The 45,185-nt window shown below is 65.4% G+C and carries 43 protein-coding genes and 1 pseudogene (1 of these 44 only partly in view); 13 read left to right on the plus strand and 31 right to left on the minus strand.

Going from position 1 to position 45,185, the window contains the following annotated elements; translation table 11 throughout:
• A protein-coding gene (locus AC1DBX_RS13245) for a xylulokinase (protein ID WP_476857607.1) crosses the window boundary here: on the minus strand, nucleotides 1-674 show its beginning. 853 nt of this gene lie to the left of the window's left edge; the window shows 674 of its 1,527 coding nt (coding positions 1-674); its start codon is at nucleotides 672-674; the stop codon falls past the left edge of the window.
• 19 nt (nucleotides 675-693) lie between these two features.
• A complete protein-coding gene (xylA, locus tag AC1DBX_RS13250) occupies nucleotides 694-1,884 on the minus strand; it encodes a xylose isomerase (RefSeq protein ID WP_476931945.1) in 1,191 nt (396 codons plus the stop codon).
• Nucleotides 1,885-2,108: 224 nt separating this feature from the next.
• On the opposite strand from xylA, the gene AC1DBX_RS13255 reads away from it, so the two are divergent.
• The 9 genes from AC1DBX_RS13255 (at nucleotide 2,109) to AC1DBX_RS13295 (ending at nucleotide 10,766) form a co-directional block, all read left to right on the plus strand.
• Nucleotides 2,109-2,261 carry a hypothetical protein gene (locus AC1DBX_RS13255; RefSeq protein WP_476931946.1) on the plus strand — a complete coding sequence of 51 codons (153 nt, stop codon included), beginning with the start codon at nucleotides 2,109-2,111 and terminating at the stop codon, nucleotides 2,259-2,261.
• A 10-nt stretch (nucleotides 2,262-2,271) separates the two neighbouring features.
• The gene (locus AC1DBX_RS13260) at nucleotides 2,272-3,498 is read left to right on the plus strand and encodes an ROK family transcriptional regulator (RefSeq protein ID WP_476931947.1); all 1,227 of its coding nucleotides are present in this window, start codon (nucleotides 2,272-2,274) and stop codon (nucleotides 3,496-3,498) included.
• Between the two features lie 196 nt (nucleotides 3,499-3,694).
• Complete coding sequence (locus AC1DBX_RS13265) at nucleotides 3,695-4,714, plus strand: VOC family protein (protein WP_476931948.1); 1,020 nt, start codon at nucleotides 3,695-3,697, stop codon at nucleotides 4,712-4,714.
• A 6-nt stretch (nucleotides 4,715-4,720) separates the two neighbouring features.
• Nucleotides 4,721-5,683, plus strand: a complete 963-nt coding sequence (locus AC1DBX_RS13270; protein WP_476931949.1) for a fumarylacetoacetate hydrolase family protein — start codon at nucleotides 4,721-4,723, stop codon at nucleotides 5,681-5,683.
• On the plus strand, nucleotides 5,680-6,723 hold the full coding sequence (locus tag AC1DBX_RS13275; RefSeq protein WP_476931950.1) for a cyclase family protein: 1,044 nt from the start codon (nucleotides 5,680-5,682) through the stop codon (nucleotides 6,721-6,723). The genes AC1DBX_RS13270 and AC1DBX_RS13275 overlap by 4 nt, the downstream gene beginning before the upstream one ends.
• A gap of 61 nt (nucleotides 6,724-6,784) precedes the next feature.
• Nucleotides 6,785-7,909 carry an FAD-dependent monooxygenase gene (locus AC1DBX_RS13280; RefSeq protein WP_476931951.1) on the plus strand — a complete coding sequence of 375 codons (1,125 nt, stop codon included), beginning with the start codon at nucleotides 6,785-6,787 and terminating at the stop codon, nucleotides 7,907-7,909.
• Nucleotides 7,906-8,979 carry an amidohydrolase family protein gene (locus tag AC1DBX_RS13285; protein WP_476931952.1) on the plus strand — a complete coding sequence of 358 codons (1,074 nt, stop codon included), beginning with the start codon at nucleotides 7,906-7,908 and terminating at the stop codon, nucleotides 8,977-8,979. Before AC1DBX_RS13280 ends, AC1DBX_RS13285 begins: the two co-directional genes overlap by 4 nt.
• A gap of 10 nt (nucleotides 8,980-8,989) precedes the next feature.
• Nucleotides 8,990-9,988, plus strand: a complete 999-nt coding sequence (locus AC1DBX_RS13290; RefSeq protein WP_476931953.1) for a fumarylacetoacetate hydrolase family protein — start codon at nucleotides 8,990-8,992, stop codon at nucleotides 9,986-9,988.
• 1 nt (nucleotide 9,989) lies between these two features.
• A complete protein-coding gene (locus AC1DBX_RS13295) occupies nucleotides 9,990-10,766 on the plus strand; it encodes an SDR family NAD(P)-dependent oxidoreductase (protein ID WP_476931954.1) in 777 nt (258 codons plus the stop codon).
• Nucleotides 10,767-10,784: 18 nt separating this feature from the next.
• Here the strand turns inward: AC1DBX_RS13295 and AC1DBX_RS13300 are convergent, their stop codons facing one another.
• The 6 genes from AC1DBX_RS13300 to AC1DBX_RS13325 all read right to left on the minus strand — a co-directional run bounded on the left by AC1DBX_RS13300 (nucleotide 10,785) and on the right by AC1DBX_RS13325 (nucleotide 17,775).
• A complete protein-coding gene (locus AC1DBX_RS13300) occupies nucleotides 10,785-11,567 on the minus strand; it encodes an SDR family NAD(P)-dependent oxidoreductase (RefSeq protein WP_476887613.1) in 783 nt (260 codons plus the stop codon).
• A gap of 73 nt (nucleotides 11,568-11,640) precedes the next feature.
• Entirely contained in the window at nucleotides 11,641-12,603 is a 963-nt protein-coding gene (locus AC1DBX_RS13305) for a LysR family transcriptional regulator (protein WP_476887614.1), read from the minus strand.
• 75 nt (nucleotides 12,604-12,678) lie between these two features.
• The gene (locus AC1DBX_RS13310) at nucleotides 12,679-14,256 is read right to left on the minus strand and encodes a GMC oxidoreductase (protein ID WP_476931955.1); all 1,578 of its coding nucleotides are present in this window, start codon (nucleotides 14,254-14,256) and stop codon (nucleotides 12,679-12,681) included.
• Nucleotides 14,257-14,272: 16 nt separating this feature from the next.
• On the minus strand, nucleotides 14,273-15,754 hold the full coding sequence (locus AC1DBX_RS13315; RefSeq protein ID WP_476931956.1) for an MFS transporter: 1,482 nt from the start codon (nucleotides 15,752-15,754) through the stop codon (nucleotides 14,273-14,275).
• A 186-nt stretch (nucleotides 15,755-15,940) separates the two neighbouring features.
• Complete coding sequence (locus AC1DBX_RS13320; RefSeq protein ID WP_476931957.1) at nucleotides 15,941-16,738, minus strand: hypothetical protein; 798 nt, start codon at nucleotides 16,736-16,738, stop codon at nucleotides 15,941-15,943.
• Nucleotides 16,735-17,775 (minus strand): Gfo/Idh/MocA family protein, encoded by a 1,041-nt coding sequence (locus tag AC1DBX_RS13325; protein ID WP_476931958.1) that lies wholly within the window; start codon nucleotides 17,773-17,775, stop codon nucleotides 16,735-16,737. Before AC1DBX_RS13325 ends, AC1DBX_RS13320 begins: the two co-directional genes overlap by 4 nt.
• 105 nt (nucleotides 17,776-17,880) lie before the next feature.
• Between AC1DBX_RS13325 and AC1DBX_RS13330 the strand changes: the two genes are divergently transcribed.
• Complete coding sequence (locus AC1DBX_RS13330; protein ID WP_476849715.1) at nucleotides 17,881-19,143, plus strand: ROK family protein; 1,263 nt, start codon at nucleotides 17,881-17,883, stop codon at nucleotides 19,141-19,143.
• A 29-nt stretch (nucleotides 19,144-19,172) separates the two neighbouring features.
• On the opposite strand, the gene AC1DBX_RS13335 is transcribed toward AC1DBX_RS13330, so the two are convergent.
• On the minus strand, nucleotides 19,173-19,589 hold the full coding sequence (locus AC1DBX_RS13335) for a C-glycoside deglycosidase beta subunit domain-containing protein (RefSeq protein ID WP_476931959.1): 417 nt from the start codon (nucleotides 19,587-19,589) through the stop codon (nucleotides 19,173-19,175).
• 68 nt (nucleotides 19,590-19,657) lie between these two features.
• Here AC1DBX_RS13335 and AC1DBX_RS13340 point away from each other — a divergent pair, with 68 nt between their 5' ends.
• Nucleotides 19,658-20,686, plus strand: a complete 1,029-nt coding sequence (locus AC1DBX_RS13340; RefSeq protein ID WP_476931960.1) for an apurinic/apyrimidinic endonuclease family protein — start codon at nucleotides 19,658-19,660, stop codon at nucleotides 20,684-20,686.
• Between the two features lie 86 nt (nucleotides 20,687-20,772).
• Here the strand turns inward: AC1DBX_RS13340 and AC1DBX_RS13345 are convergent, their stop codons facing one another.
• From AC1DBX_RS13345 to AC1DBX_RS13400, 12 genes are all read right to left on the minus strand, one after another.
• Complete coding sequence (locus AC1DBX_RS13345; RefSeq protein WP_028275812.1) at nucleotides 20,773-21,777, minus strand: sugar phosphate isomerase/epimerase family protein; 1,005 nt, start codon at nucleotides 21,775-21,777, stop codon at nucleotides 20,773-20,775.
• Nucleotides 21,778-21,790: 13 nt separating this feature from the next.
• The gene (locus AC1DBX_RS13350; protein WP_476931961.1) at nucleotides 21,791-23,002 is read right to left on the minus strand and encodes a Gfo/Idh/MocA family protein; all 1,212 of its coding nucleotides are present in this window, start codon (nucleotides 23,000-23,002) and stop codon (nucleotides 21,791-21,793) included.
• The gene (locus AC1DBX_RS13355; RefSeq protein ID WP_223913478.1) at nucleotides 22,999-23,397 is read right to left on the minus strand and encodes a C-glycoside deglycosidase beta subunit domain-containing protein; all 399 of its coding nucleotides are present in this window, start codon (nucleotides 23,395-23,397) and stop codon (nucleotides 22,999-23,001) included. The genes AC1DBX_RS13350 and AC1DBX_RS13355 overlap by 4 nt, the downstream gene beginning before the upstream one ends.
• 8 nt (nucleotides 23,398-23,405) lie before the next feature.
• Entirely contained in the window at nucleotides 23,406-24,470 is a 1,065-nt protein-coding gene (locus AC1DBX_RS13360; protein ID WP_476857620.1) for a sugar phosphate isomerase/epimerase family protein, read from the minus strand.
• Nucleotides 24,471-24,490: 20 nt separating this feature from the next.
• Nucleotides 24,491-25,594: a sugar phosphate isomerase/epimerase family protein gene (locus tag AC1DBX_RS13365; protein ID WP_476931962.1), complete on the minus strand. Its 1,104-nt coding sequence runs from the start codon at nucleotides 25,592-25,594 to the stop codon at nucleotides 24,491-24,493.
• Nucleotides 25,591-25,986, minus strand: coding sequence for a C-glycoside deglycosidase beta subunit domain-containing protein (locus AC1DBX_RS13370; RefSeq protein ID WP_230009126.1), 396 nt, complete (start codon nucleotides 25,984-25,986; stop codon nucleotides 25,591-25,593). Before AC1DBX_RS13370 ends, AC1DBX_RS13365 begins: the two co-directional genes overlap by 4 nt.
• A gap of 73 nt (nucleotides 25,987-26,059) precedes the next feature.
• The gene (locus AC1DBX_RS13375) at nucleotides 26,060-27,622 is read right to left on the minus strand and encodes a GMC oxidoreductase (RefSeq protein ID WP_476857622.1); all 1,563 of its coding nucleotides are present in this window, start codon (nucleotides 27,620-27,622) and stop codon (nucleotides 26,060-26,062) included.
• Nucleotides 27,616-28,392: a TIM barrel protein gene (locus AC1DBX_RS13380; protein WP_476871444.1), complete on the minus strand. Its 777-nt coding sequence runs from the start codon at nucleotides 28,390-28,392 to the stop codon at nucleotides 27,616-27,618. The genes AC1DBX_RS13375 and AC1DBX_RS13380 overlap by 7 nt, the downstream gene beginning before the upstream one ends.
• Before the next feature lie 30 nt (nucleotides 28,393-28,422).
• Nucleotides 28,423-28,794, minus strand: coding sequence for a nuclear transport factor 2 family protein (locus AC1DBX_RS13385; protein ID WP_476849724.1), 372 nt, complete (start codon nucleotides 28,792-28,794; stop codon nucleotides 28,423-28,425).
• A gap of 6 nt (nucleotides 28,795-28,800) precedes the next feature.
• A complete protein-coding gene (locus AC1DBX_RS13390; RefSeq protein WP_223913472.1) occupies nucleotides 28,801-29,637 on the minus strand; it encodes a carbohydrate ABC transporter permease in 837 nt (278 codons plus the stop codon).
• 3 nt (nucleotides 29,638-29,640) lie between these two features.
• The gene (locus AC1DBX_RS13395; protein WP_476931963.1) at nucleotides 29,641-30,600 is read right to left on the minus strand and encodes a carbohydrate ABC transporter permease; all 960 of its coding nucleotides are present in this window, start codon (nucleotides 30,598-30,600) and stop codon (nucleotides 29,641-29,643) included.
• Nucleotides 30,601-30,654: 54 nt separating this feature from the next.
• The gene (locus tag AC1DBX_RS13400; RefSeq protein WP_230010184.1) at nucleotides 30,655-31,944 is read right to left on the minus strand and encodes an ABC transporter substrate-binding protein; all 1,290 of its coding nucleotides are present in this window, start codon (nucleotides 31,942-31,944) and stop codon (nucleotides 30,655-30,657) included.
• 229 nt (nucleotides 31,945-32,173) lie between these two features.
• Between AC1DBX_RS13400 and AC1DBX_RS13405 the strand changes: the two genes are divergently transcribed.
• Nucleotides 32,174-33,118, plus strand: coding sequence for a LysR family transcriptional regulator (locus tag AC1DBX_RS13405; RefSeq protein ID WP_223913469.1), 945 nt, complete (start codon nucleotides 32,174-32,176; stop codon nucleotides 33,116-33,118).
• Nucleotides 33,119-33,182: 64 nt separating this feature from the next.
• Here the strand turns inward: AC1DBX_RS13405 and AC1DBX_RS13410 are convergent, their stop codons facing one another.
• The 6 genes and pseudogenes from AC1DBX_RS13410 to AC1DBX_RS13435 all read right to left on the minus strand — a co-directional run.
• Complete coding sequence (locus AC1DBX_RS13410; RefSeq protein ID WP_476931964.1) at nucleotides 33,183-34,661, minus strand: sugar phosphate isomerase/epimerase family protein; 1,479 nt, start codon at nucleotides 34,659-34,661, stop codon at nucleotides 33,183-33,185.
• 32 nt (nucleotides 34,662-34,693) lie between these two features.
• Nucleotides 34,694-35,986 carry a C-glycoside deglycosidase beta subunit domain-containing protein gene (locus tag AC1DBX_RS13415; RefSeq protein ID WP_476931971.1) on the minus strand — a complete coding sequence of 431 codons (1,293 nt, stop codon included), beginning with the start codon at nucleotides 35,984-35,986 and terminating at the stop codon, nucleotides 34,694-34,696.
• Nucleotides 35,987-36,109: 123 nt separating this feature from the next.
• Nucleotides 36,110-36,967, minus strand: coding sequence for a phosphotransferase (locus AC1DBX_RS13420; protein ID WP_476931965.1), 858 nt, complete (start codon nucleotides 36,965-36,967; stop codon nucleotides 36,110-36,112).
• A gap of 709 nt (nucleotides 36,968-37,676) precedes the next feature.
• Nucleotides 37,677-39,119, minus strand: a complete 1,443-nt coding sequence (locus tag AC1DBX_RS13425; RefSeq protein WP_476931966.1) for an HNH endonuclease signature motif containing protein — start codon at nucleotides 39,117-39,119, stop codon at nucleotides 37,677-37,679.
• Entirely contained in the window at nucleotides 39,046-39,852 is an 807-nt protein-coding gene (locus AC1DBX_RS13430) for an aminoglycoside phosphotransferase family protein (RefSeq protein WP_476931967.1), read from the minus strand. The genes AC1DBX_RS13425 and AC1DBX_RS13430 overlap by 74 nt, the downstream gene beginning before the upstream one ends.
• Before the next feature lie 415 nt (nucleotides 39,853-40,267).
• A pseudogene (locus tag AC1DBX_RS13435) lies at nucleotides 40,268-40,348 on the minus strand (short-chain dehydrogenase); the annotation flags it as partial.
• Nucleotides 40,349-40,384: 36 nt separating this feature from the next.
• Between AC1DBX_RS13435 and AC1DBX_RS13440 the strand changes: the two are divergent.
• On the plus strand, nucleotides 40,385-40,513 hold the full coding sequence (locus tag AC1DBX_RS13440) for a hypothetical protein (protein ID WP_476931968.1): 129 nt from the start codon (nucleotides 40,385-40,387) through the stop codon (nucleotides 40,511-40,513).
• Nucleotides 40,514-41,020: 507 nt separating this feature from the next.
• On the opposite strand, the gene purU is transcribed toward AC1DBX_RS13440, so the two are convergent.
• The 4 genes from purU to lipA all read right to left on the minus strand — a co-directional run.
• Nucleotides 41,021-41,950, minus strand: a complete 930-nt coding sequence (gene purU, locus AC1DBX_RS13445; protein WP_230007914.1) for a formyltetrahydrofolate deformylase — start codon at nucleotides 41,948-41,950, stop codon at nucleotides 41,021-41,023.
• Nucleotides 41,947-43,413 carry a D-serine/D-alanine/glycine transporter gene (gene cycA / locus AC1DBX_RS13450; protein WP_476873467.1) on the minus strand — a complete coding sequence of 489 codons (1,467 nt, stop codon included), beginning with the start codon at nucleotides 43,411-43,413 and terminating at the stop codon, nucleotides 41,947-41,949. Before cycA ends, purU begins: the two co-directional genes overlap by 4 nt.
• Nucleotides 43,403-44,239, minus strand: coding sequence for a methylenetetrahydrofolate reductase (locus tag AC1DBX_RS13455; protein ID WP_476859991.1), 837 nt, complete (start codon nucleotides 44,237-44,239; stop codon nucleotides 43,403-43,405). Before AC1DBX_RS13455 ends, cycA begins: the two co-directional genes overlap by 11 nt.
• 76 nt (nucleotides 44,240-44,315) lie before the next feature.
• Nucleotides 44,316-45,185: lipoyl synthase (lipA, locus tag AC1DBX_RS13460; protein WP_476931969.1), on the minus strand; the 870-nt coding region annotated here is incomplete at its 5' end.

Here is a 45,185-nt window from a genome sequence, read left to right on the forward strand (position 1 = left end):
GGCAGAACCACGGTGCCTGGATCCCGGTGCCCGGCGCCCCCGCCGGCTTCCCTGGCGTCCCGGCCGAAGGCCAGTTTGAACAGCTCCACATCGTATTCGCCGGCCGAAGGGCTCCAGTATCCGGTGCCGCTGGCATCGGAGCGGTCGGTGGTGAGCTGGTCCAGGTCCGGGCCCAGCGGGCTGGTTGCTGCCGGGCCGTAACCGCGGAGCCGCCAGGTCAGCCAGTCGTGGGGCAGCGCAACAGCCGCCACCCGGTCCGCCAGGTCCGGTTCGTGGTCCCGGACCCAGCGGATCTTGGTGATGGTGAAGGAGGCCACCGGGACCAGCCCGGTCCTGCGGGCAAAGTCGTCCGCCCCCACTTCGTCGGTGAGAGCGGCCGCTGCCGACGCCGATCGGGTGTCGTTCCACAGCAGCGCCGGGCGCACCACGTTGCCGTCGTGGTCCAGCAGCACCATGCCGTGCTGCTGGCCCCCCACCGAGAGCGCACTGACGTCCGCCAGCCCGCCGGCGTCGTCGAACGCCGCTGACAAGGCCCGCCACCAGTGATCCGGGTGGACTTCCGTTCCGTCCGGGTGGGCGGCCCTGCCCTCGCGGACCAGCGTGCCGGTGCCGGCGTCGAGGATCACCACTTTGCAGCTTTGGGTGGAGGAGTCGACGCCGGCAACAAGGTTCATGGAAGCAGCCGTCACGGTCTTAGCGGGCGCCGAGCAGGTGCTCGATGAAGAGCTGCTGCAGCTTCACGAAACCGAAGCCCTTGCCGCCGAAGTAGGCGTCGGCGTCGAAGTCCTCGTAGGAGGCGCGGTCGGCGCGGAGCTGTTCGTAGCCTTCGCCCGGGTTGAGGGTGGGTTCGTTGATTTCCGCCACGCGGGAGGACTGCAGCGCGGCCTGGACCTCGGGGTCGGCGCGGAAGGCCTTGGCGCGTTCCTTGAGCAGCAGGTAGGTCTGCATGTTGGCGGCCGCGGAGTCCCATACGCCGTCGATGTCCTCGGTGCGGCTGGGCTTGTAGTCGAAGTGGCGCGGGCCGTCGTAGGCCGGTCCGCCGTCGGGGCCGCCGTTTTCGAGCAGGTCCACGAGGGAGAACGCGTTCTGCAGGTCGCCGTGGCCGAACACCAGGTCCTGGTCGAACTTGATGCTGCGCTGGCCGTTGAGGTCGATGTGGAAGAGCTTGCCCTGGTAGAGCGCCTGGGCGATGCCGTGGGTGAAGTTCAGTCCGGCCATCTGCTCGTGCCCGGTCTCGGGGTTGATGCCCACCAGTTCGGGGCGCTCGAGGGTTTCGATGAACGCCAGGGCGTGGCCGAGGGTGGGCAGGAGGATGTCGCCGCGGGGTTCGTTGGGCTTGGGCTCGATGGCGAACCGGATGTTGTAACCCTTGTCCGTGACGTAGTCGCCCAGCAGGTTCACGGCTTCACGGTAGCGTTCCAGGGCGCCGCGGATGTCCTTGGCGGCGTCGTATTCACTGCCTTCCCGGCCGCCCCACATGACGAAGGTTTCCGCACCCAGCTCGGCGGCGAGGTCAATGTTGTCCAGGACCTTGCGCAGGGCGAAGCGCCGGACGCCGCGGTCGTTGCTGGTGAAGCCGCCGTCCTTGAAGACCGGGTGGCTGAAGAGGTTGGTGGTGACCATCGGGACGATCATCCCGGTGGCCTTCAGCGCGCCGGTCAGCCGGTCGATTTCGCGCTGGCGGTCAGCCGCGGAGCAGCCGAAGGGAAAGAGGTCGTTGTCGTGGAAGGTGATGCCGTAAGCGCCGAGGTCGCTGAGCCTGTTGACGGCTTCCACCGTGTCCAGCGGCGGGCGGGTGGCGGAGCCGAACTGGTCCTGGGCCTCCCAGCCCACTGTCCAGAGGCCGAAGGAAAACTTGTCGTCACGGGTGGGCTGAATCGCCATTGAATGCTCCGAAGGTAGGTGTGGCTGCTGTTGCGCGGCTGGCGGGGAAACCAGAGGGAATTGTTCTAGACCCAAACATATTATGAATTTTGGCGGTGTCAACCCCGCCAAGCACGGAATGGATACCCGGCCCTGGCGCTGCGGGTGGGTGAATGTTAAGTTGTTCGTAACAGCAATTTGGCCGGCAGATCGAGCAATGAGGCCCTTGGGGGAAGGATCCCACCGTGATTGATCAGATGGTGACCGAACGCAACCGGCCGGAAAACCTCAGCTACGAAACCCATCCGCGCACTGCGTCGGAACCGCAAGACCTCCGGCTGGATTCGGATGAGAAATTCCGCAACGCCTTCCTGGACCGCGCGGTGGCCGGCCGCTGATAGTGTCACGATGATGCCTCCACGTACTCTTGCTTCCGCGGCGGCGAGGGAGCCGGATCCGTCCCGCCGCAACAATTTGTCGCTGCTGACCTCCCTCGTCCACCACCACGGCGTCCTCAGCCGTGCCCAACTGACCCGGCACACGGGACTGAACCGTTCCACCGTCGGGACGCTGATCGGACAGCTCGTTGCGTTGGGCCTGGTCTATGAAACGGCGCCCGCCGGCGAAGGGCACGTCGGCAGGCCGAGTCCGAACGTCCATCCGAGCCCGTCGGTCGCGGCGTTGGCAGTCAACCCAGAAATCGACGCCGTCACTATCGGCCTGGTCAGTCTCGGGGGGAAGGTGCAAAAGAAGATCCGCTTCGACACCGAACGGATACCGAGCGCCCGGGAAGCGGTGAATATCGCATCGGCCGTGATCGCCGGGATGCGCTCCGAGCTGGATGCGTCCTACCGGATCACGGGCATTGGCGTGGCCGTGCCGGGCCTGGTCAACCGCGACGACGGCGTGGTCCGGCACGCTCCGCACCTGGGCTGGCGGAACGAGCCGGTCGCCCGAATGCTGAGCGAGGCCACCGGCTATCCGTGCCAGGCCGCGAACGACGCCTCCCTCGGCGCCGAAGCGGAGCTGATTTTCGGCGCCGGCGCCGGCGCCGGGCAGGGGAACCTGATCTACCTCAACGGCGGTGCCAGCGGCATCGGCGGCGGAATCATCTCCGACGGGCAATTGCTCAGGGGCGCCTCCGGCTACGCCGGGGAGATCGGCCATACCTTTGTCCGCTCCGGAGGAAAGCGCTGCCACTGCGGCGCCACCGGCTGTCTGGAAACCGAAGTCTCCCAGTCCCGCCTCCTCGAACTGGCCGGCCTAAGCCGCGGCGACACCGCCGACCTCGAAAAAGCGCTGGCAACCAGCAGCAGTGCTGAGGTGAACGACGAAGTGGCACGCCAGCTCATGTTCCTGGACATAGCCCTGCGCAATGCCGTGAACATTTTCAACCCCGAGGCAATCGTCCTGGACGGCTTCCTGGGAACGCTGTACGCCCTCGCACCGGAGTCGGTAGACGGAGTGCTGCTATCCCAGGCAATGGACGGCCCCGCCGGCCAGGTCGAGATCTACCGTGCAGCGCTCGGTTCTGACCTGATGATGATCGGGGCCGCGGAGCTGGCGTTTACCCCGTTCCTGGCCGACCCCGCGGGCCTCGGCACAACCACCCGCACCGCGCCCGCGGCGGGCTAGGAACCCGACACTGGTTCAAAAGCCGGAGCAGCCGGTACGGCGTTGCGCGCGGATCGACCCCTCAGGCCAACTATCTGCCATACAAATAGGTGGCATCAGTAAACGCCTCTTCACCGAATACCTCTCTTGCCTCAGTCTGGTTACTAGACCTGCAGCGACCCCACTCAAGGCAATCAGTACTTAGAAGGAATTCAACGTGGAAACTCCCCTCTCCCATCTTGCCCACCTCGAAATCACCACTCCCGACGTCGAAGCCTCGGCTCGGTTCTACGAGGAAAAGTTCGGCATGCGCATCATCGACCGGGTGGACGGCAACGTCTACCTGCGCTGCTGGGGTGACTACTACCGCTACAGCCTGGTCCTCACCGAAGGTCCGGAAGCTTCCCTGGGCCGGATGGCCTGGCGCGCCAACTCCCAGACCGCCCTGGAAGCCGCAGCCCAGCGCGTCGAAGCAACCGGTGTCCAGGGCAGCTGGACCCCCGGCGGCCACGGCTACGGCAAGGCCTACGAATTCACCGGCCCCTATGGCCACCCCATGCGCCTCTTCTTCGACGTTGAGAAGTTCGTGGCTGAGCCCGGCTTCGAGTCCACCTACCCGGACCGGCCGGAGCGCCGCAGCAGCCACGCCGCAGCGCCCCGCTTCCTGGACCACGTCACCGTGGCCTCCTCCGATGTCCGAGGCTTCGCCAAGTGGTACAACGAGGCGCTGGGCTTCCGCGTCATGGCCTTCGTGGACCTGGACGAGGCACCCATCACCGTCTTCTCCGTGCTCACGACCAACGAAAAGTCCCACGACCTGGGCGTGGTCCTGGACACCTCCAGCCGCGCGGGACGCGTCAACCACATCGCCTTCTGGGTGGACGCCACCGAAGACCTGCTCCGCACCGCGGATGTCATGATGGAAAACGGCACCGCCATGGAATACGGCCCCTCCATCCACGGCGTGGGCGAGCAAAACTTCCTCTACTTCCGCGACCCCTCTGGCCTGCGCGTCGAGCTCAACTCCGGCGGATACCGCAACTACGTCCCGGACTGGGAAGCCAACACCTGGAAGCCCTCCGAAGGCTCCAACAACTTCTACAAAAACGGCGCCATGCCGCACTCCATGACCGAGTCCTTCCCTCCCGCGGAAGGCTTTACCGCCACCGAAGAAGGCGCCTCCCCCGAAATGAAGGAAGCCCTCCTGAACCCCTACGCCAAGCAGGGACGGGGCTAGGACACCATGGCCGAAACACAATATGCACTCATCCGGTTCCAGGAGACCGGTGACAGCAAGGCCCGCGCGGGCCTGCTGGTCGGCGACCGCGTCGTAGCCCTGAATGAGGAGATCAATACACTGATCGAGCACTGGGACACCACCGAGAGCCAGCTGGACGCCATCGCCGCATCGGCCGGCGAGGACACCGGCCTGGCGATGGCCGACATCGAGGTCCTCGCCCCGGTAGAGCCTGTCCAGGTCCTTCAGACCGGCGCCAACTACCGCAAGCACGTCATCGACCTCGCCGCAGCCCACCGCGAACCCGGCCAGGACGAGGATGAAGTCCGGGACCGGACCGCCGCGATGATGGACAAGCGCGCGGGCCAGGGAACGCCGTACTTCTTCATCGGGCTCCCGACGGCGATCGCGTCCGCCACGGACGACCTCACCCTGCCTGCCTACTCCAAGTCCCACGACTGGGAACTTGAACTGGCCGCGGTGATCGGCAGGACGGCGTTCCGGGTCACCCCCGAGGAAGCCCTGGACTACGTCTTCGGCTACACCATGGTCAACGACATCACCACCCGTGAGTACGTGTTCCGCAAGGACATGCCGGCGATCGGCTCGGACTGGTACCGCGCCAAGAACGCCCCCGGCTTCCTGCCCACCGGACCGCTGCTGGTACCCGCCAAGTTCTTCGGCGACCCGCAGGACGTCCAGGTCACGCTGAAGCTCAACGGCAAGGCCATGCAGGACGAGTCCACCTCAGACATGATCTTCGGTGTCGCCAAGCTGATCAGCGAGGCCTCCCAGATCATGCCGCTGCGCCCGGGAGACCTCGTGCTCACCGGAAGCCCCGCCGGCAACGGCCAGCACTGGGGAAGGCTGCTCCAGGACGGCGACGTCATGGAGGGCACCATTACGGGCCTGGGCACCCAGCTCATCCACTGCAAGGACGAAGTTGTCACTGAAGGCAGCCAGCCGTGACCAGCCAGGACACAGCACCAACCACCACCGGCACCGGGGAATCAGCCACCGATTCCCCGGTCATCCGGCGTGAGGATCCGTTCGGCAGCATCCGCGCCATGGCCGAATCCCACAACAACTGGGGCCGCTGGGGCCAGGACGACGTCCTTGGGACCCTGAACTTCATCGACGCGGACAAGCGCATTGAAGCAGCAGCCCTGGTAAAGACGGGCGAGGCCTTCTCGCTGTCCCAGCCGTTCGACACCAACGGACCGCAGAAAGGCTGGCGGCGACGCACCAACCCTGTCCACACCATGACCGACACCGGGGTGGACGCCGAACGCGGCAACCAGGGCTTCCCGCACGGCTTCGGCGGCGCGGACGACGTCATTGCCATGCCGCTGCAGTGCTCCACCCAGTGGGACGGCCTCGGCCACATCTTCGACCAGGGCAAGGCCTGGAACGGCCGCGCCGCAGGGGACGTGGTCACCTCCGAAGGCGACCTGGTCACCGGCATCGAAACCGCCGCGGCCAAGATCGTCACCCGCGGCGTCCTGCTGGACGTCGGCCGCGCGCTCGGACCAGAGCTGGGAAGGAACGACGGCGAGCTGCCGGACGGTTTCGCCATCACCCCCGAACACCTCCAGCGGACCATCGACCTGCAGGGCCCCAGCTCAAAGGTTGGCCGGGGCGACATCCTGGTGATCCGCACCGGACAGCACACCCGGGTGCGCCGCGACGGCTGGGGCGACTACGCCGGCGGCTCAGCCCCGGGGCTGTCCTTCAGCACCGCACCCTGGCTTCACCGCAGTGAAATCGCGGGGATCGCCACGGACACATGGGGTTTCGAGGTCCGGCCCAACGAGTTCGACGGCGCCTTCCAGCCCCTCCACCAGATCGCCATCCCCAACCTTGGGCTGTTCCTCGGCGAAATGTGGGACCCGGACGGCCTCGCGGAGGCTTGCGCGGCAGACGGCAGGTACGACTTCCTGCTCACCGCGGCGCCCCTGCCCATTACCGGCGCCGTCGGATCGCCCGTCAACCCGATCGCCCTCCGGTAGCTTTCAGTACAACAGCACCACAACCATCATCAGTCAGGCCGTCAATACAAAGGAGTCAGCGATGGCAGCAGTACAGAACGTCGGAATCGTCGGGGCGGGAGCCGCGGGACTGACCGCCGCCATCCTGCTGGCCGACGCGGGAATCCAGGTTGAAATCCTGGAGAAGGCCGATGCCCCGCAAACCCTTGGCTCTGGAATCACATTGCAGGGGAACGCCCTGCGGGTCCTCCGCCAGCTGGGCGTCTGGGAGCAAATCGAGGCGAAGGGCTACGCGTTCAGCACCCTCGGCCTGCGCGCCCCAGACCCCGCCGGCACCGTCATCGCCGTATTGGATGACATGCGGACCGGCGGCGACGACCTCCCAGCCACCCTGGGCATGTACCGCCCCGACCTCACCGCCATCCTCCGCGAGCGTGCCGGGCAGGCAGACGCACGGATCAGCTACGGCAAGACGGTCACCGAAATAACGGACGACGGCGGTTCCGTCACCGTGAGCACCTCCGACGGCGGCACCGACCGCTACGACCTCCTGATCGGCGCCGACGGCCTGCACTCAGCTGTCCGCAAGGCCATCGGCATCGATGTTGAACCCCGGTCCACGGGCATGGGCATCTGGCGCGCGTTCGTGGAACGGCCGCAGGACGTGGTCCGCACCGACCTGACGTACGGCGGCCCTTGCTTTATTGCCGGCTACTGCCCCACCGGCCCGGACACCATCTATGCCTACCTCGTGGAAAGGGCCCAGGAGCGCAAACACGAGGACGGCCCGCGCATTATGGCCGAACTCGCCGCAGCCTACGGCGGCCCATGGAACGAGATCCGCGCCAACCTGGACCAGAGCGCCCGTATCAACTACACCTGGTTCACTACCCACCTGGTGGACGGGCCGTGGAACCGCGGCCGCACCGTCATCATCGGCGACGCCGCCCACAGCTGCCCGCCAACCATCGCGCAAGGTGCTGCCATGGCAATGGAAGACGCAGCCGTGCTGGCCGATCTCCTGATCGGCGCCGACGAGATCACCGAGACACTCTGGAAAGAGTTCACCGACCGCCGACTGGACCGGGCAAAAGCAGTGGTCGACGCCTCCGTCCAGCTGGGCCAGTGGATGCTCGACGGCGTCCGGGACGCCAACGTTCCGGGCCTCATGCATTCAGTCTCCAGCTTTGTTAGGGAGCCCGCATGAGCACCGGCCCTGCTGAAAAACCCACCGTGGACGTCCACGCCCACATCCTGCTTCCGGCCCTGCAGCAATTGGTGGCCGAAGCTGATCCCGAGGGCTTCGGCGCTCAACAGGCTCTGGAAGTCCGGCGCAACGGACCAGAGTCGATGGCCGCTTCGGGAAAAATGATCAAGGAGCGCTGGCCGCAGCTGACGGACCTGGACCGCCGTCTTGCGGACATGGACGCCCAAGGCGTGGACGTGCAGCTCGTCTCGCCGTCGCCGTCGCACTTCTACTATTTCGCCGCGGAAGAGCTGGCCCTGCAGGTTGCCAGGGCCGCCAACCAGGCGGTGCGGGAGTTCGTGGCCCGCGCCCCGGAACGGCTGAACGGCCTGGGCCTGGTCCCGCTGCAGCACCCTTCCTTGATGGTCGAAGCCCTGGAACACGCCATGCTGGAGTGCGGGTTGCTAGGCGTGGAAATCGGCTCGTTCGCCGCCACCCCCGCCGACCCGGAGCGCAGCACCGTTGAGCTGTCCGACCCCAGGCTGGAACCGTTCTGGAGCCGGGCCGAGGAGCTTGGTGCCCTGGTCTTCCTGCACCCGTTCGGCTGCTCGCTGGACGAGCGGCTGGACCGCTTCTACCTCGCCAACACCGTCTCCCAGCCCGCGGAAAACGCGGTGGCCCTGTCCCACCTGATCTTCAGCGGTGTCCTGGACCGGCACCCGAGCCTGTTGGTTCTGGCCGCGCACGGCGGCGGCTACCTTCCCACCAGCCTTGGCCGCTCCGATCACGCCTGGAGGGTCCGGCCGGAGGCACGCGGCTGTGCTGAGCCGCCGTCGTCGTATGTGAAGAAGCTGTTCTTCGACTCCCTGGTCCACAGCCGGGCTGAACTGCGGGCGCTCGTGGCCGCCGCTGGCCCGGAGCAGGTCCTGCTGGGCTCGGACTACCCGTTCGACATGGGCTCCGACCGCCCCGCGGCCGAGGTCATCGAGGCACAGCTTTCCGCCGAGGACGAGGCCAGGGTGCTGTCCGGCAACGCCGCTGCCCTCGGCATCACGCCCGCTTCCCTCCTCGCCGCCCGCCGCACAGCTTAAGGACTTTTTTATGGTCAAGATTGCTAGCTGGAACCACGACGGCGGGACGCAGTCCGGCTTCGTCGACGGCGGTAACTGCTATGCCCTGCCCGCAGGCCAGACGGTTCAGACACTCCTGGAAGCAGGGCTCGAGGCGACCCTGGGTTTGGCCCGGCGGATCATCGGGTCTGGCCCGGCCGTTCCGCTGGCGGACGTGCAGCTGCTCGCCCCACTGGCGCCCGCCACCATCCGGGATTTTGTCGCGTTCGAGGAACACGTCGAAGGCGTGCGGAAGAGCATCGACGGCGTGGCCGGCGTGGTGCCCGAATGGTACGAGGCGCCCACCTTTTACTTCACCAACCCGCATACGGTGACCGGCACCGGCGAGGTGATTGGTATTCCGGCGGGCTGCGAGGACCTGGACTTCGAGACCGAGGTAGCCGCCGTCGTCGGGCGCGTCCCCGGAAGCGACGGCCGGAACCTGACTGCAGCGGAGGCGCACCGGCACATTTTCGGCTACACCGTCCTCAACGACTGGTCGGCGCGGGACCTGCAGCGCCGGGAGATGAGAGTCAGCCTGGGGCCGTGCAAGGGCAAAGACTTCGCCAATACGCTGGGGCCTTGGATTGTCACCGCGGATGAGTTCGAGGACCTGCACGACGCCGAGGGGTTCCTGCCGATCTCCATGGCCGTGGAAGTCAACGGGAAAGCCATCGGCCAGGACCTGCTGTCCAATATGGGTTGGCCGTTCGCCGAGCTAGTGGCCTACGCCTCGCAGGACTCCGTGGTCCGGCCCGGCGATGTGCTGGGCTCCGGCACCTGCGGCAGCGGTTGCCTCGCGGAGCTCTGGGGACGGAACGGCGCGAAGACTCCCCCGCCGCTGAAGACGGGAGACGTGGTCCGCATGACGGTGGAAGGCATCGGGACTATCGAGAACACGGTAGGTGAACGCCGTAACGCCGGGACCCTGGTGCGTGCCCGGCAGCGTCCGCGCAACCGGGTTGCCGCTGCGGTTCCTTCCGGGACGTAGGGTGCTCTCCCTTCAGCTCGATGGCCGGACCGTGGTGGTCACCGGCGCTGGCCAGGGCCAGGGCGCTGCCGAGGCTCGCATGCTGGTGGAGGCCGGGGCCCGCGTCATTGCCACAGACCTAGCAGTGGACAAACCGGCCGAGCTGGCCGCCATGTCATTGCCTTCGGCCGGTGCGCTGGTGTACCGGCAGCTGGACGTCAGCGATGCCTCCGGCTGGTCCGAACTCGCTTCCTGGATCGAGTCCCATGGGTGGCAGGTGGACGGGTTGGTCAACAATGCAGGCATCACCCAGCGGAGCCGGTTGCTGGATGCCTCTGTGGCTGACCTGCAGCGCGTCTATGAAGTCAATGTCGCCGGATGCCTGCTGGGGATCCAGGCGCTCGCACCGCTGATGGGCAGTGCCGCATCCATCGTCAATGTCGGTTCCGTCGCAGGCCTGACCGCGCACTATCCGGTGGCCTACACCGCCAGCAAGTGGGCGTTGCGGGGACTCTCGCAGGTGGCCGCCATGGAACTCGGCCCGCGGGGGATCCGCGTTAATACTGTCCATCCGGGCTTCATCGAAACGCCCATGACGGCGAGCGCTAAGCCGGAATTCAGGCAGGCCACCCTGGCCGAGACCCCGCTGGGCCGCACTGGAAGCGTGGAGGAAGTGGCCAGCGTCGTGCTGTTCCTCCTCAGCCCGCTCTCGTCCTTCGTGACCGGCGCCGAGATCCCGGTGGACGGCGGCCAGTCGGGCCACGGCGGAGCAAAGTCTGTCTCCGACGCCATGCGCTGACGCGGTGCACGATTCCAACTAGCCCGGCAGCACGGCCGACCAGCCGCCGTCGACCATCAGGTTGGCGCCCGTCACGTATGACGCTTCGTCGGAGGCCAGGAACAGCGCGCATTTGGCCACTTCTTCCGGCGTGCCGATCCGGCCCAACGGGATGCTGCCGGCGATGGACCGCATGGGGTGGTCGGCGGCCAGGAGGTTGCCCTCGGTCGCTGCGGTGCGGATCATTCCGGGGCTGACAGTATTGACGCGGAGTCCATGCGGAGCCCCTTCGGCCGCGAGCTGCCTGGTCATGGCCACCACGGCCCCCTTCGTGGCGGTGTGGGCCAGCCGGCCGTTGGTCATGGAACCGCTAACTCCTGCCGTGGATCCCACCAGCACGATGGCGGCGTCCCGCACCCGGATCAGTTGTGGCCAGAAGTATTTGACCGGCAGGAACACCACATCCATCTCGTGTTCGACATTCCACTTCCAGTCGGCAAACGTGAGCTGCTCCACCGGGGCGAAGCGGGTGACCGCCGCGTTGGCATACAGGATGTGCACCTGGCCGTGGTTTGCGGCTACGTCCTGCGCCCATGCCGCCACAGCGGCCTCGTCTGTGAGGTCAACCCGGCTGCTGCTCATCCGGCCCCCGGCGGCGGTGACCTGGCGGACGGTGGCCGCGGCGCCGTCGTCGTCCATGTCACAGCCCACCACCACGGCGCCCGCCTCGGCGAAGGCGAGCGCCGCCGCCCTGCCTTGGCCGCTGGCCGTTCCGGTGATGACGGCGGTCTTGCCGTCGAGGCGCTGGCTGGAGACAGGCATGGGGGATCCCTTTCGAAAGTGCGTTTCTTCGACTTTCGCAGGGATGGTCCGGATGGGGAACGGCGCTTTGGTTCTAGGTGGTATCCGCCGCGTGGATAGTTACCGGGTGCGCGGTGATGGGGAAAAGTTCGTGCAGCCGCGAACAGGCCCGCTGGACCACGGAACGCAGCCAGACGCTGGCAGGGTCCTCCGCCTGGGACGGGTGCCAGTACATCGCTTCCACGAGGGACGCTTCAGCGCCTTCGGAGAACCCCAGCACAACGATATCCGCGCCGCGCTGGGCCCGTGCTGCCAGCATCCCGGGGACGAGCGCCACGAGGTCTGTCCCTTCCACCAGGAGTGGCAGGGACAGGAACCCGGCCACCACAGCCGCCACGCGGCGCTGGATACCTCGCGATTCGAACAGCTTGTCCGCCGGGGTGCTGATTCCCTCACCGAAATAGCCGACGGCGTGGGGAACGGTGGCCAGGTCCTCCACAGTGAGCCGGGGCCGCTGGAGCAGGGGATTTCCGGTGTCAGCCACAGCAACAAAGCTGTCCCGGAACAGCTGCTTGCTGGCGCCCTGCATCTGGTATCCCGTGGGCCCGACGAGCAGGTCGATTTTTGAGTAGTCAGCCATCTGGCCCTGGATCCCGGACTTGGCTGTGGGAACGAAATCCACCGACACTCCGGGGGCCTCCTCGCGCAGGATCCCCCGCAGCGGCCCCACGATCAGGGCCGCCGCGTAGTCCGAGGCGGCGATAATGAACTCCCGCTCACTCGTGGCGGCGTCGAAGCCGGACCGCACCCGCGTGGCCCGCTGGATGTGCAGCATGGCTTCATCAACCAGCGGGACCAGGGACTGTGCGAAGGGCGTGAGGTCATAGGTGCGGCCGTTCCGCACCAGGAGTTCGTCGTCGAAATGGCGCCGGAGCCTGGCCATTGCGGCGCTGGTGGCCGGCTGGCTGAGCTGGAGCCTCTCGGCTGCCCGGGAGATGTTGCGCAGTTCCAGCAGGACCTGCAGTTGGGGCAGCAGGTTGAGGTCCAGGTTCTTCATACCCACAGGTTATCCGTGCCTCGACGTCAGCCCGGCCACAGCTGGCGGGCGTCTGAGCCCCAACGAGCAGCTGACCTAGGCACTCTGCGAACCAAGCTCCTCAGCAACCTTCCGGGCACCGCGGACGGCGATGGCCACGCTCATCAGCGTGGGATTCATGGCCGTTGCCGTCGGAATGAGCGCATTTCCGCCCACCACCAGGTTGTTGTAGCCCCACACGCGTGACCAGGGATCCGCCACCGAGGTGCCGTCGTCGGTTTCACCCATGCGCATGGTGCCCTGGTAGTGCAGGCTCGAGCCGTTCGGCATGAGCCTGGGCTCGGCCACGAAGGCGCCAAGGGCCTTGCCGGCCCGCCGCAGCCGCTCGGTTGCCTCGGCGATTTCCGCCTTTTCCCGTTCTGTGAGCGCATACTCGATTCTCATGTTGGGGAATCCCCGGTAGTCCGGCTCATTGTCGTCGAACGTGACGGCATCCTCGTAGCGCGGGTGCTTGCGCATGCCGTAGCCCATGTTGACGTAGCCCCAGCGGTTCTCGGAGTACGGGGTTCCCGGCTCCATTGGGAACGGCGTGGTCTCTGTGTACATCACCTGGACGGAGAAGGGGTGTTCCGGCTCTGAGAACGGGATGCGGTTGACCGCCGCGACGGGGTCTGCCGGGTTCAGTGCGCGCCGGGCCAGCTCGGCCTCAAGGTCCTCTTCGGTGGCGTACCGCCCCATCCTTTCGGCGTCCAACGCCACCGTGGAGATGACCACGGGATGCTCGGTCAGGTAGTGGCCGAGGGCCTGCGGCCGCACACCGGATGCCCAGAGGAGCTGCGGGGAGCGGAAGGCATCGGCGGCCACCACCACGATGTCTGCTGCCACGAATGACTTCTCCCCGGTGCGGAGGTCCTCGACGGTGACACCGGTGACCCGGTGTCCGTCCAGTTCCACGCGGCGGACCAGGGTGAGGTCACGGAGTTCGAACTGCTTCGAGAGCGGGCTGTCCTTGTCGATCAGCGGGCCGAGGACGACGTCGGCCCCCGCCCAGCGCACGGAGCCGTCGGGCTGCGGGTCCCCGGCAACCGGAAGGGTGCCCACGCCATACCCATCCGGCAGCTCCGCGCCGAACTCTTCATCGAGGAGGGTCCGAATGGCCTCACCAACGGCGGAGTCGGCAAACGCTGCGCTGTGGACGTGCAGCAGCTGCTTCGCGTCCTCAATCAGACCGTCCCATTCGTCGTCAGCTATGAAGGGGACTTTTTCACTGAAGGCGGGCGACGGCGTCGCGCAGGTCCAGTGCGCACCCTGGCCACCCACGTTGGTGGCCGCGGCCGCCGCGGGAAAACTCGAGGCGTGGGCGGAGCCCGCGCCGCCGAAGTCCAGAAGGTGGGTTCCCTGGCGCGCGGTGAACATGCCCTCGGTGACTGTGGCTGCCGGGATGCCGAGCGACTCCCGGTAGGCGCCGGCCTGCGGCCCCTGTGACATTTCGCGCGCACGAGCCTTTTCGCCAGGGTCGGCAATGTTGCGGACGCTTTCGCCGGGAACCTCCGTCACCTGCGGTCCGGCTTCGAACATCACCACCCGCGCGTTCGGGACCTGCTCGAGGAGGACCCGCGCATAGGTGGAGCCGATGGGCCCGCTGCCGACGATGGCGATGGTTGGGTTGGACATGTTGTCTCCTTTGAAATCAGGCCGAAAGGGATTCGGAAGTTGTTTGGGGGGCGGGAACGGGTTCGTCGGAGAGGCGCCCGTGCGGGAGCAGGACCGCCGCGACTATTCCCACGGCGTAGGTGGCCGCCAAGGCAATAAAGATGGGGGTGAAGACTGAGCCGTAGATCTGAGCCACGCTGGCCTGGACTGCCGGAGCGGCCCCTTTGACCAGTTGCGGGGTCAGGGTGGAAGCGTCCAGGCCCGCCGGCAAAAGGGCCGCCACGCCGAAGCCGATCACCCCGCCGATAATCGCCGTCGCCACTGTTGAGCCCACCTGCCGCACCAGGTTGATGGTCGCGGTGATGGTGCCGGTCTGGCTGGCCGGAACAGCTCCCTGGACCACAGTGACGATCAGGCTCATGAACGCGCCGGTGCCCATCCCAACAACGGCCATGACGATCATGGGAACCCACAGCGGAAGCCCGGCGGGCAGCACCGCCATCACAAAGAGTCCGGCGGCCCCCAACGATGTTCCCAGGATGGGGAAGATCCGGTACCGCCCCGTCCTGCTGGCCAGCCATCCGGTGAGCAGGTTGCTGGTCAGCATGCCGAACACGGTTGCGATCGGCACGAGCCCGGACACGGTGGCGGTGGTCTGGTACGCCATTTGGACGTATGTGGGCAAATAGGCGGTGATGGAGAAGAGGCCGACGCCGATAATCGCCGAGAGTGCGGTGCCTGCCGCGATGGTCCGGTTGGCGAAGAAATGCAGGGGGACGATGGGTTCGGGTGCGCGGCCCTCAACAAAGTAGAAGGCAACAAAGCCCAGCATGCTGACCGCGAGCGCGGCAGCGGTGGCGGGGCCCGCGCTGCGTTCTGCGGCCCAGGTGGCGGCGAGGACAAGGGCCACCAGTGCAGCAGTAAATACAGCCGCCCCGGCAACATCGAAGTGGCGGGGCATGGGGCCAGGCTCCAGGTGGGGAACCGCAACCAGGGCAAGGGCCAGGGCTGCAGCGCCCACCGGGATGTTGATCCAGAAAACCCACTGCCATCCCCAGTAATCGGTGATGGCGCCGCCGAGAACGGGTCCAACCAGGACCGCGATGGGGAAAGCTGCGCCAATGATGGCCATGTAGCGCGGACGTTCCCGCTGCGAGGTGACCCTGGCGATGATGGTCTGCGACATCAGCTGCAGGCCCGCGGAGCTCATCCCCTGCAGGACGCGCGCGGCGATAAGCCAGGCCATGTCCTGCGAGAACCCGCAGGCCAGGGAGGCCGCCAGGAACATCACCAGCGAACCGAGGAAGATCCGGCGGGCTCCCAGGACATCACCTAGTTTGCCGAGCACCGGCAGCAGCACTGTGCTCGCGAGGGTGTATCCCACAACAACCCAGCTCATGAGCTTCAGCGCGCCCAGCTCACCCGCAACCGTAGCCAGGGATGTGGACACCACGGTGTGGTCCAAGGCCCCGAGGAACGAAACCGTGAGCAGGGAGATAACAAGGAGACGGAGTCTCAAAGGTGAAAGTGGCATAGTGATCTACCCGAACGATCGGGCCGTCGACGCGACGTATTGTGCCTCCGGCGCACCATCACGACGGAGAACGGGTTCGGAAGGAACCCCGGCGCCGTTACTCATGCTACCGCACTTTAGTTTGAAAGCAACAAAAGAATGCGTGAATTAGACGCCTGTGGCGGGCATCCCTTATGTGGCAAGCACGGCGCGCGTGAGGGACATGTCCTCGAGCAGCTCAGCCAGGTCCGTTCCGGGCTGACCGGAAGAGTGCGCCTCGATAGCCCGGCGCAGCGCCAGACGGGCTGATGATTCATAGCGCTCCGGAGCCCTTAGTGCCCCGTCCCCGGTGGACGTCTCCAGCCGCGTCAGCCCGGCCTGCTGGTCCACGGTGACTTCGGTTCGCACCTCGCCGAGGCCCAGCACCTGGAGCAGGCCGTCGGCGTGAAGGCCCGCTGCCGCCGTCGCCCCCAGGGTGACGGGTATTGCCGCGCCCGCGGATCCCCCTGAATCCAGCAGGGCAATCCTGGCTTGCGCCGTGGCACTGCACACCTGGAGCGTCAACGGGCCCCGGACCAGTGACCGGGCCCAGCCCAAGCCGTCGCGGATTACCGCTTCAAGACCTGCCGCGGGGGCAGCGCACTCGACGGTGACGATCCGGGCCGGCCTGCCTCGTCTGGCCCGGAGGGCATCGGCAACCACATCCGGGCGCAGCCGGGGACGTTCAACGATGACCGGGATGTCACCGGGCCACGGGTGGGCTCCGATTCCTTTCTGCGGGAGCGCAGCAGGGTCCGCAACCACCACGGCCGCCGCTCCCCTGGCCCGGGCGTCCAGCATGCCCTGCCACCAATCGCCGGATCCAGGCACCACAGCCACCGCCCCACTGACGTCTCTGGTGAGTGCAGCACTGACGGAAAGCTCGGCGACAGCCGCGACATAGGAGGGCAACACCGTGAAGATGCCGAGCCCTGGATCTGCCGAACTCATTGCGACACCCCTTCCAGAACCTTGGCTGCGGCAGCATCGGCCAGGTCGATTGCAAAGTGCGAGTCAGCCAGCAGCTCGTCGTACTCCACCGGGACCCCGCCTTCAAGGAGCGAGGCAAGCAGGCGCCACTCAGCCATATAGCCGTCTTCCGGATCCCGCCTGTACTCCGTCCACTGCCCGTCCGTGCTTCGCACCCGGGTGGCCGCGCTTCCGGCATGGACAAAGGCTGGCGGGAAATTCACCTCGATGCGGTCGTGGGAGGTGGCGATATTCATCCTCCAGAGGGCATCCGGTCCTTCCGGAAGCATGGTAAGCGCCAACTGGACCAGGATTCCGCCGGCCCGATACCCCACAAGGTAGCCGACTGGCGGAGCGACCCTGGCGTAGACAACCTCGTCGATGCCTGGCGCGATGTCCCTCACGGCCGGGAGATCATGGATCGCAAGACCGGTCAGCAGCTGCCGCAGGACGCCGGCCGCAACCGCAGGACTGTCGACGTCCAGGCGTCCCCGCCGGGCGGCCTGGAAAGGGCCGCCCTCGGCGACCAGCCGGTGGTACCTGTCATTCGGCGGGAGCGCCAGCGTCACGGAGATCGCCTGCACCCGGCCCGCGAGGGCCACAAGATGATGCCTGGCCCGCCCCCATGCGGCGTCAAACAGGTGGTTCGTCCCCACCAGAAGGACCGTTCCCGCGAGCCGGCAGGCAGAGATGACTTCGTCGGCTTCTTCCCTGCTGGTGGCCAACGGCTTCTCGCAAAAGATGGCAGGCTTCCCCGCGGCTACAGCCGCCAGGATTTGGCGGGCATGTTCAGCGGGCGGGCTGCAGATGGCCACCAGGTGGACTGCCGGGTCCGCAAGCAGGTCCGCCTCCCCCACTGACCACCGGGCACCAAGCCTTTCGGCCAGGCCCTGGGCGCGCCCACTTCCCGCATCGGCAATGTGCACCACCTTGAACAGCTCCGCCAGGCGCCCCAGCACCGGCAGATGCAGGGCCGCGACGCCCGGCCCGGCCCCAAGAACTCCTATATTCCAAGGCATCGTCGCCCCCCTCTTTTGTCCTTATTATTCATAAGTACGGAAATATCCGGCTATAGTCGCGTTCAACCCCACCTTAGTCCCCCCTTATGTGTGAGAATTGTGATCATGACGACAGAGTCCACACTCCGCTTTGGAGCACAAACGGATGAAGTGACGAGCCTGCTGAGGATCGTCAACCTGGTGCGAACGGGCGAGGCGACAACGCGCCCTGAAATCGGCAAGGTCACCGGGCTGGGCAGGGGCGTTGTCAGCCAGCGTGTGGACCAGGCCATTGAGATCGGCTTTCTCGGGGATGGAGAATTCGGCGCCTCCTCCGGTGGCCGCGCACCCCGGACCCTTCGCTTCCGCGCGGAGCAGGGCCGGATCGTCATATGCGCCCTCGGAGCCGCTCATATAAGGGTTGGCGTCACTGCCCTGGACGGCGACATCCTGGCACACACGCACCGCACCTGGGACATCGCCCAGGGCCCCGAGAAGACCATTGACGCCGTGATGGCGCTCGTTGACGACGTGCTGAAAAAGGATCACCAAGTGCCCGTCTGGGGTGTGGTGGTGGGCCTCCCCGGCCCGGTTGACTTCGCCACGGGACAACCGGTGGCACCTCCGATCATGCCCGGGTGGAATGGATTCGATGTCCGCACACCCTTCGAGGACCGCTTTAACGCACCGGTGTGGGTGGATAACGACGTCAACCTGCTTGCCCTTGGTGAGCGCGCCCGGCGTCGCGAATCCCTCGCGAACCTCATCTATTGCAAGATCGGTTCCGGCATCGGTGCCGGCCTGCTGTCCCAGGGCAGAATCCACCGCGGCGCCAACGGCGCGGCCGGCGACATCGGCCATGTCCGGGTTTCCGACTCCCATGCCCAATGCCGCTGCGGCAAGATCGGCTGTCTCGAAGCGGTGGCCAGCGGCTGGGCCCTGGTCAGGGACGCGGAAGAGGCTGTCAGGGAAGGCACCCACAGCTCCCTGGCTCCGCTGGCAAAAAAGGGGACACTGACCCTCGAGGAGATCACCCTCGCGGCCCAGGCCGGGGACCCGCTGGCCATCACACTGATTCAAAAGTCGGCCCGGGTAGCGGGTGAGACCATTGCAGCCCTGGTGAACATGTTCAACCCCGGAATCATCGTCATCGGCGGGGCCATGGGATCGGCCGGCGAAGTATTCCTGGCCGAAGTGCGCCAGCGGGTCTACGAACTGTCCCTGCCGCTCGCCACCCGCGACCTCACCATCACCTTGTCCGTCAACGATGAGCGCGAACCCCTGCGCGGAGGAGCCGAGCTGGCGCGCGAGCAGCTGTTCGATGTCACCTTCCCGCGCTGGTTTGCTGACGGCAGGCCCTCACCGGAACGGCACGCCGTTCCCGCATAGGGTCCACTGCGTGGCCTGGGCATAGCCGCTCAGGCCACGTCGCGGGAAACGCTGGGTACCGGCGCCCGGTCAAGCTCCAGCTGGGCCTCCAGATGGAACGGCAGGACCAGCGGCGAACCGGGACGCGCCTGAAGGTAGGGCACCAGCAGCTGGAAGTCGACGGCGATGGCGTGCACCCCGCGGGAAAGCTCGCGCCTGCCGGCCAGGACCAGCCTGTCCTGCACGAACCACCACCCGGACTCCGCCTGCAATGCGTCCGCACGCACGCGCCGGGCCCCCAGCACCACCGCCAACTCCCCTGGTGCCACCGGGATGCCGTCGAGCTCAACTGCGAGCTCAGCCACGCTGGAAAGGGGCATTGAGCGGATCCACGACAGGCCGAGCCGGAGTTCAAAGCCTTCCGGCGTGGCCGTCAGCGCATCTTCGCGCAAAGCGGTTTGCAACATGGCTTCCGTCCTTTATCCTAAAAGTGACATAAGTTTGTCATTAACAAGCATAAATGGGAAGGCATCACATGGCCCCCGCACTTCCTGAGAACTGGACCCTGGGCGCCAGCTCGTTCAACTGGACTCCGGAGATCACGGCAGCCCGCCGGACAGCCTCGGACGTTGTGATTGGCATCGCGGATTCCGTGACGAAGACAATAGAGCTCGAACCTGGGCTGCTGTGGCGGTCCTTCCCCGCTCCGCAGGACGCCGAGGTGGACGAACTGCGGGATTCGCTGGCGGCAAGAGGGGGACGCGTCAGCATCGTTGGCGCCAGCCTCGACGACTTCACGTCCGCAACCGACCGCCGCTCGTTGCAGGAGCGCCTGGACTTCCTGGTCCCCCAGCTCAGCGCCGCCAGCCGAGTGGGTGCCCGCGGGATCCGGTTGCCGATCGGACAGGCGGGCACGGAACTGCTCACGATGCTGCAGCCGCTGCTGCATGAACTCGACCTGGTGCTGTACGAAGAAATCCAAGGGCAGCAGACTCCAAACAACCCTTCGGTGGCACCAGCCCTGGATGCGATAGCCGGGCTGGCAGATGAGCGCGTTCGGGTACTCGTTGACATCAGCATGCTCATGCCGGCCCTTCCCGTCACGTACCTTCATGAGTTGCGGCGGGGCGGCGTTCCTTCCGATCTTCTGGCGCGCCTGGAGAATGACTGGCGCGATCCCGCCACCCACGGTGCCGTTACCGCCCTGCTCCGCGCAGGGAAGGTTCCGCCGCGCATCCACACGCTCTTCATGAACCTGCTCATCCGCTTCGGCCGCAGTGACGCCGCAGACCTGCAGGGCATCCTCCCCCTGGTGGGCGCCTTCCATCTGAAGTTCTGGGATCTGGACGACGACTGCGGCCGGGTTTCCCGGCCGCTGCATGACCTCGGCAGCCTGCTGCGCGGGACCGGCTTCACGGGCACGCTGACCAGCGAATGGGGCGGCCACGAGTGGCTGCAGGACGACCCAACGGAGATGACGCGGAGTCACCTGGCCCTGGCGGGGGCAGCCCTCGCGGAGCCAGCAGCGGTGGAGCCGGCACCAGCGGCCCGGGCTGCCCTCTGACCGATATAAAAAGCTGACCGGATACAAGAAGCTCATGGCATACAAGTGAGGCCGGCCCCGCGGGGCCGGCCTCACTTGTCTGCGAATTATTTCGTGCTGAATGCGGCGTCGAAAGCTGCGGCGGAGGGTTCATAGCCGGAGAGCCGGCGCACGAAAGCCAGCGCCTCGGGGGCGCCATCCAGCCGGTCCATTCCGGCGTCCTCCCACTCCACGGACAGCGGCCCGCGGTAGTCGATGGCGTTCAGCATCCGGAACGCATCCTCCCAAGGCACGTCGCCGTGGCCGGTGGAGATGAAGTCCCAGCCGCGGCGCGGATCAGCCCAGGGCAAATGGGAGGACAGCCGGCCGTTGCGCCCGTTGGACAGGCGCTTCTTCGTGTCCTTGCAGTGCACATGGTAGATCCGGTCCTTGAAGTCCCACAGGAACCCCACAGGGTCGATGTCCTGCCACACCATGTGGCTCGGGTCCCAGTTCAGGCCAAAGGCCTCGCGGTGCCCGATCGCCTCGAGGGCGCGCTGCGTTGTCCAGTAGTCGTAGGCGATCTCTGACGGGTGCACCTCATGGGCGAACCGGACGCCCACCTCGTCAAAGACATCGAGGATGGGGTTCCACCGGTCGGCAAAATCCTGGTAGCCGGCGTCGACCATCTTTTCGGAGGCGGGCGGGAACATCGCCACGTACTTCCAGATGGACGATCCCGTAAAGCCGGTCACCGTTTTCACGCCCAGCTTTGCGGCGAGCCGTGCAGTGTTCTTCAGTTCCTCGGCGGCACGACGGCGGACCCCTTCAGGATCGCCGTCGCCCCATACGACGTCCGGCAGGATGCCGCGGTGCCGTTCGTCGATCGGGTCGTCGCAGACGGCCTGGCCCTTGAGGTGGTTGGAGATGGTCCACACTTTGAGGCCGTGGCGTTCAAGAATGTCCAGCTTGCCCTGCACATAGGCGTCGTCGTCCCAGCGCCAGGGATCCAGGTGGTCACCCCAGCAGGCGATCTCCAGCCCGTCGTAGCCCCACTCGCCGGCGAGCCGGGCCACCTCCTCGAACGGCAGGTCGGCCCACTGGCCGGTGAACAAGGTAATTGGTCGTGCCACGTACTTCCCCTCCTCAACTGGCCGGCACGGGAACGCCGGCAGCGACCCGTGTCCAGGCGGAATCATTTTCGGAACTGCGCTCGACAGCGTCGAGCACCCGCTGCACCCTCAGCCCGTCGGCGAACGACGAATGCGGGGCGGAGCCGCCCACGATGCCCTCCACGAGGTCCTTGACCTGGTGGGAGAACCCGTGCTCGTAACCGAGCATGTGGCCTGCCGGCCACCACGCCGAAACGTAGGGATGCACCGCTTCCGTGACCAGGATCTTCCGGAAGCCCTGGCGGTCCGCAGGGGCCGTGCGGTCGTAGAACTGGACGCTGTTGAGGTCCTCCAGGTCGAAGGCCAGGGCGCCCTTGTCCCCGGAAACCTCAATCTGCAGCGCGTTCTTCCGGCCGGTGGCAAACCGGGTGGCCTCGAACGACGCCAGCGCGCCGGATTCGAAGCGGCCCGTGAAGATGGCGATATCGTCCACCGTCACCTGGCCGGAGCCGACGCCGGCAGCGCCGGAAAGCCCGGTATCGGAAGGTCCGGAGCCTGAAGTGGAGCCCTTCAAAAGAGGCCGCTCCTTCACGATGGTGTCGATAACGCCGGACACCTTCTCCAGGTTCAGGCCGGTGACGAACTGGGCCAGGTCGATGGCGTGGGCACCGATGTCCCCCAGGGCCCCCGAGCCGGCGTGTTCCTTCTGCAGACGCCACGCCAGCGGCATCTCCGGGTCCACCAGCCAGTCCTGCCGGTAGGAGGCACGCACCTGGTTGATCGTGCCGACGGCGCCTTCGGCGATGAGGTTGCGGAGGAAGGTGACGGCCGGAACGCGGCGGTAGGTGAAACCGACCATTGCCTGGATGCCCCGGGCAGCCGCCCGTTCGGCAGCTTCGGCCATCGCTTCGGCTTCCGCCACCGAGTTGGCGAGTGGTTTTTCGCACAAAACGTGCTTACCGGCCTCCAGCGCGGCGATCGCGATTTCGGCGTGGGAGTCGCCGGGGGTGACGATATCGACGACGTCGATATCGTCACGGGCGATCACGTCCCGCCAGTCTGTTGCTGACTCGGCCCAGCCCCACTTGCTGGCAGCGGCGGCGACCGCTTCAGCGTTACGGCCGGCGATAACCGCCATTTCCGGTTCGGCAGGCAGGCCGAATACCCGCGGCGCCGTCCGCCAGCCTTGGGAGTGGGCAGCACCCATGAAGCCATAACCGATCATGGCCACGCGCAGGGTTTTCATGCGAGCACCACCGTCCGTTCAACCGCGACGCGGTTGCCCACGTAGCGCATCGGCGCGATCTGCATATACAGCAGGCGCAGGGTGAGGATGACCTCGACGTCGATCTCCTCGCCGGCGTCGGGGACGCGGTCCAGCGGGATGATCACGTCGGGCTTGTCTGCGACGAACCACAGGGTTTCCCATTGCTCCGGGAGTTCAGCTATGGAGTAGGACTTGTCCTGCAGTTCGAAGCGGAGGGACTCCTTGGGAATCTCCACGCCGTTGACCGTTGCAACGACGTCGTCAACGGCGGACAGCCAGAGGCTGCGGTACCAGGGCAGCTGCACCGATACGGCAATCCCCTCGGGGTGCCTGCGGACGTCGGTGTCCTGGAACAGGGAATTGTGAGTTGCCATGGCTTTCCTTACTTAACAGTCTCGACCAGGGTCGGGTGGGAGTCGGATGCATTTGGATCAGCGGCTTCTTCGATGGCATGCCGCATCAGCGTGTGCTGCTTCTTGACGAGGTCGATCGGATCGGATTCGCCCAGGTCGGCGAACGCGTGGCCCTCCCACTCGCTGGACAGGTAGCCCTGGTAGCCGCCCTTGACGAACTGGCGCACAATGCGGGGAATGTCCATCGCGGGTTCATTGCCGTGTTCGTCGATGTCGTAGAACTTCGCGTGGACATGGAAGATCTGCGGCATGATATCCAGCCATTCCTCCGGCGGAACCAGTCCGTGCATGTTGAACGCCAGCCGGGTGAAGGGACCAAGGCGCGCGGGGTCGAAGTTGTTGGCGTTCAGGTAGTCCTCGAACTCCTGGTTGCGCTCCTGCATCGGCAACGGCTTGCGCCAGATGTCCTGCATGACGGCAAAGTGCTCCTCGGGCAGCCCCATTTGCGTCAACGTGCGGAAGAGGGTCGGGGAAAGGCTGTGCATCGTCGAGCTGAAGTCTGCGGTGAAACCGAGCCGGTCGCTTGCCAGTTCCTCGTACATCTCGCGGATCTGCAGGATCTTGGGATCGTTCGGGCCCTGCGGCGCGTGAATTTCGTAGCCGAGCTTCTGGTCGTACTTCTCGGCCAGGGGAAGCAGCCGGCGGAGCAATTCCTTGCCCGCGGAGCGGATCACCACGCGGTGGAATCCAAGCTTGTTGGCCGTGTGCAGCTGCGCGGCGAAGAAGTCGTACTCCTCATCGGGTGTCATGTCCCGGTCCTTGCGGCGGCCCATGTCCAGGTTGGTGCCCACTGCGCTGGGGGTCAGGCCGTAGCGGTCCATGCTGTCGCGCCACAGGCGGACGAAGTCGTCGTCGACGTCCGGGTAGGTGCGCAGCATCTGGGCGATGTTGAACTCAACCCCCGGGCCGAGGCCTTCATCTGCAACAGCTTTGATCAGCGTCTCAGGAGTGTAGAGTCCGGCGGCGAACTCGGAGGTGAGCGAATAGAGGGTAATGCCAAGCTCGATGCCCGAGCCTGCGATGCCTTCTGACATGATTTCTGGTTCCTTCGTTGTCAGCCGCGGACGGGCTGGGCGAGATGGCTGTTGAGGATGCGGCGGGCTTCTGAAGCGTCGGTGATCATGGCCGAACCGGCGTTGGCGGCCGCTGAGCGCTGGACGGCCTGCTCGCCGCGGATGATGTCGAACGGGTCCTGCCAGTTGTTCCAGTGCCAGCCTTCGTATTCGCTGGAGATTGCGCCGGAGTAGCCGTTCTCAACCAGTTGCCGGACAAGGCTCCGGACCGGCACCGAGGGCTCTTCGCCGGTCTCGTCAATGCCGAAGAACTTGCCGTGCACGTGGCGGACCCAAGGCATGATCTCCAGCCAGGTGTCCAGCGGGGCAGGACCGAAAAGCCCTGTTCCGTTGATGGCGAAGTCAATGCCAAGATCGGGCCGGCCGTTGCGGGCCGCCAGGCCGATGAAGGCACCGAAGCGTTCACCGTGAACCTTTTGCGTGTTTGGCGGTCCGTCGACGTAGAAACCATTCCACAGGTCAACCACCTGTCCGAGAAGTTCCTCCGAAGCACCACGGCGGCGGTAGGCCTCCAGCAGGGAGGGCGCAAAGCCGGTAACGGTGGCACCCCAGTCGGCGGTGAAGCCGAGCAAGGGGGAATTGAGTTTCTCGTAGCGGTCGCGAAGGGCCAGGACACGTTCGTGGGCGCCATGCTGGTCCGCGTGGACTTCGAGGGCCAGGGTGACGCCGTACTTCTCGGCCACGGGCAGCAGGCTTTCCATGGCGTCCGGAGTCAGTGAGATCTGCACCCGGGCGATCGGGAAGCCGAGCCTGGCGGCCACTTCGATCTGCTTGCGCATGTATTCGACAAGCTCGTCATGGTTCATCAGCCGGTCGCGGCGGATACCGGTGTCAACGTTGACTGCGAGGGAGGTGGGGACCAGGTCAACCTCGGCCACAAGATCACGGAACTGGCCCACGAAGTTGTCATCGATCCGGTCCGGGAAGCCGCGCAGGCTGGAGAATCCGATGACTTCGAGCCCTGGGCCGAAGCCTTCGGCCGCCACTTTGCGGATCAGGCCATCGAGGTCGTACTGCCGGGCGTGGAAGGCCCGGGTGAAGCTGTAAAGGGTGACGCCCTGGATCGGCGTGCCGAGGCTGGTCATCGCTGTTCCACCTTCATGGTCTTGGTGTCGTGCTCTTCGATGTGCAGCACGCCGTGGTCGGTGATGATGTAGGGGATGTAGAGCTTCAGGTCCACCCTGACCTCGTGCTCGGTCCGGCTGTCCGGGACGGGAAGGTCGCCCGAAAGGACTGCCGAGTCCAGCGGGAACCACCATTCGCCGGTCTCGTCCACGAGTTCCTCGAAGCTGAAAGTGCGGTTGTTCATGGTCCAGCGCAGTGAGCCCTCGGGGGCGGCGACGCCGTCCACTGTCAATGCAGCTCCAGCGATGCAGGAACCCGGCAGGGCCCGGTACCAGGGGATGCGGACTTCGACGGCGGTACGGCCGTCCTGGGTGATCAGTGTTCCCTGCTCGATTATGCGGTCGGCGATCATCGAGACCTCCTTGTCTGCGGCATGCCTTGCCTGTGATTGAACGAAATAGCAGCGGCATCGCACCACTTATTCATTATTTAGTCAGTCTATTGTCTGATTTAGACATAAGTAAAGAGCTGTTGAGTTGTTCTGTGAGTTTCCGGGCCCCGCGCACTGCGAGCGCCACAGCGGTCAGCGTGGGATTGCAGGCCGTGGCGGTGGGAATGACGCCGTTGCCGGCCACGAAGAGGCCGGGGACCTGCCACACCTGGCTGTCGGGCGAACACACGCTCTCGCCGTCGTCCGTTGCACCCATCCTGGTTGTGCCCTGGTAGTGAAGCGAAGCGCCGGGCGGCATGACGAACGGACGCTCGTCGAGCGGTTCACCCACCGCCTTGCCCAGGCGGACAATTTCCTGCTTGGCGCGGTCCAGCACCTCGTGATCCCGCTCTGTGAGGCGATAGTGGATGCGCATGGCGGGCATTCCGTACGAGTCACGGACACCGTCGTCGAATGCCACCCGGTCCTCGCGCTGCAGATCCTTGGCGCAGAACAGGCCAAGCCCCACGATAGAGCCCGGGACAACGGGGTCATCGTCGGCCAAGGGAACCGGTGACGCATCCAGTTGCATGATCTGGCCGTGGAAGGGCGCCCCGTCCGTGTAGGGAACCCAGGCAACTCCGCTCTGCTCACTGAGCGCGCCGTTGGCGGCTGCCCGGCCCTGCGGAGCCGTGACATCGCGCAGCCGGCTCGCGAACACTACCTGCGCCTGGTCGTTGAGGTAGCGGCCCAGGGCGTCAGGCCGGATCCCGGAAGCCCACAGCAGCTGCGGCGTGCGCAGGGCATCCGCACCCACCACAACGTAGCGGGCGGCCACCTGATGGGTTTCGCCGCTGCGGCGGTCCTGGACTTCGATGCCGGCAGCAGCGCCATCCTCCAGGAGCACACGCGTTACCAGCGCCTCATCAAAGAGTTCAAACTGCGGATTTTCGCGGGTCACATCCCCCATCACGACGTCGGAACCTGACCAGACCAGGCCGCCGTCCTCCCGCCGGTGTACAGCAAGAGGCATGGGCTGGACGCGGTAGGCGGTGCCACGGCCCGCGTCCACGGCGGCGGCGAGTCGTTCCCGGACGAGGTCAGAGAACGGAGCCCCGTCAAAGGCGCGGGTGGTCACCCCCAGCAGCCGGTCGGCGTCCTCAAGAAGCTCTTCAAGGTCCGGCAGGAACGGAATGCGCTCTTTGCCGCCCGGGCGGGGGCAGGCAGCGGTCCAGTGGGCGGCCATGCCGCCCACGTTGCTGGACATGGCGGCAACGGGCATCCCGTCCTCGCCGGGGAAGACGTAGCCGTCCTGCAGCAGGTAGGTTCCGGGCCTGGCCCTTCGCTCCCCGCTTTTGACCGCGCCGGGTGAGTTCACGGTTTCGGCACCTGCACCGGGACCTTCCGATGCCCGCTGCGCGAGGCTGCGGCGTTCAGGATCCTCAATGTTCTTGACGTGCGCCCCGGGTGGATTGCTGACCGTGGGGCCCACCTCGAACATGGCGATGGTGGCACCAGGAGCTTCCTCGCTGAGGATCCGCGCGTATGCCGATGCCGTGGGGCCGCTGCCGACGATGGCGACGTCGACCGCAACGGGATACCGGTTACCGCTCACCATCCCGCCACCAGTTCCTGGATGCGCCGGACGGACTTCGCCGAGTCGATCGTCGGATAGTACTCGAGCCCGATGGGGCCGGCATACCCGCTGTTCCCCAGGTCCGTGAGCCGGGCGTGCCAGTCGATGGATCCCGAGCCGGGTTCGCCGCGCCCCGGCGCATCGGCGATCTGAACATACTTGATGAGGTCGCCGGCGTTGGCGAGCTCGGCGGCCACGTCCTCGCCCTCGACCGTGGAGTGGTAGAGGTCGTAGAGAACGCCGAAGTTGGGCGAGTTGACGCCCTTGGCGACATAGACGGCTTCCGAGGTCCGGTCCAGGAGGGCTCCCGGGTGGTCAACCCTGACGTTCACCGGTTCGAGGACCAGGGTGATGCCGGAACCCTCGATGTGCGCGACGCCTCGGGTGAAGATCTCGATCAGTTCGTCCAGCTGGTCCTGCCGCTTGCGGCCGCCGAATCCGGTACCGCTGCCCACTACCATCCGGGGGCAGCCGAGCTGCTGTGCCACTTCGACGCCGGCGTCCAGCCCGGTGTAGAAAGCATCGTGGTTGCGGGGCGGGATCATGAACTGCATACGCGGTTCCGCCAGTTGGGAGGTGAGCTGGACTCCGGTTTCGTCGAGCGCGTGCTTCAGGGCCGGGATGTCTTTGCCCGTTGGGCCCCACATTTCGACGGCGTCGAAGCCGGCCGCTGCCGCCGCGCGAACCCGGTCAGCAGCACTTTCGCCTGCTTCGGCGAACAAAAGGTCGATATTGGGCGAAAGTTGAAACATGGATGTCTCCTAGGGAATTGAGATGGTGGTCTAAAACATGGGGTGGTCGTGGACCGGGTGCTCGGGAACCGGCTGAAGCACGTCCCAGTGCTCAACAATCCGCCCGTTTTCGAAGCGGTAAATGTCTGCGACGGCGGCGTCGGGACGCCCGGGACCTGAAGCGCGCACATGCACCAACGCCAGGTCACCGTCCACCAGGATGCGCTGAACCTCGAACCGGGAGTCTGGCGATCCGTCGAACTTCGGCGTCAGCATCCTTACTGCCGCCTCAGGCCCGTCAGGAATGGTCGGGTTGTGCTGCCGGTAGTCGTCGGCCACAAGGAAGTCGAAGGCTTCACGCACCCGTTTTTGGGTGTAGAAGATCTCCACGAAGCGCTCGAACGCTGCGCGGTTGTCAACCATCGCGGGTCAGCCCTTCAGGCCGCCGGAGAAGCCCTGGATGAACCGTTTCTGCGCGAACAGGAACAGCGCCAGGATGGGAATCATGGAGACGATCACTATCGCGAAGATCGAGTTCCACTGGGAGACCAGGGAGCCGATGTAGTAGTACATGGCCACCGGCAGCGTCTGGTTGGCGGAGCCGCCCAGGAAGATCAGCGACGTGAAGAAGTCGTTCCACACGATGAGCCCGGCGAAGATGGTGACCGTTCCCGTGGCTGGGGCCATCATGGGGAACACCACCTTGGAGAAAATCTGGGATTTGCTGGCGCCGTCGATGGTGGCCGCTTCTTCGTAGTCCGTGCCGAGGCCGCGGAAGAAGTTTGCGTAGAGGAAGATCGACAACGGCAGGAGCATGCCCGTGTAGAGGATGATCAGGCCCCAAGCGGATCCGGTGAGCCCAAGGGCCCGTGCACCCATGTAGAGCGGGACGGCGCCGAGCTGGCCGGGGAGGATGATGGCGATCAGGAAGAGGTAATACGCGCCCTTGCTCCAGCGTCGGGTGCTGCGGGAGATGACATATCCGGTGATGGAACCGAGTGCGATCAGCCCCACGATGCTGCCTGCGGTGATGATGGCGCTGTTGACCAGGCCCATCACCACGTTGGAGTTGCCGGTGGCGGTGAGGACGTCGATAAAGTTGCTGAAGTCGGGGCTTGTTGGCGGAGCCAGGGCCGAGGTGGTGAACAACTCGTTGTCCGGCTTCAGGGCAGTTGTCACCAGGAAGTAGAACGGTGCGAGGAACACCAGGGCCAGCGCCCAGAGGCCGACTTCGCGGAGCAGGGTGAGTTTGGTGTAGCGGAACATGGCTTAGTCCTCAGGGTTCGAACGCGTCAGCCGCTGCTGGAGAACGGCGAAGATCAGGATGATGGCGGCGAGCACCAGGGCCAGGGCGGCACCGCCCCCGAAGTTCCCGAGCGCAAAGGCCTGCTTGTAAACCAGCGTGGCCAGCGTTTCCGTCGCTCCGGCAGGTCCGCCGCCGGTGAGCGCCATGATGGGATCGAAGACGCGCAGCCCCTGGACGATTCCCAGCGTGGTGGCGATGGCGACGGCGGGGCGGATGGCGGGCAGCGTAACGTTGCGGAACCGCTGCCACAGATTGGCACCGTCAATGGCCGCCGCCTCCTCCACTTCCACGGGGACACCGGCCAGGCCGGCCATAAAAATCACCATGGCAAAGCCGGTGGAAGACCAGACCAGCACCACCAGCACGGTCCAGATGGCCCACTGCGGGTCGGCCAGCCACGGCTTGGCCTGGTCGCCGGCGCCTATTGCCGTAAGGAAGGCATTGAGCGGACCGTCGAAGTCGAAGATGTATTTCCAGATGTAGGCCGTGGCTAGCGGGCTGAGCACCACCGGCATGAAGAAGAGGGTCCGGAGGATGTAGCGCGTCTTGACGACGCGGTTCAGGCCCAGCGCAATGACCAACCCGGCGATGTTGCCCAGGAGAACCGAGCCAAAGGCCAGAAAGAGGGTGTTGAAGAGGGCTCCGAGTTTCGTGGGGTCCTTGAAGATGGCCTCAAAGTTTGTCCAGCCCGTGATTTTGAACGAGCCGATGCCCGTCCAGTTGGTAAAGGCGAAGAATCCGCCGATTCCGGTTGCCACGTAGTGGATGGTAAACACCAGGGCGATCCCGGGCAGCGCCCACCACCAGTGCCCGAACTGCATGGGCCCCCGCCGGGGACGGGTGTTCTCACCCGCCCCCGGCGTCCGCTTGCCTCGCCGGGGTGCTTCAGCTGCTTCGCTTTTCGGTTGCATCGTCGCAGTCATTGGTATTCCTTGCTTGTCCCTTTGAGTCGTCGGAACGTTGATGGTCAAGAACTGCTACTGATCCCAGGCCGCGTCCATGGCCTGCAGGACCTGGTCAGGGCTCTTCTGGCCGGTGATGATGCCCTGGACCCCCGTGGCCAGCGCGTCGTAGACGGCGGAATTCGGCCACTGGATGTTAGGCAGGGGGCCGTACTTGCCGTCCTTCATCAGGCCTCCGACGTTCTTATAGGCGCCGCCGTCGAAATCGTACTTGTCGAGTCCGCTGACCGGCAGGGCACCGTCGATTTCTGCGAATGCCTTGGTCTGCTCAGGCTGGGCGGCCCAGTCGAGGAAGGCCTTGGCAGCGTCCTTGTTCTTGGAGGCCGCGTTGATGGAGAAGGCGTAGTTTGCGCTGGCAAATACGTAGCTATTACCTGAGCCCTGTTCCGCCGGGAACGGCCGTACGGCAAACTGGGAGCCCCCAGCGGCGGACTGCAGCTGCTTCCAGCTTGGGGCCGGGATGAAGCCGCTCACGGACGTTCCGCTGGCAAGCCCCTTGGTGATGGCATCGAAGCCGCCGCCGGCAGCACCCTTCTGGAAGCAGCCCGCGTCCTTCAAGGTATTAACTGCTTCGAGGGCCGACTTCCAACCGTCCGAGCCGGCGAAGGTGGCTTCCTTGGCGGCGCGCTTATCGTTCCATTTCGGGTCTTCCGCGTAGACGCGCGAGGCTGCCAGGGACATCGCCATCAGCCCTGTGTTGGGAGGGGCTGATCCGGCAAGGGCAAAGAGGGATTTACCGGAGGACTCCAGAGCCTTGCACTGCTGCTGGAGGGAGGAATAGTCGGCAGGGAAGCCGCCGGCTGCAGCTGCAGCCGTCTCATTACTCACCAAGGCAGAGATCGTAATTTCCGTGGCCTGGCCGTACACCTTGCCGTCGGTTCCAAAGGTGCTGGCGCTTCCCTCGGGGAGCAGTTGCTTCGCGGCATCGTCAAGCGGCTCAAGGAAACCTGCCTGGACGAGCGGCAGGATGCTGCGGCCGGTGCCGGAGCCGGGTGAGGTCACTACGACGTCTGAGGCGTTTCCGGCCTGGAGCTGTGTGCGCAGGGTCTGGTCATAGGAGTCGTTCGGCTGAGGATTGAAGGTGATTTTCACGTTCGGGTGTGACTTCATGTAATTTTCTGCCAACACCTGGAAGGGGCTCTCGATGGTGTTGGATGTCGCGAAGGACAGTGAAAATTCCTGGGAACCACCCGAAGAGGAGCTGCTGCCGGTGGAGGCCGAGCAACCGGTAAGAATGAGTGCTGCGACGGTGGGGACGGCGAGGGCGCCGACCTTCAGGCCTGAATAGCGACGGTGCTGTGTCATGTCCAGCCTTTCTGACTTCATTGTCCAAAAATCCGGGTGTCGTGACCCCGGTCACTCACAAGTATGCAGGAGATGTGCCTAAAACACACATAAGTCTTTGCTATGACGGACATAAGTTTAACGGGGGTCCGCGGAAGGTCCATCCAGATCCCTGATGGCTTCGCCTACGTTATTGATCCCGCTGATACACTCCCTTGAAACGGTTCCACTCCCAAAGGATCGCTGCGCCGTGACGAAACATGTCCTGCTTTCCCGTCTCGACCTCAACCTGCTGATCTCGCTGGATGCCCTCATTACCGAGCGAAGCGTTACCAGGGCGGCCGAGCGGCTCCACCTCAGCCAGCCGGCGCTCAGCGCCTCGCTCGCCCGGCTCCGATCCCACTTTGGGGACCCGATCCTGGCCCGCCGCGGCAATGCTTACGAGCTCACCCCCTTCGCCCTCCGGCTCGCGGAGCACACCACCACCGCGCTGGAGGCCGCACGCCGCGTCTTCGAAAGCCAGGCCACCTGGGAGCCCACAGAATCCGAGCGCGAGTTCTCCATCTACGGCTCGGATTACGGCTTCACCACCATTGGCCGGGTTGTTTCCGAGCTTGCAGCCGAGCGCGCCCCAGGTGTCCGGTTCCGGTTTATGCTCCACAATCCGATGGTGGTGGAGGATGCAGCCAACCGCCTTCGATCGGTGGACGGCATGGTGATTCCCCATGGATTCCTCACCGGGCTGCCCTACCTGGACCTGTGGAGGGACGGGTGGGTGGCCGTGGTCTCCACGTCCAATGAAGCCGTCGGCGAGCAAATCACCATGGAAAACATCGCTGAACTTCCCTGGGTGATGACCTATCAGACGCGCTCAGCCTCAACATCTGCGGAACGGCAGATCCAGCAGCTGGGCGTTGAGCCCCGCGTGGACGTGGTTGTTGAAAGTTTCCAGTCCTTGCCGCATTTTGTGGTTGGGACCAACCGGATCGCGCTCATCCAGGCGGCCCTGGTGCCGTTCGCCCTGCGCGTGGGCGGGATTCGGATCCTGCCGCTGCCCTTCGATGCCACGCCGCTGGTTAATGCATTGTGGTGGCACCCCGTGCACAACCGCGACTCCGAGCATGAGTGGATGCGGGGCCTCTTCAAAGAGGCTGCCGATATCGTGGCAGCCGCCGCAACCAAGGAAGCCCCTTAAATGCCTCGATGCCCGGCCGGCTAAACGGACGGGCATCGAGGCTATGGGACGTCGGTCTTTCAGGTCAGGCTGATGCCAGCGCCGTCCGCATGCTCTTGCGGACGAGGTCATGCTGCTTCCGCACCAGCAGCAGCGGATCCACCTCACCGAGCTCAGCGAAGGCATGGCCTTCCCATTCGCTGGACCAGTAACCGCGGTAGCCGCCTTCGACGAATACGCGGACCAGTTCCGGATAGTCGATGGCCGGCTCGTTGCCCTGCTCATCAATGTCGTAGAACTTCGCGTGGACGTGCATGATTTGCGGCATGATGTCAGCCCACTCCTTCGGGTTGACGTGGCCGTGCATGTTGAACGCCAGGTGGGCGAAGGATCCAAGCCGGGCAGGATCGAAGTCACGTCCCCGCAGGTAGGCAATGAACTCCTCCTGCCGCACCCGCATCGGCGCCTCAGTGCCCCAGATAGCCTGCAGCCTTTCGACAGCTTCATCGTCCAGCCCGGCACGGCGAACCGCGCGCAGTAGCGTGGGAGACATGCTGTGCATGGTTGAGGAGAAGTCAGCCACGAAGCCCAACAGCGGTGAATCAAGCTCGGCGTAGACGTCGCGGACCTTCATGATCTCGGGCGAGTTGGGTCCCAGCGGTGCATGGATCTCGTAGGCAAGTTTGAGTTCGAGGTCCTCGGCGAGCGGCAGCAGCCGGCGAAGCAGCTCCGGCTTCGCGCTCTGGATGCGGACGAGCGGGAAACCGAGCTTCTTGGCGCCGTGGAAGAGTGTCTGCGTGAACTCGTACTCCTCGTCCGGGGTCATGTCGCGGTCACGGTGGCGTCCCATGTCCAGATTGGCGCCGAAGGAGCTGGCGGTGAAGCCGTGCTTGTCGAAGGCGCGCTGCCACGAGCGCACGAAGTCGTCAGTCACGTTGGGATAGGCAGGCAGGACCTGCGATGCCACAATTTCGATCCCGGGGCCGATGCCGAGCTCGGCCACGCGGTTCAGCAGACCGTCGAAGTCGTACCAGCCGGCCCGGAATTCGGCGCTTGCCGAGTACAGGGTGAGCCCCAGTGAGAACGGATCTTCCTCCGCTTTCGGTGGGGGCGGCGTGACCGCCGTCGTCAGTTCCGGTGCCGCCGCAGCCCTGTCCGTGACGGTCAGCTCCAACGTCTGGTTCACGAAGTTGGGAACGTACATGCCGGGACCGCCATCCTGGCCGGGAGCAATCTGCATGTACGGCAGGCGCAGCTCACCGATGAGCCGGACGGTGTGCTGCTTGCCCAAGGCAACAGGGCTCTCCGTTGTGGCGATGAGCAAGGGATGTTCCTGGAGGTACCAGAGCGTTTCGCTTTGAGCGGGCAGGTCCGGGAGCGCATAGCGGACACCGCCCAGTTCCAGGGACAAGTTCCCGGCGGGGATATCCTGGCCGTCGACGGTGAGCCGCAGGCTGGAGACCGAGGAGAGCCACAGACTTCGGTACCACGGCAGGGTCAGGGCAAGCGCGAGACCGTCGGGATGGGTGCGGAGGCTTGCATCGTCAAGAAGTCCGTTTGGCATTGTTGCTCTCTTTACTGGGAAAAGGGGATGGGTCAGGTAAGTTCGCCGGTGATGCGGCGGATCAGGGCGTGTTGGCGCCGCACTTGCTCAATGGCGTGCCATGGCGTGCGTTCGCCTTCATATTCACTGGAGAGATAACCGGTGTAGCCGGAGTCCTTGAGGGCCTTGAGCACGGGCAGCCAGGGAATCTGCTGGTCTTCCAGCTGCTCGTTGATGTCGTGGAACTTCGCCTGGACGAACACCACATACTGGGCGATATCGGCGAAGTCGGCGGGGTCGACGCCGATGCCGTCGAGGAAGGCCGGCCGGGTCTCGCGGGTCTCACCTGCGCGCAGCGGAATGGGCCGGTCCTGGAAGATTCCGGTGTCGATGAGCAGGCCGAAGTTCTTGGTTCCAGTCCGTTCGATGAGGCCGATGTAGTCCTCGACGACGGGGTGCCTGATGGGCGTCGGCGAATGAATCTCCGGGCAGATGATGATCCCCAGCTCGTGGGCCAGATCAAGGGAGCGTTCCACGGATTCGGTCCAGATGGGGTCTGGGACCAGATCGCTGGACACCACGCCGATCTTGGGGCGCACGAAGCCGAAACCCAATTGGCTGGCAAGCCGCAGATCCCGCTGCAGGGCCTCCGCACCCTCGGCGACAGTCATGGTGCGGCCCGGGTGAAGACGGGTGTCTATCCAGGAACCGTAGTTCGTCGGCTCCAGCGAATACTTCTCCAGCAGGCCGAACCAGTTATCGATCCAGGCCGGGGACGGTTCCGGATAGTTGGGAACGTGGCCCTCGCCGAGGATCTCGACGCCGGTGGCGCCCACGTCAGCGACGGCGGCCAGCGCCGTCTCAAGGTCCATCACCGTGCCGTAATCGCCCATAAAGCTGTAGAGGGAAACGCCGTAGCGGAAGGTACCTTCGCCGCCTTCCGGTGCGAGCGTCACCTTGCGGCTGGTCCGGTGAGTGGTGGGCTGGTGCTCGACTGGTATGTAGGACATCCGCAGCCGCAGCTCGATGGAGAGCTCGTGGACGCCCTGCGGCAGGCCGCCATCGAGGGGAACGGTGACCACTGCCGCTTCCTCAAGGGGCCAGCGCACGCCATCACTTTCCCAGAGCTGCTGCAGGGTGTAGGTCCGCCCGCCGAAGGTCCACAGCGGAACGTCAGGTCCGACGTCGACGATGCCGCCCACGCGAACGGCGATGCCATCGATGAGGGACGCGGCCATGCCCCGGTAGGAAGGCATCCGGACCCGGAACTGAAAGCCGGTTACACGTCCGCCGTCCGTTACGTTGCGGAAGCCGACGGACTGGATGAGGTCTCTTTCGAGAAGCATCATTGCTCACTCTCTGTAGGTGCAGAATCCAGAGTAGCAATCATTCTGTCGCTTTTGCACCTAAGTGAGCACCTAACCTACAAAACTTGCCAGGGGCTCGCCGGGCTGGCCGCTTCGAGGGCCTCAGCTCCTTTCGGCCCGTTCCGCGAGGACGCCGATGGCCAGAGAGAAGCGGCCAGGTAGCGGCGAAAGTGCCAGACGGAGCCAGATGGCGTCCGAGTACGCATCGAACCGGGCTGGACTGACGCGCAGTTCCTCGGCCACGGCCAGCACCTGCGTGTGAGCCGTCAGGTAGCGTGCCGACGTCATGCGGTTATTGCGTAGATGAAGCTCCAGATGGACGTCCAGGCCGGCCAGATCCCGGGCGGCCTCGTGCCGGGCCGTACTGTCGAAGTCCAGCAGTCCGGGCGGGATGTCGCCGTCAGGAACGATGATTTGCTTGTCGTACAGGTCTCCGTGGGCCCATACCACCGGATCCGGTGCCGTCCGTATCAGGTTCATGGCCACTTGCTCTACAGCGGCGCGCAGGACAGCGCGCTGAGGCGACAACTCGGGGACGTTTTCATTGTGCCGCAACCAGTCGTCCACCCGTCGGCACACCTTCGTCGCTTCCCACTCTGCAGAACGGAGCGGAAGGCTGTCGAGAACGCCGCGTGCTGCTGGGCCATGGGAGCCGTTCAGTTCCGCGACCCAGGCGCGCGACCATTTCTCCCAGGCCCTGGCGAACGCCTCATCGCAGACGGCCGCTTCCACCCGGCCCAGCTCGTTCAGAGTCGGTCCCGGCATGGCGCTGAAAACGATGACGTCCGCCTGGGAACTCTGACGAAGGATTCTGGGCGTTGTGAAGTTGCCGGCGTCCAGCAGGACCTCCATTTGCGCGCAGCGCTCGGCCGGTACGACGGCGCCCCCGGCCCCGAAGATCTTTATATAGCGGCCCTCCGCCCGGACGACAGCCTGGTGGTACGGCCAATACGAAATCAATTCCCCCTGCTGCGCTTCCCCCCGCAAGGCGGGAAGTCCCGGATCGTCCAACGGGATAAGTTCGAACTGCCCGTGACGCAAATAAGCTCCCCGGACGCCGGGCACTCCCGGCGTCCGGACCTCCAGTACAAATTCTCCCGGTGTCTTCTCTGGCCACGCCCGCTGAACCAGCCAGGACGTGCCGGTATCGTCGTCGGCAGACGCCGGAACGGCGGAGGGCCAATCCATGGAATCAATTCCATGGACCGGCGGAGGCGCCAGCCAGTGGTGCGACGCAGCAGATTGACACGTTCCAGGCGTGCCGAGCCCCCGAACAGTAGACAGCCATGCTCCGTCCACCATGCACCTACTTCCCCATACCCAGGCTCTTCCGGCGCAAGCCATTCGTGTGTCCAGCGTGAATTACAACAATGAGGCAGGGATGAAACGGCCATGAAGAAACTTTCATCAAGGCCTTCTTCCCCGTCCACTCGGCGTCATGCGTCGCATGATCGCCGCAGCAGGCAGACCCGACGAACCCGTCCGGTGAGTCGAGATTGACCCGGGCCGTGATGGGCGTGGGGACGGTGGCCTGAATCGCGCGGGTCCTGGCCGATCCGGCCTTTCAGGGTCACGTCGGGGGGTCACGTCGGAGGCAGGGTGCAGGCCAATAGCCGGCACATCCTTCGAACCTCTCATTGGACGGGGAGGGGAACATGGAGCACCGATCCTACGCCGCGATGAACCGTGCCCAGTCGGGAAAGGGATCCACGGGTAATGGCGGCCCGGTCTCTCCGGGTCCGACGGCGCCGGCAAGTTCGTCCGGCCAGTCGGGCGGTTCCGACTCCCGGCCTTCATGCGCGTGGCCGAGGTGCGGCGGCCAGCGTGGTGGTTCCCAGTCTTGTTGTTCGCTTGGATAGGAGCGTCCCGCGGGTGAGATCCAGCCGGGTGGCTGGTCCCGGGTGGCGTCAACCGGCCTCCATGCTGTGGTGTGTCTGAGCCGGTGGTGCCGCCGGCATGGCTGGCCAAGGTTGGTGATGCCGGTGCCGCCTCCCTCGGACCAAGCCAACAGATGATCCGCTTCGTTATCCAGGGAATGGTTGTTACAGCCCGGAAAAGGGCACCGGCCATCCCGAAGCCGCAACCATTGGCGCATCGCCTTCGGAACCCGGTAGCTGGTCCGTCCGATCTCCAGCGGCGCTCCATTGCGCGGATCGGTCAGCACACGCAGGAACGATCCAGCGCCATCCCCTACAAGCCGGCGGGCCATGCTCGGCGGAACGGGACCATACCCGTCCAGCGTGGCCGGTTCCGACTCGGCGCCCAAAAGAGACAGCACCGGCACGGTCACCAGGACCTGCGCCTTGGGTGACGGAGTTCCTTCCGCCACCCCCGCCAACAGCCAGTCGGCGGCGACGTCCGCACGGAGCTGGGTCAGGGTCCGGGATTCATTCGGCTCCTGCAGGGAACGGGCCGCTTCCGTGGCACGGGACCATGCAGCCACCGCCACATCCGCAGTCAGATAGGCCGAGAGCCAGGCCATGCCGTCCCGGTCCGGCACATATTCCAGCCGACGGTCCTCCACACCCTTGCGGTGGCGGGCTTCGATGCTTACGGGATGGTGCAGCTCACGCCATCTGCGCGCCTTGGCCCGGAACCTGCCCGGCACCAGCTCCCCCGCCGGGCAGCCACGCGCGGCAAAGGGAGCTTCGGGGTCCAGGAAATGAGCCTCCAAAGCAGCCGCCGCGGCGAGGTCCAGACCGGACGTTTCATCACACATCACCCGCGCATGTTGCCATGAAATGCTGCCTACTTGCAGCGCAGCCAGCGTCAGGGGCAACTTAGTGGTCAGGGTGGCCGACTCTGCCAGGAGCGCCGCCGCCGATCTTTCACTCACGGTCAGGACACAGGCCACCTCTGCTGTCACGGCCATTTCCTGGGCGGTGCGCTCCTGCGGGGAATCGGCTGGGCCCGCCATGGCGACGGCAGCGCGGGCACATCCGGCGGCGAAGTGCACTTTCAGGGCGGCCAGCCTGGCTTCCATGCTGGCGACCTCAGCCATACCGTCCAGGCACGCGTCCGCTTCGTCCCGAAGAGGGTCAGCGCCAGTCGAGGCCGCGTTCCCGGCTCCGCGACCGGCAAATGCAGACAACCTGGCAAGGGAGGCCTCCATGGCCTCCAACGTCTCCGCAACTGCTTTGCCTTCCACACCCTCGGCGGGTGCCGGCGTCGAACATCAGCCACCCCACCGCAAGATCGACAGCCGGGTCCCCTGCCCCGACGTCGCCGAAATCGATGACGCCGGCCAGGGAGCCGTCGTCCGCCAGCAGGATGTTGCCAGGGTGGAGGTCTCCGTGGAGCATCATCGCCGGACCATCCCAGGCTTTGGCGGCGCAGGCCTGCGCCCACACTGCTCTCAGCGCTGCCGCCTGCGGGTAGCGTTCGCGGTCCCCGAGCCGTTCTATCAGCACAGCGTCACGGTCCGTCAGCGGCACGCCTCGGAAAGGGTTGACCGGGACTCCGGTTTCGGCGGGCACGTGAAGGGACAGCAGGAAATTGGCCAGGCCTTTAGCCGCCGGCCCGCGGCCTGCCGGGCCGACGTCGGCCGCAGCGGCTCCGGGGACCCACCGTACGATGCTCCACGGCCATGGAAAGTCCGACGTCGGCCTGCCGGCATGGACGGGGACAGGAACAGCGACCGGGGAGCGGCGAGCTATGTCGGGAAGGTAGCGCTGCTCATGCAGTATCAGCGGAACGGCCTCCGCCCTGCGCGGAAGCCGGACGGCCAGGCCGTCACCGAGCCGGAAGGTCGCGTTGTCCCAGCCGTTCGCAACCCGCACAAAGGGACAATCGCCGAGGTCGGGCCGCTGGTTCCGGACGAGGCGCTGGACAACGCTGTCACTCACGTCCACCGTGGCTGGCGGCATTCGAGCCATTCAGAAATCCGCCTTCCTTTGTGCCGGCAATGCAGTCCGATCCTTTCCCCTCGTCCGAATATAGGTCAAGAGCCCAAGAGCCGACGGGGCGCGGGAGGACATGGAATCGGACGACGGCGGGATGTCCCGCCGTCGTCCTGGGACAGCATGAAGTTGCGGCTAGCTCATCCGGCGTGGACCACCGGATTCTCAGCGGTCAGCCCGCGCCCTGGCCCTGACGGGCCACCTCTTCCAGAACCCTGGCTGTCGGCGCTGCCGTCATCAGCTGCCCTATCACCTCAGGTTTGTCCACACCTGGCTGCGCAACTTTTCCAGAAAGCCGGTCGCGGCGTCCGGAGGGTGGACTTGAACCGTCGCTGCGCCGCCCTCCTGACGCAGGTAAACGAGCGACGGCGGCGCCGTTGACGTTGGTGCCGTCGTCGCTGAGCAGGAAGGTGATGGAGGCGGCGAGCTGCGCGGCGGTGGCGGCCCAGCCGAACTTCACTACCTCGGAGCGAGACTGTTGCGCAACGCAATCACCAAGGTAGTCGGCGGAGGGATCGACGACGACGACTGTTCCGAGGCGGACGCCCGCAGGATCGTGCAACTCGTCGGACGCGACAACGCCCGACGCGTCTACGCGCTCCCCTGAGCGCCGACCGAGATCCCGAGCAAGCAGAACGGACATCATGCTGAACCCCGGCCCAGCAAAATCGAACCAGTCTGAATTCGACGGACTCTGATGCCGTCGTCTTGACCTTCTATGGAGCCCAGTCGGCGTCGTCCGCTGGCGTTTTGTCAGTTTCCATAGGACAGTGCCTGCCACAGGATCACTGCCAACAGGGCACCGGCCGCGAGAATGACAGCCCAGGTTTCCCTGCGCAACCTCCGATCAGCGCGCTTCCGGTGCGATGACTCGCGCGCTGGCCGCGGCCGGCTACGCGCTAATTTCGACCCGAACATAATCCTCCCGGTGGAACATTCGCCGTTCGGACCAGCCGTCAAGGACAACCCAGATGATGGATCCGTCTGGCGTGGTTCCGTCCACGGTGCCGGAGCCGATAGGGCGGCCGTCCTGCGAGAGCCTCACCGGCTGCCCGCCGGGCAAGGCGTTCCACGACACTGGGCGCCAGCGTGGCACATTTGTCGGTTTCATGGCCTACCGCAAGATGACGGTGCGGTTGCCGAGCAGCAGGATCCTGCCTTCACAATGCCAGCGGACGGCGTTGCGGAGGGCCGCGCATTCGGCGTCCCGGCCCACCGCCACCAGGTCATCAGCGGTGTACGTGTGGTCCACCTCGATGACCTGCTGGGAAATGATCGGGCCCTCGTCGAGTTCGGCGTTGACGTAGTGAGCCGTGGCGCCCACGGTCTTGACGCCGCGGTCGTAGGCCTGGTGGTACGGCTTTGCGCCTTTGAAGCTGGGCAGGAACGAGTGGTGGATGTTGATGGTCCGTCCCGCCAGCTGAGCCGAGAGCTCATCGCTCAGGACCTGCATGTAACGGGCCAGGACCACGAGTTCCACGTCGAAGGCGTCCACCAGCTCCATTAGCCGGGCCTCCGCCTCGGGCTTGGTGTCCTTGGTGACTGGCAGGTGGAAGAACGGGATGCCGTGCCACTGGACCAGGCCCTCCTGGTCGCGGTGGTTGGATACCACCGCGACGATTTCCACCGGGATGTCGCCGGTGCGTGCCCGGAAGAGTAGATCGTTGAGGCAGTGGCCCATTTTGGACACCATCACCAGGACACGGCGTTTGCGGCCGTGCGGTTCCAGCTGCCAATTCATCTCCCACTTTTCGGCCACAGGCGTGAAGTCGCGGCGCAGGTCCTCGGTGCTGAAGGAATCCTGCCCTAAGGAGGCGTCGGAGGAGGAACCCGAGGAAAAGTGGACGCGCATAAAGAAGTGCCGTTGCCCCTTGTCCCCGTACTGCTTGATGTCCAGGATGTCGCAGCCGTGGTTGAGCAGGAATCCCGAGACCGAATGGACGATGCCCGGCGACTCAACACAGTCGACGGTCAGGATGTGCTCTGCCGTGGCACCGGGTTCCACAGCTGCAGGCTCGGGGCTGTTTGGGGTCTGTGCGGTCATTTCTGCACCTTCTCAAACTTTCGCGCAACAGCTGATTCCTCGTCCTGCGCGAGCTCAGCCTGGAAGCTTTCATAGCGGGCCAAGTGCGCGGGGCGCCGGCGCAGCACGAACCACGCGGCGCCGAGCAGAATGAACCAGACCGGCGTTACCAGGAGTGCCAGAAGTGTGTCCGGCTGCGTGGTCAACGCCCAGAGGACGAAGGCGAAGAACGCGAAGACCACGCAGACCATGGGGATTCCGCCGGGCATCTGGAACTTGGACGCGTCATGCAGGTGCGGGCGGCGACGGCGGAAGGCCAGGTAACTGGCCAGGATGATGGACCATACGAACACGAAGCAGACGGCCGACACGGTGGTCACCATGTCGAAGGCCTTGCCGATGTCCTGTCCGGCGTACATCAGCACCACGCCGGAGAGCAGGAGGACGCAGGACAGGAACAGGGCGTTCTGCGGGACCTTACGCCGGGACAGGCTGCTGAAGACTGACGGCGCGTCGCCCTCCTGGGCCAGCCCGTAGACCATGCGCGACGTGGAGTAGATGCCGGAGTTGGCCGAGGACATGGCCGAGCTGAGCACCACCAGGTTCACGATCGTTGCCGCGGCTCCGAGCCCTGCCAGGGAGAACATGGCGATGAACGGGCTGTGGCCAGCCTGGAACTGGGTCCAGGGAGTGACAGACATCAGGATGATCAGGGCGCCCACGTAGAAGAGCAGCACTCGGATCGGGATGGAGTTGATGGCCTTCGGCAGGCTCTTCTCCGGGTTCTTGGCCTCCGCGGCGGTGGTGCCCACCAGCTCAATGCCCACAAAAGCGAACACGGCGATCTGGAAGCCGGCCACAAAACCCATGAACTCGTTCGGGAAGAATCCGCCGTGGCTCCACAGATTTGTGAAGCTGGCAGGGCCGGCATCGGACTGGAACCCGCTGAAGATCATAAACAGGCCCACCACGATCAGCGCCACGATAGCGACGATCTTGATCAGCGCGAACCAGAACTCCGTCTCGCCGAACGCCTTCACCGTGGTGAGGTTCAGGAGCAGGAGGATGGCCACGGTGGCCAGGCCCGGGATCCACAGCGGCAGCCCCGGCCAGAGTTCCTTGGAGTAGCCGGCAATGGCGATGACGTCCGCGATTCCCGTGATCACCCAGCAGAACCAGTACGTCCATCCGGTGAAGAAGCCGGCCCAGGGCCCGAGGAGGTCCGCTGCGAAGTCGCTGAAGGATTTGTAGTTCAGGTTGCTCAGCAGGAGCTCGCCCATGGCCCGCATCACGAAGAACAGCATGAAGCCGATGATCATGTAGACGAAGATGACGGACGGCCCGGCCGCGGAGATGGTTTTGCCCGAGCCCATGAACAGGCCGGTGCCGATGGCGCCGCCAATGGCGATCAGCTGGATGTGCCGGTTGCTGAGCTGCCGCTCAAGATGCGGTTCCTGGTGGGAAGTTACGGTTTCAGTTGTCACGTGCTGCTCCTCGAATCAATGCTGTCTGGAGTGCTGCTGAGATGGGCGCCTGACCCGGTCCGCCGGGAACCGAGTCAAGGCTGTTGAAGCTGTAGAGATGGATGCCCGCGAGGTTGCCAGGCTGGTTTTCCAGCCCGGACACCAGGCTTTGCGGCGAGTAGTGGTCGCCGCTCAGGAGTTTGCGGGCCAGCGGGCCCTTCCGGCTCAGGAACTTCAGGGAACTTCCGACGCCGATCTGCGTAGCCAGCGAGACCAGTTTGGTCCGGGGCACGGACCCCGCCACCCCTGCCCAGATGGGCAGCTCAACGCCTTCGCGGCGCAGGAGCGCCGCGTAATCAAGGATTTTCTCCGGGGCGAAGCACATCTGGGTCACAACGTGCGAGGCTAGGTGCTGTTTTGCCAGGAGGGCGTCCAGCACCTCCACGGGGCCGGCGGAGGGGTGGCCCTCCGGGTAGCCCGCAATGCCTGCCCGCATCAACCCGCCTGTGTACTGCGCGATGTCCTCCAGCAGAGGAAGGGCGGACTCATACGGGCCGGCCGGCTGCTTCCGGTCCCCGCCGATGACAAAGACCTCGCGGATGCCGGCGGCATCGCAGTCGCGGAGGATTCCGGTCAGCTCGGCCCGGTCATGCAGGGTCCGCGCGGCGAGGTGCGGGATGACGGTGTAGCCCAGCACACCAAGCTGCACGGCAGTGCGCATGGTCCGCTCGATGCCGTGATGGGGCAGGCACGTCACCGTGAGCGTCGTGGTCAACGGCACCAGGTCCGTGACGCGCTCAACGATTCCCCCGGAAGGGATGATTTCTATTCTGATGGGGAACATCATTGGTCCTCTCTGAACATCAGATTTTTTGGGCATCAGGTTTTTGGGCATCAGGTTTTGGGCATCAAGGTTGGGTTGTTCAGGCCGTAGCTGCCAGCAGCGAGCTGGCTTCCTGGCGGGTGCTGCCGGAGCTTTCGATGTGCGCGAGTTCGGCCGGGATTTCCCAGCCCTTCTTGCGCATCGCGGTGGCCCAGAGCCGGCCGGCGCGGTAGGAGGAACGCACCAGGGGCCCGGACATGACGCCCAGGAAGCCGATCTCGTCGGCTTCGTGCTGCAGGTCCACGAATTCCTGCGGCTTGACCCAGCGGTCCACCGGCAGGTGCCGCTCGGAGGGGCGCAGGTACTGGGTGATGGTGATCAGGTCGCAGCCGGCCTCGTGCAGGTCCCGCAGCGCCTCGGAAATTTCCTCGCGGGTCTCGCCCATGCCCAGGATCAGGTTCGACTTGGTCACCATGCCGAGCTTGCGGCCCTGGGTGATGACGTCCAGGGAGCGCTCGTAGCGGAACGCCGGGCGGATCCGCTTGAAGATCCGGGGCACGGTTTCGACGTTGTGGGCGAAGACCTCGGGCTTGGAGTCGCAGATCGCCGCGATGTGCTCGGGCTTGCCGGAGAAATCAGGGATCAGCAGTTCGACGCCGGTGCCCGGGTTCAGTTCGTGGATCTTGCGGACCGTCTCGGCGTAGAGCCAGACGCCCTCGTCGGCGAGGTCGTCGCGGGCCACRCCGGTSACGGTGGCGTARCGCAGCTGCATGGCCTGGACCGAGCGGGCCACCTTGGTGGGCTCGAACATGTCCACGGGGGAGGGTTTGCCGGTGTCGATCTGGCAGAAGTCGCAGCGCCGGGTGCATTCGGAGCCGCCGATCAGGAAGGTGGCTTCCTTGTCTTCCCAGCATTCGAAGATGTTCGGGCAGCCGGCCTCCTCACACACGGTGTGGAGGCCCTCCTTCTT

This window comes from Arthrobacter sp. 10N44_2, assembly GCF_056394385.1.

Bases quoted from the DNA above. Each gene is read 5' to 3' on its own strand.
- xylA (WP_476931945.1), bottom strand. From the start codon at position 1,884: ATGGCGATTCAGCCCACCCGTGACGACAAGTTTTCCTTCGGCCTCTGG.
- AC1DBX_RS13260 (WP_476931947.1), top strand. From the start codon at position 2,272: ATGATGCCTCCACGTACTCTTGCTTCCGCGGCGGCGAGGGAGCCGGAT.
- AC1DBX_RS13270 (WP_476931949.1), top strand. From the start codon at position 4,721: ATGGCCGAAACACAATATGCACTCATCCGGTTCCAGGAGACCGGTGAC.
- AC1DBX_RS13280 (WP_476931951.1), top strand. From the start codon at position 6,785: ATGGCAGCAGTACAGAACGTCGGAATCGTCGGGGCGGGAGCCGCGGGA.
- AC1DBX_RS13285 (WP_476931952.1), top strand. From the start codon at position 7,906: ATGAGCACCGGCCCTGCTGAAAAACCCACCGTGGACGTCCACGCCCAC.
- AC1DBX_RS13290 (WP_476931953.1), top strand. From the start codon at position 8,990: ATGGTCAAGATTGCTAGCTGGAACCACGACGGCGGGACGCAGTCCGGC.
- AC1DBX_RS13300 (WP_476887613.1), bottom strand. From the start codon at position 11,567: ATGCCTGTCTCCAGCCAGCGCCTCGACGGCAAGACCGCCGTCATCACC.
- AC1DBX_RS13305 (WP_476887614.1), bottom strand. From the start codon at position 12,603: ATGAAGAACCTGGACCTCAACCTGCTGCCCCAACTGCAGGTCCTGCTG.
- AC1DBX_RS13310 (WP_476931955.1), bottom strand. From the start codon at position 14,256: ATGTCCAACCCAACCATCGCCATCGTCGGCAGCGGGCCCATCGGCTCC.
- AC1DBX_RS13320 (WP_476931957.1), bottom strand. From the start codon at position 16,738: ATGAGTTCGGCAGATCCAGGGCTCGGCATCTTCACGGTGTTGCCCTCC.
- AC1DBX_RS13325 (WP_476931958.1), bottom strand. From the start codon at position 17,775: ATGCCTTGGAATATAGGAGTTCTTGGGGCCGGGCCGGGCGTCGCGGCC.
- AC1DBX_RS13330 (WP_476849715.1), top strand. From the start codon at position 17,881: ATGACGACAGAGTCCACACTCCGCTTTGGAGCACAAACGGATGAAGTG.
- AC1DBX_RS13335 (WP_476931959.1), bottom strand. From the start codon at position 19,589: ATGTTGCAAACCGCTTTGCGCGAAGATGCGCTGACGGCCACGCCGGAA.
- AC1DBX_RS13340 (WP_476931960.1), top strand. From the start codon at position 19,658: ATGGCCCCCGCACTTCCTGAGAACTGGACCCTGGGCGCCAGCTCGTTC.
- AC1DBX_RS13350 (WP_476931961.1), bottom strand. From the start codon at position 23,002: ATGAAAACCCTGCGCGTGGCCATGATCGGTTATGGCTTCATGGGTGCT.
- AC1DBX_RS13355 (WP_223913478.1), bottom strand. From the start codon at position 23,397: ATGGCAACTCACAATTCCCTGTTCCAGGACACCGACGTCCGCAGGCAC.
- AC1DBX_RS13360 (WP_476857620.1), bottom strand. From the start codon at position 24,470: ATGTCAGAAGGCATCGCAGGCTCGGGCATCGAGCTTGGCATTACCCTC.
- AC1DBX_RS13365 (WP_476931962.1), bottom strand. From the start codon at position 25,594: ATGACCAGCCTCGGCACGCCGATCCAGGGCGTCACCCTTTACAGCTTC.
- AC1DBX_RS13370 (WP_230009126.1), bottom strand. From the start codon at position 25,986: ATGATCGCCGACCGCATAATCGAGCAGGGAACACTGATCACCCAGGAC.
- AC1DBX_RS13375 (WP_476857622.1), bottom strand. From the start codon at position 27,622: ATGGTGAGCGGTAACCGGTATCCCGTTGCGGTCGACGTCGCCATCGTC.
- AC1DBX_RS13380 (WP_476871444.1), bottom strand. From the start codon at position 28,392: ATGTTTCAACTTTCGCCCAATATCGACCTTTTGTTCGCCGAAGCAGGC.
- AC1DBX_RS13385 (WP_476849724.1), bottom strand. From the start codon at position 28,794: ATGGTTGACAACCGCGCAGCGTTCGAGCGCTTCGTGGAGATCTTCTAC.
- AC1DBX_RS13390 (WP_223913472.1), bottom strand. From the start codon at position 29,637: ATGTTCCGCTACACCAAACTCACCCTGCTCCGCGAAGTCGGCCTCTGG.
- AC1DBX_RS13395 (WP_476931963.1), bottom strand. From the start codon at position 30,600: ATGACTGCGACGATGCAACCGAAAAGCGAAGCAGCTGAAGCACCCCGG.
- AC1DBX_RS13400 (WP_230010184.1), bottom strand. From the start codon at position 31,944: ATGACACAGCACCGTCGCTATTCAGGCCTGAAGGTCGGCGCCCTCGCC.
- AC1DBX_RS13410 (WP_476931964.1), bottom strand. From the start codon at position 34,661: ATGCCAAACGGACTTCTTGACGATGCAAGCCTCCGCACCCATCCCGAC.
- AC1DBX_RS13415 (WP_476931971.1), bottom strand. From the start codon at position 35,986: ATGCTTCTCGAAAGAGACCTCATCCAGTCCGTCGGCTTCCGCAACGTA.
- AC1DBX_RS13425 (WP_476931966.1), bottom strand. From the start codon at position 39,119: ATGGAGGCCTCCCTTGCCAGGTTGTCTGCATTTGCCGGTCGCGGAGCC.
- purU (WP_230007914.1), bottom strand. From the start codon at position 41,950: ATGACCGCACAGACCCCAAACAGCCCCGAGCCTGCAGCTGTGGAACCC.
- AC1DBX_RS13455 (WP_476859991.1), bottom strand. From the start codon at position 44,239: ATGATGTTCCCCATCAGAATAGAAATCATCCCTTCCGGGGGAATCGTT.